This is a genomic window from Streptomyces sp. NPDC088915 (genome assembly GCF_044749825.1).
In the GTDB taxonomy this organism is placed as follows: Bacteria; Actinomycetota; Actinomycetes; order Streptomycetales; family Streptomycetaceae; genus Streptomyces.
Window position 1 is genome coordinate 57,672 of record NZ_JBIVIR010000009.1, and the last position, 54,571, is coordinate 112,242.

Genomic DNA, 54,571 nt, shown 5'->3' on the forward strand with positions numbered 1-54,571 from the left:
CACCTCCTGGGCGCTGGCCCGGGTCACGGTCGTCCGGTGACCCCGCGGCCCCCTCCGCAAGCCGTCACTCCTCCGGCGGCACGCAGAGCACCGGCACCGTGGACATGTGGAGGAGCTTGTGCGGAGTGGAGCCGAGGAGGGCGCCGCGGATCGGGCTCTCGCTCCAACTGCCGACCACGATGACCCGGGCCGCGTGGCGGGTCGCCGCGTCGATCAGGGCCTGGGCCGGCTTCTCGTCGATGACCTCGACGACGGTCGGCACGCCCGCCCGGTCGGCCTCCGCGACCGCGTGTTCGAGACCGGTCCGGCCGGCCTGCCGGATGGCGTCGTAGTGGGAGCGGTACTCCTCCCCGGTGGGGCCGGGGGCCGCCGCGCCGTAGACCAGGACGAGGGTCTCGCCGAAGGCGGCCGCCACCTCGACCGCGATCCGCAGCGCGCGGGCGGCCCCGGGCGACTCGTCGTAACCCAGCACGACCGACATCTCAGCCCTTCCCTCCGTGACCGTGACCGTCCCCGCCGCCCCGGATGCCCCGGACCACGTCCGGATCGGCCACCCCCGGGCGCTCGTCCCAGAACGCGGGCGCCCGCAGCCGCCACACGATCATGACGATCACCCCGGCGGCGGCGATGCCCAGGCCGATGACCAGCGGCGGGCCGAGACCGAGCCATGAGTCGCCGCTGTACGAGTTCTCCGGATCGGCCATGTCGGAGACCGACCGCACGAGGAGCCACGTCAGGAGTCCCGCGCCCACCAGCGGGCCGAGCCCGATCAGCAGGAAGTTGTGGAGGCTCTCGAAGAGGTGCCGGCGGTAGTACACCGCGCAGGCCACCCCGGTGAGCGCGTAGTAGAAGGCGATGAGCAGCGAGAGGGCGGTGAGCGAGTCCAGGAGCGCGTTCTCGCTGATCTGGTTCACCGTCAGGTACCAGACGATCGCGATCCCGGCGACCCACCACGTGCTCACGTCGGGGGTGCGGAACCGCGCGCTGATGTGCCCGTAGTGCGCGGGCAGCGCCCGGCGGCGGGCCATCGACAGGGCGGTCCGCGAGGCCGGGATGATCGTGGTCTGGGTGGAGGCGATCGCCGACGTGGACACGGCGAGGAGCAGCACCCAGTCCCAGCCGCCCAGGACGTCCCCGGCGAGCTGGGCGAAGACGAACTCCTCCTCGTCGGCGTTCTCGGCGAGGAACGCGGGACCGGCGTAGGCCACCACCGCGAACCCCACGGACACGTAGGTCACGAGCAGGATCACGGTCGACCACAGGCCCGCCTTGCCGGGAGCGGTCGCGGAGTCCTCGACCTCCTCGGTGAGGTTGACCGCCGACTCCCAGCCCCAGTAGATGAAGACGCCGAGCAGCAGCCCGCCGGTGAGGGCCGCGCCGCCCGCGCCGAACGGGTTCAGCCAGTCGAGCGCGGGCTCCACCGAGTCGTACGCGCTGGTCCCGGCGTACACCTCGGCGAGCGCCACGCACACGAAGACGAGCAGGAAGACGACCTGCGCCAGGATCAGCACGTTCTGCACCTTGGCCGACAGCTCGGTGCCGATCACGCACACGGCCGTCATCACGAGGATGAGCAGCACGGTGAGCAGCTGGCGCACGAACGCGTTCTCCACCCAGCCGTCGAGTCCGACGGCGAGCAGCCCGAAGCTCACGGCCACGTCGGCGAGCGAGCCGACGACCAGGACGCCGGTCATCGTGATGGCCCAGCCGCCCAGCCAGCCCGCCCAGGGGCCCATCGCGCGCGTGACCCACGAGAAGGTCGTGCCGCAGTCCTGGTCGACCTTGTTCAGGTAGTAGAACGCCGACGCGATCAGCAGCATCGGGACGAAGGACGCGACCATCACCCCGGGCGCGTAGATCCCCGCGAGCGCGACGATCGGGCCGATGACGGCGGCGATGGAGTACGCGGGGGAGGTGGAGTTCAGCCCGATGACGAGGGCGTCGACGAAGCCGATCGCGTCGTGCTTCAGATCCGCCGGCCGGTCCCCGGACGCGGGGTCCTCGACTGCCATGTTCCCTCGCTCCCGTTCCGCCGCTTCAGGTCCGCTCGGACAGAGCAGAGAGACGTGTCCCTCCACCGATCGTAGGAAGGGGCGGTTCCGCCCGCATGCCGGGCGGCCGGGGCCTCGTCCGTCCGGGGGCGGGCCGCTAGCATCACGCAGGCCCGCCACCCCGTCACGGAATGGAACGGAACGCCCGATGCCGAAGGACCTCGCCGGCTTCGCCGAGCTCTCCACGCCCCTGGTCGCCGACGCCTGCGTACGGCTCGGGGAACCCCTGCGCGCCGCGCCCGCCGGGGTGCTGCCCGTCGTCGACGGACAGCGGGTCGCCGGACGGGCGCTCCCCGTCCGGCACTACGGAAGCGTCGACGTCTTCCTGGAGGCCTTCGCGCGCGCGGAGCCCGGGGACGTCCTCGTCATCGACAACGCCGGCCGCCGCGACGAGGCCTGCATCGGGGACCTCGCGGTCCTGGAGGCCGGGGCGGCGGGCGTCGCCGGGATCGTCGTCTGGGGGCTGCACCGCGACACCCCGGACCTCGTCCGGATCGGACTGCCCGTCTTCTCGTACGGACGCCACGCCCCCGGCCCCGTGCGCCTCGACCCCCGCGAGCCGGACGCGCTGCGCTCCGCGCGCTTCGGGGAGCACGAGGTCACGTCGGACGACGTGGTGTTCGGCGACGACGACGGGGTGCTGTTCGTGGCGGCCGACCGGGCCGCGGCCGTCCTGGAGACCGCGCTGTCCCTCTTCCGCACCGAACGGGAGCAGGCCCGGCGCATCACGGCGGGGGAGACCCTGCGCGACCAGACCCGCTTCGACGCCTACCTCGCGGGCCGGGCCGAGGACCCCTCGTACACCTTCCGGCGGCACCTGCGCCGGATCGGCGGGGCGATCGAGGAGTGACGGACCCGGCGCGCGGGGCTCAGCCCTCGAAGCCGACCGTGCCGTCCGGCAGGACCGCCTCGACCCGGGCGCCGTGCTCCACGGTCCGGCTCACCGTGCAGAACTTCTCGTGCGTCAGGCGCACTCCGCGCGCGAACACCTCCGCGGCCTTCGGGTTGTTGTCCGGCAGGTCGAACTCGTAGCTGACCCTGATCCGGCCCACCCGGCCGTCGTCCTCGGGGCCCGAGCCCGACTCCACCACGATCCGCAGGTCGTCGTGGTCCACCGCCCGCGCGGTCCGGTCGATCACGAGCCCGCCGCAGCCGCCCATCGCGGCGAGCAGCAGCTCGACCGGGGTGAACGAGGGCTGCGCGCCGTCGTCGTCCGCGGCGGCCATCCGCACCTCCGCGCCCCGGTTGTTGCGGGCGGTCCAGGTCCGGTACCCGGTGCGGACGGTCTCGATCCGGTAGTCGGCCATGGCGGCGGGTCTCCTTCGTGCGCGTACGGTGGCCCGCCCACGGTACGCCGGGGCGGGCCGGCGGGCGCGCGCGGACGGACTCCGGCCCTGAGTAGCGCGGTACGGACGTCTGAGTACGCCGACCGATGTGCCGTCGGCCCGCCCGCCGCTTGACTGGGACCATGACCTCCGAAGTCCGGCGCACCCGCCCCCTCCAGCACGTCACCGCCACCGGCACGGCCCTCGCGGTGGTCCTCGGGCCGGTGCTCGTCGGCGCCCTGATCGCCCGGTCGGTCGGCGCGGACCCGATGGCCTCCGTCAACGCCCTGATCGCGGGCGGCGGCCAGCGCGCCCGGATCTCCCGGGCCCAGCTCAGGAGCGGGGCGGGACTTCGGAAGGGCACGGGCGTACGGCTCTGGTCAGGTGCGGGGCTCCGGTCCGCCGCGCGCCCCCGGTCCGGCTCAGTCGCGCGGCCTGCGCGCCAGGAGGAAGCCCTGCGGCGACTTCTCCCGGGGATCCGGCTCCCGCACCAGGCGGGCCGACTCGACGAGGCCGGCCGCGGCCAGGAGCTCCGCGATCCGGTCGGGTGACCGGCGGTACACGTCGAGGGCGACCTCGTGCCCGTAGGCCCGTTCCAGCCGTACTCGCTCGTCGCCCACCTTGAACGCGATCAGGAGCCGCCCGCCCGGCGCGAGGACTCGGTGGAACTCCGCGAAAGAGGACGTGAGTTCCTCCTCCGGCATGTGCACCGTCGAGTACCAGGACAGGATCCCGCCCAGCGAGGCGTCCGGCAGGTCGAGCGCCGTCATCGACCCCACCTCGAAGCGCAGTCCCGGGTAGGTCTCGCGGGCGACCGCGACCATGCCCGGCGACAGGTCCACCCCGAAGGCCTCGGCGCCGATGCTCCGCAGGTGGGACGTCACCCGGCCCGTCCCGCAGCCGAGGTCCCCGATCGTACGGGGCCCGCCGGACCGCTCCACCTCCTCCGCGAACCCGGCGATCACCGCCCGGTCCAGCGGCACCGCGTCCAACTGGTCGGCGAGCAGCCGCTCGTAGTCGGCGGCGACGGTGTCGTACGCGCGGCGGGTGGCGGTGACGTGCGGGGCTTCGGTCATGACGGCACCCTAGGGGGTGTCTTGTCGATCATGCCGGGCTTTGCGAGCCCGGCATGATCGACAAGACACCCCGTAGGGCCGCGCGGAAAGAGCGGTGGCCCGCCCCCGGGAGGGGGCGGGCCACCGTCGCGGCGCGACTTCGCCTTCGCGCCCGGGAGCGCGAACTCCCGTACGGGGGGTGCCGCCCCGGCTCGCGGGGCGGCACCGGTCGGTCGTCGGCCGGTCAGTGGCGCCGGCCGCGGGCGTCGGGGTCGTCCGGGTCGTCGAGGCCCTCGACCTCGATCTCCTCCTTGCGGACCTCGCCCGAGACGGTCTGCTCCTCCGTGACCTCGTCGGCCTTGAGGCTCACCCGCTCCACCGGGACGGTCCGGGTCTCCACGACGGGGCGCTCCTCGTGGAGGATGACCTCGTGCTCGGCCTCGGTGATCTCCGGGCCGGACAGGGCCTCGTCACGGTTGGCGTCCGTGATCGGCTCCCGCTCGATCCGCACCTCTTCGTGGCTCACGGGAATGGTCTGCTGGACCTCTTCGGTCACCACGTACTTGCGCAGCCTGACGCGTCCGGCCTCCGTGCGCTCGACGCCGACGTGCATCTGCTCCTCGGAGCGGGTCATCGCGTCGTCGTCCGTGCCCCTGGCGCGTCCGGCGGTGTCGCCCGCCATGTACCCCTCGGAGGTGCCCATGGGACCGGACGCGGTACCGGTGTCCATTCCGGCCGCGGTACCGGTACCCATTCCGGCCGCGGTGCCTGTGTCGCCGTGGGCCCAGCCGCCCTCACCGGGCTCGTTGGCCCGCTGCCAGGCGTCGTCCCACGCGATGCCGTAGTGCTCGAAGAGACGGTGCTCCTCGCTCTCGGAGAGGTGTCCGCCGGCGTCGACGTCCACGTTGGGCGCGTCCTTGATGGTGGACTTGGGGTACGGAACCTCCAGGTGGTCGTCGACCAGAGCCGCGTCCTTGATCGGGACGAAGGATTCACTGGTGCCGAACATGCCGGTCTTCACCGTCACCCACTCCGGAAGGCCGGTCGCGTCGTCGACGAAGATGTGCTTCGCGTCGCCGACCTTCTTGCCCTCGGCGTCGTAGACGGGGTGGTCCAGCACGGCGTGGATCTGCTCTCGGGCGATCATGTCGACCCTCCTGCTCTCTCTCGTCTCGTTCACCACGCCTCTTACCAGAGGAAGCGGAGAGAAACGGGGCAAATCCATCTAATTATGTTGAATGGTTAATCACCCGGAGGGGGCGCGGTCGGCGGGAACGGGTGAGGGCCCCACCGCTCCGGAGCGGTGGGGCCCTCGACGGGTTCCGGACGGGTCAGGCGGTCGGCGGGACCCGGGACGGGCGGCCCGCGCCGCGCGTCAGGACATAGCCGCCGATGCCCGCGAGCGCCGCGAGGACGCCGCCCGCCGCGGTCCAGAGCCAGCGGTCGGACCACCAGCCGGAGGACCAGCCGTCCTCCGGGGCCGCCGCCCCGACGGCGGACGGGCGGCCCGCGTCGGCGTCCGCCTCCGCCCGGTCGGCGGTCGTCGCGCCCGGCACGAGCGGCGCGGCGAGCGCCCCGTCCGTGGCGTAGGCGCCGCCCTTGTCCTTGACGTCCGCTCCGAGCCGGGCGTCGAAGGGCTGGCCGAGGTCCTCGTCCGGCAGGCCCGTGACGGTCAGGCGCACGTAGTAGCTGCCGGGCAGCGGGTCGTTCGCCCAGGCGTCGGCCGAGGCGCGCACCGGGCGCAGCACGCAGGCGAGTTCCACCTTCGCCGCGTCCTTCGCCGCCGTGCGCGACTGCGCCCCGTACATGCACGGCTGACGGCGCCGCAGCCCGTCGTACACGTCGATCCGCCAGGTGGAAGGACCGTGCCGCAGGGCCGCGTCCGGCAGGGTGACCGCGGCGTTCACCGTCGGCCGCTGCCCGGTGTCCGCGGGGAACACCCAGTACAGGTAGTCGCCCGTGGCGGCCTGCGCGGTGGCCTGCTGTCCCGGGAGGAACCTCGCGGCGGTGCGGAAGGTGGTGCCCGCCTCCGTCGGACCCGCAGTGGAGCGGGTGTCCGGGGTCGCGGTGCCGGAGGGGGAGTCGGCGACGGCGGCCGGGCCCGCGAGCCCGAGCAGGGCCGCGCCCGCGAGCGCGGCCGCGGCGAGCGTGCGTACGGTGCGCATCAGTGGGTCCTCCAGACGGCGACGCGCCAGCGGGACAGCCAGCCCCAGATCAGACCGGCCAGGAAGCCGGCGAGCACCAGCGCGCCGAGCAGCCACCAGCCCCGGCCGAGACCGAACGAGGCCACGTCCGAGGCGCTCGCGGGACCGTCGACGACGTCCACGGCCAGCTCGATCGGCATGCCTGGCGCGGTCTTGACCGACGGGGGAGCGGAGAAGGAGTTGCTCACCTGGAGGCAGACCGTCTCGGCGGCCGGCTTGGCGTCGTCGGAGTCGGTGCCGGACAGCTCCGGCTTCGGATAGCGCAGCCCGGTCGATATCACGTCCGTGCGCCCGTCACCGGCCTCGGAGCCGCGGGTGATCTCCCGGCCGTGGCGGGTGACGGCGCGCAGCAGCACCCCGTAGTCGTCGTTGACGGCGCGGTCGGCCGACACGCTGACGGAGGCGCGCAGTTCCTGGCCGGGCAGCAGGTCCACCCGGTACCAGCGGTGCTCGCCGAAGGTCTCGCGGTCCGTGTACAGACCGGGCTTCAGCTCCGGCGCGTCGGCGCACCGCGCGGCGCCCCGGGCGGCGACGGGCGTGACGACCGGGTCGGCCGCGCGGTCGACCAACTGCCGGACGCGACGGGAGAGTTCCTCGGTGCGGTGGACCGAGGTGTACGTGCCTCCGGTCGCCTCCGCGATGCAGGTGAGCTGCTGCCGGGTCTTGGCGTCCGGCACCAGGCCCAGGGTGTCGATGACGAGGTGGATGCCCTTCGCCGCGATCTCCCGCGCCACCTGGCAGGGGTCGAGCGGGGCGCAGGTGTCCTCGCCGTCCGTGATGAGCACGATCCTGCGGGTGGCGTCGCCGCCCTCCAGGTCCTTCGCCGCGCCGAGCAGCGCCGGGCCGATCGGGGTCCAGCCGGTGGGGGCCAGGGTGGCCACCGCGGTCTTGGCCTCGGTCCGGTCGAGCGGACCCACCGGATAGAGCCGGCGCGTGTCCTCGCAACCCCGCTTGCGGTCCTGCCCCGGATAGTCGGCGCCCAGGGTCCGGATGCCGAGGCGCACCTCCTCGGGCACCGCGTCGAGGACCTCGTTGAAGGCCTGCTTCGCGGCGGCCATGCGGGACTTGCCGTCGATGTCCTCGGCCCGCATGGAGCCGCTGACGTCGAGCACCAGCTCGACCTTGGGGGGTTCCTTCGCCGTCGGCGCGTCGGCGGCCGCCTGCGTCGGCAGGAGCACGGCGCCCAGGGCGGCGAGCAGCGCGCAGGCCCCGGTCGCCAGCCGTTTTCTCGTGATCATCGCCGGATCGTATTGATGATCGTCCGACAAACCAAAACGGGAGGTGGCGACGGGGCCCGGGGTGCGGGGCGCGCGGTCTCAGGCGGGAGGAGCGCCGGGATCCTCCGCGTCGTCCTCGGGGAGGGCCCGGGCCCGCACGGCGTGGGCGGGGTCCTGGTGCCCTCCGGAGGGCATGACGCGCACCTCGCCCCGGTCGCTGATCTCCGCGCGGATGATGCCGGTCGGGTCGGTGTAGATGGGGTGGCCCCCGGAGCCCTTGTAGAGGGTGCGTTCCACGACCACGACGTCCTGGGTGGCGCCTGTGACGTCGGTGAACACCAGCTCGTATCTGGATATGCTCATTTGCCCTATTTTACGCCGTTATCGAAATGCTCCGGTCCGGGGCGGCGGGAACACCGCTCAGGCCGTGCGGGACACGGCGTCCACCAGGTTCGCCAGAGCCGCCCCGAGGGCCGCCGCCCCGGGACCCGCCGCACCGCCCGGTTCCGACACGTAGAGGTCCCGGCGCATCTCCACCATCAGCGCGTGGACCCGCGGGTCCCGGCCGTAGTACGCCAGCGGGACGTAGGTCCCGGCGAAGGGACTGTCCGTCCCCACCCCGCCGAACCCGCCGAACGCCTCCCGCGCCGCGTCGAGGAGCGCGCGAGGCGTGTGGAAGGCGTCCGTGCCGAGGCAGACCGGGGGCCGGGGGCCGTCGCCGTGCAGCTCGTACGGCAGCGGTTCGCCCGGGTACGAGTGGACGTCGATCACCACCGCCCGGCCCGTCGCCGCCAGCCGGCCGGCCACGGCCTCGGCCATGCCCCGCGCGTACGGCGTGAAGTACCGGTCGAGCAGCGGCGCCGGGTCGAATCCGGCCGGCCGCAGCGCGGCCCGGTGCGTGGTGCGCGTGTACACCGCCCCCATGCCGACGGCCGCCATCTCCTCCCGCTCGTCCGGGAAGCGCTCGGGGTCGACGACGAGCCGGGAGAGCCGGTTGACGAACCGCCAGGGGGCCGCGCCGGCCGCCGCCGCGGCCGAGGCGGCGATCTCCGCCGTGTGCGCGTCGGTGATGTGGTCCAGCTCCCGCGCCAGCTCGTCGTCGCCGAGCAGGATCCCGGCCCGTACGTCGGCGGGCACCGCGCGGGAGGAGTGCGGCACGTGCAGGAGGACGGGGGAGTCCGGGGCGCCGGGAAGGAGCGCGAAGGAGGGGGCGCGGGGGGTTTCGGCCGTGGTGGCGCGCGGAGTCTCGTTCATGCCGGGATCCTCTCCGACCCCGGCCGCGGCGTCACGAAACCGCTGGTTAGAGTGGTGGGAGGTTGCGCCGCCGCACCAGGACCGGGCGCGAGACCGGGCCGACTGTCGACCACAGGGACCCGTACGACCACCCCGTCCCCGCTCCACCCGGCCCACGGCCGCCTGCCCCGGAAACGCCGCATCGCATGAGTACCGACACCGCCCTGTCCCCCGACGCCGCCCCCGCCGCCCTCGCAGCTCACGGATCTCCCGCGTCCACCACCGGCCCCGCGCCCGCCGCCGACGCCGGCTCCGGCCGGGAAGGTCCCCGGCGGCCGAGGATGGCCGGGCGCGCCCCGGCCCGGCCCGCCCCCGCGGCCGCCGTCCACAGCGTCAGCGCCGCCACGGCCGCCCTCCTCGGGCTCGTCGGCCTCGGCGCACTCCTCCACGAGCCCGTCCTGATACCCCCGCTGGCCGCCAGCGCCGCCCTGGTGCACTGCGCCCCCGCGCTGCCCCTCGCCCAGCCCCGGAGCGTGGTCGTCGGCCATCTGCTCGGAGCCGCCGCCGGATACGCGGTGGGCGCCGCCGCGAGCGGCAGCGCCTGGGCCGCCGCGCTCGCCGCCGGCGTCACCCTCGCGCTCACCACCCTGGCCCGGACCCCGCACTCCCCGGCCTGCGCCACCGCCGTCGTGATCGTGCTCCAGGCGCCCGCCCCCGGCCGGTTCGTCCCCCTCCTCCTCGGCTCCACGATCGTGCTCGTCCTGACCGCGTTCACCGCCTCCCGCGTCCGGCGCGCGGCGCCGAGGTACCCCGCCTACTGGTGGTGACCCCGGGCCCGACGCCGGTGTGAGCCCCGGCCGGGCGACCGTACGCCCTCCCGCCGTGCGCGTGTGCGGGCGCCTGTGACCCGATGCGCCCCGCCGTTCCGCGCCCCCGCGCGCCCTCCGCAGGGGTGATCGCGTCAACTTCCGTCCGGTTCCGGTCGGAAACCCCTGCGGGGACCCGGGTTGTTCGCGGTCCGGCCCGTCCGTGCGCATTACCCTTCGTTGGTCTTCGCTTGACCATGTCTTGGTGAAGCGTGATGCCGGTGGGACTCCGGGGAGGGACGTGCCGTGCCCGGACACGGGTCGTCCCGGACCGCCCTGGCCCGTCCCGTTCCTCCTGCGCGACCACCGGCCCGTCCCCGCTCCTCGGATCCCGTGAGGGGAGATCCGCATGCCGCCCTCCTCGTCCCGCCCCCGGCAGTTCCCGCGCCCCCGGCAGTTCCCGCACCTCCGGCAGGACTTCGCAGCCTCCCTCGTCGTCTTCCTCGTCGCCCTGCCGCTCTGCATCGGCGTGGCCGTCGCCTCCGGCGTGCCCGCCGAACTCGGCCTGATCACCGGCATCGTCGGCGGCGTCGTCACCGGCCTCATGCGGGGCAGCAGCCTCCAGGTCTCCGGGCCCGCAGCCGGCCTCACCGTCCTCGTCCTGGAGGCGGTCCGGGCCTTCGGCCTCGCCGCCCTCGGCGTCATCGTGCTCCTCGCCGGACTGCTCCAGATCCTCATGGGCCTGCTGCGGTGGGGCCGCTGGTTCCGGGCCATCTCCCTCTCGGTCGTCGAGGGCATGCTCGCCGGCATCGGCCTCGTCATCGTGGCCGGCCAGCTCTACGCCGCGGCCGGACTCGACGCCCCCGGCTCCGGCCTCGCCCGGCTCGTCGGACTCCCGGCCGCCCTGGTGCGCGCCCTGACCTCCACCGCCCACCTGGTCCCGCTCGCCGTCGCCGCCGGCACGGTCCTCGTGATCGTGGGCTGGCGGCACCTGCCCCCGAGGGCGCGGGCCGTGCCCGGCGCGCTCGTCGCGGTCCTCCTCGCGGCCCTCGCCACCGCCCTCCTCGACCTGCCCGTCGCCACCGTGCGGGTGAGCGGCGTCCTGGACGCCGTGCGCGTGCCCGGCGCGGACGCCTTCGCCGGCCTGGCCGACCCCGCCCTGCTCGGCACCGTCCTCGCCTTCGCGCTGATCGCCTCGGCGGAGTCGCTGTTCAGCGCGGCGGCCGTGGACCGGCTGCACGACGGACCGCGCACCGAGTACGACAGGGAACTGCTCGCCCAGGGCGTCGGCAACACGGTCTGCGGCGTCCTCGGCGCCCTCCCCATGACCGCGGTGATCGTGCGCAGTTCGGCCAACGTCCAGGCGGGGGCCAGGACCAGGGCGTCCCGTGTGCTCCACGGTGTGTGGCTGCTGCTCTTCGCCGCCCTGCTGCCCGCCACCCTGGAGTACGTGCCGCTCGCCGCGCTCGCCGGCATCCTCGTCCACGCCGGCTGGAAGCTGATCCCCTTCAAGGGGCTGGTCGCGCTGTGGCGCGGCCACCGGGGCGAGGCGCTCGTCCTGGTCGCGACGGCCGTGGCGATCGTCACGGTCAACATGTTCGAAGGGGTCCTGATCGGACTCGTGCTCTCCGTCGCCAAGGCGGCCTGGGACGCCTCCCACCTCCGCGTCGAGCGGACCGACGACGGCCACGGGCCGGTGCGCGTCAGCCTGTCGGGGAACGTCACCTTCCTGCGGCTGCCGAAGATACTCGACACGCTCGAAGCCCTCCCCGGGGACCGCCCGGTCGAACTGGACCTCTCCGGACTCCAGCACCTCGACCACGCCTGCCGCGCCGCCCTGGAGACCTGGGCCGAACGCCACTCCGCCGGCCCCGACTCCGTACGGCTGCACGGCCCGCCGGGGCACGCCCCCGGCCGGCCGGCGGACGGCGAGCCCGCGCGGACGGGTTCCTGACCCGCGGTCACCTCCACGTGTCCGTGGGGGAGATCGGGGATGAGGGCGCCGGACCGGGGTACCCGATGACCGTCCAACCCACTAGGGAGGAATCATGGGTCTGGGAGCTTTCATCATTCTGATCGCGGTGGGGGCCATTCTCACGTTCGCGTCCGACTGGCAGATGGAGGGCGTCAACCTCGATCTGGTCGGCCTGATCCTCATGGCCGTCGGCATCATCGGGACGGCGGCCTACGTCAGCGTGCTGCGCCGTCGCCGGATGATCGTCCCCCCGGTCGCCCCCGCGGTCACCACCGAGGACGACCGGAGGGACCTGCTCTGAGCGAATGAGCGAACGGAACGCCACCGTTGCCGTCACCGTCACGGGGACACGACACGAGTCCCGGAGGCACGACGCGGGACACGGCACGAGAGGGGTGGCCGCGCTTCGGGCGTGGCCACCCCTCTCGTGCCGTTCCCGTCCCGTCCTCCGTCGCACCCGGCGCGGACGGCGTTCACCGGTCCACCGTCACCGCCGCGTGGATGGTCTTGCCGTCCTGCCGGGTGTCCACGGTGACCTCCCGGCACAGCCGCAGCACGATCGGCCAGCCGAAGCCGCCGGGGCGCAGCTCGTCGTGGAGCTCGTGGCGCGGCGCCTCCCCGCTGGCGTCCGCCACGGACACGGTCACGCGGTCGGGGCCGACGGCGATGCCGAAGTCGGTGACCCCGCCACCGTGCCGGTGCGCGTTCGTGACCAGCTCCGACGTGACGAGCAGCAGGTCGTCGACCTGGCCCGGCGGCAGCGGACCGAGGGCCGCGAGCGTGTGGCAGACCAACTCCCGTGCCTGTGCGGGCGTACCGACCGGCGACGGCCCGTACGATCCGGCGCCGGGGCGGGCCGCCGGCGTACGGGACCGGGTGTCGCTCCGAGTGTTCATCACATGGTCCCTTTCTTACCGATTCCTCAACAGGTGACGGAATTCGCCTGCCCGTTCGCACAGAAGTGATGCACGCCACTCCGACCGGAGCGGAAGTCGCGTTTCGGGGAGTGCGTTCGGAAAGTGGGGGTACCAGATCCGGAACTGCTGAACGGACCGTGAGAAAGAGGAGGTTGTCGCGTGCGGACCGAGACGGCCGAAGCGATGGCGACGTACGTGACGAACGGTACGTGTGAGGACCTGCCCGTTCTGGAGGCCCCCCACGAGGTGGCGCCGCAGGACGCCCGTACCCTGACGAAGGTGTTCCTCCGCGAGCTGGCGGAGCGGGAGGAGGGCACCGAGGCGTACCAGTACGTCCGGAACACCCTGATCGAGATCAACATGTCGCTCGTGCGGTACGCGGCGGGGCGGTTCCGCGCGCGGGCCGACGAGATGGAGGACATCGTCCAGGTCGGCATGATCGGCCTGATCAAGGCGATCGACCGCTTCGACCTCTCGCGCGAGGTGGAGTTCGCGACCTTCGCGGTGCCGTACATCGTGGGCGAGATCAAGCGCTTCTTCCGGGACACCACCTGGGCGGTGCACGTCCCCCGCCGGCTCCAGGAGGCGCGGGTGGAGCTGGCGAAGGCGACCGACGAGCTGAGCTCGCGGCTCGGCCGGGCCCCCCGGGTCGCGGAGCTGGCGATGCTGATGGGGCTTCCCGAGGAGGAGGTGGTCGAGGCCCAGATCGCCTCGAACGGCTACAACTCGACCTCGCTGGACGCCGCGATCAGCGGCGGCGACGAGGAGGACGAGGCGGCCCTGGCCGACTTCATCGGCGAGGAGGACCCGGCCCTCGAACTCTTCGAGGACTTCCACACCCTCGCCCCGCTCGTGGTGGCCCTCGAGGAGCGCGACCGGCTGCTGCTCCACCTCCGCTTCGTCGAGGAGCTGACGCAGGCGCAGATCGGCGAGCGGCTCGGCGTCTCCCAGATGCACGTCTCGCGGCTCCTGGCCCGCAGCCTCAACCGCCTGCGCGAAGGCATGTTCGGGAAGCCGCGCGCCACCGCCTGAGCGCCCGGCGCACACCGACGACAGGGCTCCCGCTCCGATTCCTCCGGAGCGGGAGCCCTGTTCCGTTCGCGGGCGACCGGCGGCTGGGGGGTGTCTCGTCGATCGGGCCGGACACCGCGAGCCCGGCATGATCGACGGGACGCCCCCTAGGGGCGCGCGGCGATGAAGGAGGGGCGCCGGACCGGGGCCGCGAAGGGCGCCTCCGGCAGGTTCTCCACGCTGTTGAAGACCAGGAACACGTTGCTCCGGGGATACGGGGTGATGTTGTCGCCCGACCCGTGCAGGGCGTTGCAGTCGAACCAGGTGGCCGAACCGGCGGCGCCCGTGAAGTGCCGGATGCCGCACGCCTCGGCGAAGGTGGTGAGCGCCTCGTTCGAGGGCGTCCCCGCGTCCTGCATCCGGAGCGACCGCTTGTAGTTGTCCCGGGGGGTCTCCCCGGCACAGCCCAGGAAGGTGCGGTGCGAACCGGGCATGATCATCAGGCTGCCGTTGGTGGTGAAGTTCGGCGTGAGCGCGATCGACACCGAGACCGTCCGCATCCGCGGCAGACCGTCCTCGGCGTGCCAGGTCTCGAAGTCGGAGTGCCAGTAGAAGCCGCTGGCGCCGAAGCCCGGCTTCACGTTGACCCGCGACTGGTGCACGTAGACGTCGGAGCCGAGGATCTGGCGGGCGCGGCCGACGACCCGCGGGTCCTCGGCGAGCCGGCCGAAGACCTCGCTGGTCCGGTGCACCTCGAAGACGGAGCGGATCTCCTGGGAGCGGGGTTCGACGACCGCCCGCTCGTCGGCCCGGACGGCGGGGTCGGCGACGAGCCGGTCCAGCTCCGCCCGGAGCTCGTCGACCTCGTCCGGGGTGACCAGCTCGTCCACCGTGACGAACCCGTCGCGGTCGTAGTCCTCCAGCTCGCGCGCCCAGAAGGGGCCGGGCGTGCCGGGTTCGGACCACACGACGGGGTCCTTGCGGCCGATCAGCTCCTCCCGGTGGCTGCGGGTGGGGTAGAGGTCGACGGGGCGGGTGGGTGCGGAGGCCATGGGGCGGTGTGCCTTCCTTTCGTACGTCTCGTACGGCGGGTGCGTCTTGTACGGGGGAGCGGGGCGGGGTGCCGGGTCAGGCGGCGTCGTCCGCGGCGCCGGCGCCGGCGTCGGTCGGCTCGGACTCGGGCTCGGTGAGCAGGGGGTAGACGCCGTTCTCGTCGTGGTCCTCGCGCCCGGTCACGGGCGGGTTGAAGACGCACAGGCAGCGGAAGTCCCGCTTGACCTTGAGGGTGTGGCGCTCGTGCCCGTCGAGCAGGTACATCGTCCCGGGCACGATCGTGTGGGTGAGCCCCGTCTCGTGGTCGGTGAGTTCGGCCTCGCCCTCCGTGCAGACGACGGCCTCGACGTGGTGCGCGTACCACATGGACGTCTCGGTCCCGGCGTACAGCACCGTCTCGTGGAGGGAGAAGCCGACCCGCTCGCGGGCCAGGACGATGCGCTTGCTCTCCCAGGTGCCCGAGGCGGCCTTCACGTGCCGCTCGGTGTTCTCCAGCTCGTCGAAGGAACGGACGATCACGGGGATCTCCTTTCGCGGATTTCGCGGATTTCGCGGTGTGGGGGTGGCGGGGTGTCGGGCGGTCTCAGGCGGTGTGGCGGACGGAGCGGGCCAGGATGCCGAGGCCCTCGTCGAGTTCGTCGTCCGTCGCGGTCAGCGGCGGGAGCAGCTTGACCACCTCGCCGTGCGGTCCGGACGTCTCCAGGAGCAGGCCGATCTCGAAGGCGCGCCGGCACACGGCGTCGGCGCGCTCCCCGTCGGCGAACTCCAGGCCCCACACGAGGCCGCGTCCGCGCACCGCGACGCCCGACCGCTCGTCGTCCCCGCACAGGTCGAGCAGGGCGCGCTCCACCCGGTCGGCCCGGCGCAGGGTGCGCTCGCGCAGGGCGCCGTCGCGCCAGTACGCGTCGAGGGCGGCGGTGGCGGTGACGAAGGCCGGGTTGTTGCCGCGGAAGGTGCCGTTGTGCTCGCCGGGCTCCCACAGGTCGAGCTCCGGGCGGAACAGGCAGAGGGCCATGGGCAGGCCGTAGCCGCTGATGGACTTGGACAGGGTGACGATGTCGGGCGTGATGCCCGCCTCCTCGAAGGAGAAGAAGTCGCCGGTGCGCCCGCAGCCCATCTGGACGTCGTCCACGATCAGGAGCATGTCGTGGCGGCGGCAGAGGTCCGCGAGGGCGCGCAGCCACTCGGCGCGGGCCACGTTGATCCCGCCCTCGCCCTGGACGGTCTCGACGATGACGGCCGCCGGGTGGTCGAGGCCGGAGCCCGGGTCCTCCAGGAGCCGCTCGAACCACAGGAAGTCGGGCACCTGCCCGTCGAAGTAGTGGTCGAAGGGCATCCGGGCGGCGTTGGGCAGCGTCACGCCCGCGCCGGCGCGCTTGGCGGAGTTGCCGGTGACGGCGAGCGAGCCGAGCGACATCCCGTGGAAGGCGTTGGTGAAGGAGACGACCGTCTCCCGGCCGGTGACCTTGCGGGCGAGCTTCAGGGCCGCCTCCACCGCGTTGGTGCCGGTGGGGCCGGGGAACATCACCTTGTAGGGCAGGGCGCGGGGCTCCAGGACCGCCGAGCGGAAGGTCTCCAGGAAGTCGCGTTTGGCGGTCGTCGACATGTCGAGGCCGTGGGTGATGCCGTCGTCGGCGAGGTAGTCGAGGAGGGCGCGCTTGAGGACCGGGTTGTTGTGCCCGTAGTTCAGCGAGCCGGCTCCGGCGAAGAAGTCGAGGTACGGCCGCCCCTGCTCGTCGTACAGCCTGCTGCCGGAGGCGCGCTCGAAGACGACGGGCCAGGCGCGGCAGTAGCTGCGGACCTCCGATTCGACGGTCTCGAAGACGGAGGAGGGGGCGAGGTCGGTCAGGGTCACGGAGTCTCTTCTCCAAAGGGGTTGCGGATGCGGGCGGGAGGGGGCTGCCTGGCGGCTCAGGAGGCCGCGGAATCCAGGGGGCCGATGCGGTAGAGCACCTCGGCCTCGTGTCCCGCCGTGGGGAAGGAGGCGGCCGGGAAGAGGACCTCGCGCGTCACCTCGGCGCCGCGACGGCGCGCGTAGGACCGGAACATCCGGTCGGACGCCAGGTTTCCCGGCGTGACGGTCGCCTCCACGCGATCGAGTCCGTGCTCGGCCGCCACGCGGACGGACAGAGCGTCGAGCAGGGCCCCGGCTACCCCGCTTCCGCGGTGCGAATCCTCCACGGCGACCTGCCAGACGAAGAGCGTGCCCGGTGCTTCGGGCCGCAGGTATCCGGTGACGAAGCCCACCGGACGTCCGGAGGCGTCACGGGCGACGGCGGTCGTGTCGGCGAAGTCGCGGCACCACAGCAGATAGCTGTACGGGGAGTTGAGGTCCAGCTCTCCCGAGCCGCGGGCGATCCGCCAGAGGTCGGCGCCGTCCTCGATCCGGGCCGGACCGACGGAGACGTCTCCGTTCCGGCACGTCGTAGGGGCAGTGGTCTGGGCAGTGGTCATGGGCGCCGAAGGTACCCAGCGGATCTTAGAACTTCCTGGGGCTGAGGGGTTGTTCGGGCGAGGAGTACGTGATAGGTGCACTTATCGCGCTCGTGAGGTGAATCCCACCTTCCCGCTACGGCGAACCAATTCAAAAGCTGACAAAATGCCCGTTTATAACGGATGGGTAACGGCTTCGGGATGTGGGGTCCGCCCCCTCAGGAAGCGTGAGAACATTCCGGGTTTCATGTTTGAAGACGCCAGGAGCGGTCAGGTGTAGGGGTCACCCCGTGCCGCGCCGTCCTCGTGACGCGGCACGGAGTGGTCCGCTCGGCCTACCAGATCGCCTCGACCCACTCCGGGTGGTCGACGAACGGGTTCCGGTTGCCCTGGTAGGTGCCGAAGATGACGTCGTTGCGGCGCTTCTCGAAGGCGCTCGGCGGGTCCAGCTCGTTCCACTGCTTCAGGACCGAGAGCCGGCCGTGGTACGGGACGCTGCCGTTGGACGTCGACTCGTTGGGCTCCAGGTCCGCCCAGGAGTCGCCGCCCTCGTAGCGGACGGCCATGTAGAGGAGCATCCGCGCCACGTCGCCCTTGTCCGCGTCGCGCGGCTCGAAGGAGTTGCTGTCCGTGTAGCTGCCGGGCGCGCCGCCGACCGGGCTGCCGCCGGTGTCGAAGTCCTTGTTGCCGCGGATGCCGTTGACCTGGACGTCCGCCGCGCGCAGGTGGTGCAGGTCGGTGCCGGGCCCGGCCGAGGTGCCGAAGTTGCCGTGGGACTGGGCCCAGGTGTGCTCGCGGTTCCAGTCGCCCACGTCGCCCCCGTTGAGGGACTTGCTCCGCGAGACCCCGCTGTAGAGCAGGACCACGTTGTTGGGGTTGTTCGGGTCCTGGTCGGTGGTCTTCAGCGCGTTCCAGACCGCGTCGTACGAGATCTTGCTCTGGCTGCTGATGATGGTGTGCAGCGAGGACTTGAGGGCCGGACCCGTCTTGCCGACCGCGTCCTTGTAGTACGTGCTGTCGTACGGGGAGGTCGTGGCGCTCGCGGGGGTCGCGGCGACCGCGGGCAGGGTGAGGGTGACGAGGACGGCCGCTATGGAAGCCGCCCAGACCTTCCGACGGCGGGGCTGTGCAACGGACATGGGGGGTGCCCTTTCCCGATGGGTCACGCGGCGGAGCGCGGCGCCCGGCTCAAGGGCGCCGCGCTCTACGCGTGTTGACTTCTTGTCAGCCGGGAGCGTGGCACGGGGGAGGGGCCCACCGTGTAACCGGGAGGAGGCGTTTCCGTGACGTTCTCGCATACGCGGGCGCCGAAGGGCCCCGGAGCCCGTCCGGAGCCCGTCCGGAGGGCGCCCAGAGCCCGTCCGGGGTGCCGTCAGGTGCCCCGGACGTCCACCGGCATCCCCTTCGGCTCCTTGATCCGCTTCATGATGATCTGGGAGTTGACCTCGGTGACCCCGGCCAGCGTCGTCAGCCGCTCGATCCACAGTCGCTCGTACGCCGCCAGGTCCGCCACCGCGATCCGCAGCAGACAGCCCGGACTGCCGAAGAGCCGGTACGCCTCGATCACGTCCGGCACGTCCTGGAGCGCCTCCTCGAAGGCCTCCACCGTCTCCCGGTCCCGCCGCACCTCCACCGAGACGAGCACCTCGAAGCCCCGCCCCACCGCCTCCGGATCGATGACCGCCCGGTATCCCCGGATCACCCCGTCCTGCTCCAGCTGGCGCACCCGCCGCAGACAGGGGGAGGGGCTGAGTCCCACCCGCTGGGCCAGCTCCTGGTTGCTCAGTCGGCCGTCGTCCTGGAGCTCGCGCAAGATGTGGAGGTCGATTCGATCCATGGCGCAACATCCTGCCACGAAGAAACATTTCCTCAGCTCATTCGGCAATCGTATTGCGCACCTTTTGCCCTATCCTTGCGGACTCGAAGGTCCCGGAGGGGCCTTCCGTCAGCCCTTCACCACGGGGGCGGAGCCCCTTTCGGTACGGAGTCGAGGACGGCAGCCATGAAGCGGACGCACGACGGGGAAGCGCGCAGGATCGTCGTCATCAGCACCGGCGGCACGATCGCCAGCCGCTGGCAGGGCACCGGCTACGCGGCCGACGCCTCCGGCCGCGACGTCCTGGCCACCGCCCCCCTCCCCGAGGACGTCACCGTCGAGGTCGTCGACCTCTTCAACGTCAACAGCTCGCGCATGACCGCGGCCCACCAGCTCGCCCTCCTGCGCACCGTCCACGAGACGCTCGCCGACCCCGGCGTCGACGGCATCGTGATCACCCACGGCACCGACACCCTGGAGGAGACGGCCTTCCTCCTGGACCTCCACCACACCGACGCCCGCCCGGTCGTCCTCACCGGCGCCCAGCGCCCCTTCGGCACCGGCGACGGCGACGGCCCCGGCAACCTCTACGACGCGCTCCAGGTCGCCTCCACCGTCCGCGACCTCGGCGTCCTCGTCGTCTTCGACGGACGCGTCCACGCGGCGCGCGGCACCGTGAAGTACCGCACCCTCGCCGCCGACGCCTTCTCCGACCCGACGGCCGAGCGCCTCGGCCGCGTCGGCTTCTCCCGCGTCGACATCGAGCGGCAGCCCGAGCGCCCGGCCCCGCTGCCCCTCCCCGCCGCCGCGCGCACGGCGCAGCCCGGCGCCGTCGGCGCCGCCCCGCTGCCCCGCGTCGACATCGTGACCCACCACTCCGACGGCGACCCGTTCCTCCTGAACGCGGCCGTCGACGCCGGCGCCCGGGGCATCGTCCTCGTCGCCACCGGCGCGGGCAACGCCACCCCGGAGATCGCCGCCGCCGTCGCGGACGCGGTCGCCCGGGGCGTCCTCGTCGCCGTCACCACCCGCGTCCCCTCGGGGCCGCTCGCCGAGATCTACACCGGCGGCGGCGCGGTCGACCTCGTCGCCGCCGGAGCCCTCCTCACCGGCACCCTCCGGGCCGCCCAGGCCCGGATCGCCGTCCTCGCCACGCTCCTCGCCGAGGAGGGCGGCGCGGGCGACCCCGCCCGCGCCACCGCGCTCCTGCGCCGGCTCCTCGACGGCCCGGTCCGCGCGGAGCCGGCCCTCGCCACCGGCGGCTCCCGCTCGGCCTCGGCCGTCGTCGCCCGCGCCTGACCGGCGAGGCACCCCCGACCCCGGCTCGCGGACGGCGCCCCCCGGCCCGTCCGCGAGCCGGAATCAATCCGTCGCGTGCGTCACGCCAGCCGCAGGGTCACGAACGGGACCGTGTCCCCCGGCAGGACGTACCGCTCCACCTCCACGAAGCCCCGCGCCAGCGCGAACCGCAGCCCCTCCTCGTTGGAGGCCAGGACCACCGTCTCCACGCCCCCGTCGCCCAGCGTCCGCGCGTGCGCGAGACCCCGCTCGTACAGCGCCGTCCCGAAGCCCCGCCCCCGGAACCCCGGCAGCGTCCGGGCGATGACGGTCGCCGCCGCCGTCTCCCCGTCCGGCGGACGCACCGTCGAACAGCCCACCGCCACGTCCCCGAGGTAGGCCACGTCCAGCCGGTTGCGGCCCGCGCGCTCCCGCACCTCGTCGAGCGAGAGGACGGCCGTGGGAATCACCGCGTTGTGGACGGCGCGCCAGTCCGCGATCTGCGCCCCGCTCCGGGCCCGTTCGACGTGAAGATCGTTCATCCGGGCAGCCAACCGCCTCCCGCCCGGCCGGTCAACCGCTTTCGCGGGCCCCGGGAGTGTGCGTCCGTACGGGTGAGGGCACGGGACCGGCGGCAGCGCCGCCCGCCGAACGGGTACGGATCGCTGCACTGTCCCTCCGGTCAGATCGCCGCTCCACCCCCCCCGGTCAGGAGGAATGCCGTCCCATGCCCGTCCGCAAGGGCGCCCCCGCGCTGCTGAGCGCCGGCACGCTGTGTGCCGCCCTGCTGCTCACCGCCTGCGGGAGTCCCGCCGCCCCGCCCGCCCCCGCCCCCACGACCACCCCCACCACCCCGTCCGCGCCCGCCGGCGGCGCCCACCCCGTCCCCGGCTCACCGGGCAGGGGCGCCGGCAGCCCCGCCGCCGCCCCGCTCCCCGAGACGCCGCTCCCCGGCATCGGCCCCGTCACCCGCGCCTCCGTCCCGCACGGCACCTCCCAGGCCCTCGTGGTCACCGGCACGTCCCCCGACTCCAGCAGCTCCACCGCCACGCTCTACGCCCGCGACCCGGCCACCGGCTGGAAGGCCCAGGCCGGCCCCTGGCCCACCCACAACGCGCTCCGGGGCTGGACCGCCGACCACACCGCGGGCGACCTGCGCACCCCCATCGGGGTCTTCCGGCTCGGCGACGCGGGCGGCCGGCTGCCCGACCCCGGCGCCCTCCTGCCGTACGACCAGGACGAGCAGTTCGCGATCAGCGGCACCGGCTTCATGGGCGAACCCCTGGAAGGCTCCTTCGACCACGTCGTCGCCATCGACTACAACCGGGTGCCCGGCCGCAGCCCGCTCGACAAGGAGCGCCCCCTCGGCGCCGAGAAGGGCGGCGGCGTCTGGATCCACGTCGACCACAGCGGCCCCACCCAGGCCTGCGTGACCCTGGAGCGCGAGGACCTGCGCGAGCTGCTCCGCGCCCTCGACCCGGCCCGCGAACCCGTCGTGGTCATGGGCCCCGCCACCGAACTGGCCCGCTGACACCGCCCGTCCGCCACGCACGCCGAGGGGCGCCCGGCTCTCCGCCGGGCGCCCCTCGGCGCCGTTCCCCGTCGCTCAGCTCCCGCCGGGCGCGATCGCCCCGCGGAACGACTCCGTGTGGCTGCGGACCTGATCCGGCGACAGGTACGCGTCGGTGTACTCGAAGTCCTTCAGCGTCCCCGCCTTCGAGGCCAGGAACCCGGTCCGCACGTAGTCGTCCCCGGCCAGGGCGTTGAGCACCCAGTTCGTCATCACCCGGGTCTTGGCCACGTTGGTCCGCAGCGCGCCCCAGTGATAGGCGCGGGCCACGGCCTGCGCCGGCATCCCGTGCAGCTCGACGCCGAGCGGCTTCGACACCCCGTCCAACCCGCCGAGGTCCACCACGAGCCCCAGGTCCTTGTGCCGGTACGGGTGGAGCGGCTCGCCGCGCAGGGTCGAGACCAGGTTGTCGGCGACCGCCTTGCCCTGCCGCATCGCGTGCTGGGCCGTCGGCGGGCAGATCGCCCCCTCCTCGCCCTTGGCGAGGTCGGGCACCGCCGCCGCGTCCCCGAGCGCCCACACCCCGTCGAGCCCCGGCACCGCCATCTCGGGCGAGACCACGGCCCGGCCCTTCAGGGTCTCCGTGCCGAGCGTGCCGATCAGCGGGCTGGCCGCCACCCCGGCCGTCCAGATCAGCGTCCGGCTCGGCAGCACGCGCCCGTCCGTGAGCGTCACCGTCTTCTCGTCCACCGAGGCCACCGACACGCCGAGCGACACCTCGATGCCGCGCCGGGTCAGGATGTCCGTCGCGGCCTTCCCCAGCTTCTCGCCCAGCTCGGGCATGAGCCTCGGCGCGATGTCCACCAGGTGCCACTTGATGAGGTCGGGATCGAGCCGCGGGTACCGCTTGACCGCGTTGTGGGTGAGCAGTTGGAGGCAGGCCGCCGTCTCCGTACCGGCGTAGCCCCCGCCGACGACCACGAACTGCAGCCGCGCGGCCCGCTCCGCCTCGTCGTTGCTGGCGTCCGCCAGGTCCAGTTGCGCGATGACGTGGTCGCGGACGTACACGGCCTCCGCGAGCGTCTTCATCCCGCGCGCGTACTCGGTGAGCCCCGGGATGTCGAAGGTCCGGGTCACGCTGCCGGGCGCGAGCACGAGGTGGTCGTACGGCTCGTTCACGTACTCCCCGGAGATCGTCCGCACCACGCAGACCTTCGCGGCCGTGTCGATGCCGACCACCCCGCCGGGGACGATCCGGGTCCGGTGCCGTTCGCTGCGCCGCAGCGACAGGGCGACCGACTGCGGGGTCAGCACCCCCGCCGCCACCTGGGGGAGCAGCGGCAGATAGAGCTGGTAGGAGAACGGCGAAAGGAGCGTGATGACCGCCTCCCGCTCCGCCAGCCGCCGTTCGAGCCGCCGTACGCAGGCCACTCCGGCGAAGCCGGCGCCCACCACGAGAATCCTCGGTCGCGTCACGCTGTCCGCCCTTCCGTATGAGCGTGCATGGAGCCACTGGTTGTGGCTGAGTATGACCATGTGACAATTTTTCGCTGACTATCCGTGGTTTACCCTTTTTATCGTCATTGCTGCAGGATCGCTCTTCGGCATGGTCCGCTTCGGTCCCGTGCGGCTCGGCGCCGCCGGCGTCCTCTTCGCCGGACTGCTGCTCGGCGCGCTCGACCCGGACATCGGTCCGGCGGTTCCCGCGGGCCTCTCCGTCCTCGGCCCCGCCCTGTACGTGTACACGGTCGGCCTGGAGGCGGGTCCCGCCTTCTTCCGCGAACTCCGCCGCAACTGGCCGTGATGACCGGAGCCGTCGTCGCCCTCGTCCTCACCGCCCTCGCCGTCGGCTTCCTCGGCAGCACCGTCTTCGGCATCGACGGTCCCTGTCTCGCGGGCGGCTACGCGGGCATCGGCACCACCACCCCGGGTCTCGCCGCCGCCCAGACCTCCTCTCCCGATCCGGCCCAGCCCGCCACCGGTTACGCCATCGGCTACCCCCTCGCGGTCGTTCTCACCATCCTTTTCGTGACCGGTGTCGCCGCCGTGCGGAACCGGCCCTCCCGCCGCACCCCCGGCAGCGGCCTCCCCGCGGAGCTGATCACCCGTACCGCCGACGTCACCCGGCCGGTCCGCCGGGCCGACGTCCCCGGCGCCGCCGGCGTCGAGGCCCTCAGCACCCCGGCCCCCGCCCACCTCCACGACCGGCGCGACGCCGTCGACTACAGGCGCGTCCTGCTCACCACCCCCGACCTCGCCGGGCGCACCGTCGCCGAACTGGGCCTGGGCGACCCCCCGGGCGTCCTGCCGCTGCCCTCCGGGCGCCTGGTGCGCGGCCGGGGCCTGCGCCGCCCGCTGCCCGAGGGCCCCGCCCCGACGTACGCCGTCCACCTCCTCGGCCGGACTCCTCCCGAGGTGCCCTGGGAGTCCGTCGGGCTGCGCCGGCCGGACTTCCGGCTCCCCGCCGACCGGGACACGGCCCGTACCGTCCTCGCCGAGGCCTGGGAACGTGCCGCCGGGGAGCGCGTCGAGGTCGCCTGCGGCGGCGGCCGGGGCCGCACCGGCACGGTCCTGGCCGGCCTCGCCGTCCTCGACGGGGTCCCGGCCGGGGAGACGGTCGCGTACGTGCGCCGCCACTACGACCGGCACGCCGTGGAGACCCCCTGGCAGCGCCGCTACGTGCGCCGGTTCACGGGGTGAGGAGTGTGAGGAGGGGGCCGGTCCGGTTCACGCCGTGACGCCCTCCAGGAAGGACAGCGCCCGCTCGGCGCACAGCGCCGCCGCGTCCGGCGCGTAGGACGGCGTGCCGCGCTCCGCGAACAGGTGCGCGCTGCCCGGATACAGGAAGAGCTCCCGGTCCGCCGCGCCCGCCACCAGCTCGCACGCCGCCGCCAGGTCCCCCTCACCGGCGAAGTACGGGTCGTTCTCCATCCCGTGCACCTGCACGGGCACGCCCTCCGGCCAGACCGTGCCGAACACGTCCGCCGGCACGCAGGCGCTGATCAGCAGGGCGCCGCGCGCCCCGGGGCGGGTCTGCGCCAGCTTCTGCGCGGGCAGCACGCCGAGTGAGAGCCCGGCGTACACGAGGTCCTCCGGCAGCCCCTCGGCCACCCGGCCGCCGCGCTCCACGAGCGTGTCGAAGCCGATCTCCTGCGCGTGTCCGGCCCCGGCCCCGAGATCGTCGAACACGCGCCCCTCGTACAGGTCGGGCACGTGCACCGTGTGCCCGGCGCGCCGCAGTCCGTCGGCGAACGCCCGCACGCCCTCCGTCAGCCCGAGCGCATGGTGGAAGAGCAGAACCTCGGCCATGTCGTCATCTCCCGGTCACCGGGCCCGCCCCCTCGCGGCGCGAGCCGTCCCGGAAGGCAGCATGGCGCACGGCACCGACAACGCCCCGGCCCGGTGCGGAGGATCGTTACCGCTGCGGCCGGTGCGCGACGACGGCGCCGGCGGCCTGGCCCACGATGCCCAGGGCACCCGTGACGCCCATCGCACCGCCCGGACCGCCCTGGCCCATCGGACCCCCCTGGCCCATCGGGCCACCCTGCCCCATCGGACCGCCCTGGCCCATGGGGGCCCCGGCGTGCGGCGCGCCCGCGTGGGCGACGCCGCCCTGCGGCGCGGGAGCGCCCTGCGGCGGAACCTGGATGACCCGGCTCAGGTCCCGCAGGACCTCCTCCGCGGTCTGGCGGACGTCACCGGGAACATCCCCCCGTTCCCGTATGAGCTCGGCGTAGATCGGTGCCGTGCCGTCCGCGTGGTTCATGGGGCTCGCTTCCTTCGTCTGCGCCGGCGTCCGTCACCGACAGGGCGACGGCGAGTCTACGGGGCACCACCGACACGACCGGGCCCGGGAGCCCGGTCGTCACCCCGACGGACCCCTCCCGGTCCGATAATCACTGTTCTTCCCGTCCCCTCCGTCCGAGAATGGATCATCGAACACCACGGGAGGGGACCCCATGAGCCAGGACACCCTGACTCTGCACGACCTGATGCCGTCCGACGAACTCGCCGCCGCCCTCGCCGACGGGCACGTGACGCGGAAGCCGCACCCCGAGCTGCCGCTCTCGATCTACACGTACACGCGCGCGTGCCAGTACGCCCAGCACTGGAACCGGGCCACCCTCCGCTGCCGCGGCCTCGTCGCCGACGACACCACCGGACGGATCGTCGGACTGCCCCTCCCCAAGTTCTTCAACCTCGCCGAGCACGCCACCGGCAGCCCCTACGCGCCGCCGCTGCCCGACGAGCCCTTCGAGGTGTACGACAAGGTCGACGGCAGCCTCGCCGTGGTCTTCCACTACGCCGGCCGCTGGCACGCCGCCTCCAAGGGCTCTTTCACCAGCTCCCAGGCCGTCTGGGCACAGCGCCGCCTCGACGCCGCCGACACCACGGGCCTGACGCCCGGCACCACCTACCTCGCCGAGATGCTCTACCCGGCCAACCGGATCGTCGTGAACTACGGCGAGCGCCGCGACCTCGTCCTGCTCGCCGCCTTCGGCCCGGACGGCACCGAGGTGCCCCTCGCCGAGGCCGCCGCCTCCTGGGCGCCCCTCGGCAGCGTCGTCCGCACCTGGTCCGTCGCCACCCTCGACGAACTCGTCGCCCTCACCGAGTCCAACACCCTGCCGGGCGGGCACCCGGCCACCGGCACCGACGCCGAGGGCTTCGTGCTCCGCTTCGCCTCCGGCCTGCGCGCCAAGGCCAAGCTCAGCGAGTACGTCCGCCTCCACAAGGTGCTGACCGGCGTCACCGAGCGGGACATCTGGCGCGGCCACGGCGTCCAGCGCTTCGCCGGCCTGCCCGCCGGCCGGGTCGCCAAGGGCCTCGGCTGCTCCGTCGCCGACGTCGAGGCCTCCGGCGGCAAGCCCCTCGACGCCCTCCTGGAGCAGGTCCCCGACGAGTTCGACCAGTGGGTGCGCGGGGTGGTCGCCGGCCTGGAGACGGCCGCCGCCGACCGCGAGCGGGCCGTCGACGAGGCGTACGCCCGCCTGGCCCACCTCGCCGGCGATCGGGCCGCCTTCGCCCGCGCCGCCGCCGCACTGCCCGACAAGGGCCTGCGCGCCGCCCTCTTCCAGCGCCTCGACGGGCGCCCGACCGACCTCCTCGTCTGGCGGCAGATCCGCCCCGAGGCCACCGACCCCTTCGCCCACGACCAGGAGAACTGACCGTGCCCGTCGTCCACGTCATGACCGGACTTCCCGCCTCGGGGAAGACGACGGCCGCCCGCGCCCTCCAGGCCGACGCCGAGGGGCGCGTGCGCCGCGTCAACCTCGACGACCTGCGCACCATGCTCGACCTGCCCGACCCGGAGCGCGGCCGCTCGCACACCCACGAGCAGACCGTCCTCGCCGTCCAGGACGCCGCCGTCCGCGCGGCCGTCGACGGCGGCTTCGACGTCGTCGTCGACAACACCCACCTCACCCCGCACATCCCCAAGCGGCTCAAGGCCGCCGTCGCGGGCCTGGACGCCACCTTCGCCGTCCACGACTTCACCGGCGTCCCCGTCGACGAGTGCGTCCGCCGCGACGCCGCCCGCGAGCGGCCCGTCGGCGAGGAGATCATCCGGATCCTCGCCGACAAGCACGCCAAGGCGACCCGGGGCGGCTGGCGCCTGACCGCCGACTGGCTGAACGACCGGCCCGCCACCGAGCCCTACGTCGCGGACCCGGCGCTCCCCACCGCCGTCATGTGCGACATCGACGGCACCCTCGCCCTGCGCGTCGACCGCGGCCCGTACGACTTCACCCGCTGCGACCGCGACGCCCTCAACATCTCCGTCCGCGACGCCCTGCGGGCCTTCCGGAACGCCGAGCGCGACCGGATCGTCCTCCTGTCCGGCCGCAGCGAGGACCACCGGGCCCTCACCGAGGAGTGGCTCGCCCGGCACGAGGTGCCCTACGACGAACTGTGGATGCGGGCCTCCGGCGACGGCCGGGGCGACGACCTCGTCAAGGCGGAGCTCTTCGACGCCCACGTCCGCCACCGCTACGCCGTCCGCGTCTCCCTCGACGACCGCGACCGCGTCGTGGCCCTCTGGCGCCGCATGGGCCTCCCCACCTGGCAGGTCAACTACGGCGCCTTCTGACCGGCGGCCCGGGGGCGGCACCGACCGCCCCCGGCGCCGTGTCAGGATCGTGGGATGGTGGAAAAGATCATCGCGGCGTGCGACGGCGCGTCGAAGGGAAACCCCGGCCCCGCGGCCTGGGCGTGGGTCATCGGCCGGGCCGACGGTTCGGTCGACCGCTGGGAGGCGGGCCCGCTCGGCCGGGCGACCAACAACGTGGCCGAACTCACGGCCCTGGAAAGGCTCCTGGAGGTCCTCGACCCCGACGTGCCCGTCGAGGTCCGCATGGACTCGCAGTACGCCATGAAGGCGGTCACGACCTGGCTGCCCGGCTGGCGCCGCAAGGGCTGGAAGACCGCCTCCGGCAGCCCCGTCGCCAACAAGGACCTGGTGGTCCGCATCGACGCGCTGCTCACCGGCCGCGACGTCGACTTCGTCTACACCCCCGCGCACCAGGTCGACGGCGACCCCCTCAACGACGCCGCCGACCGCGCGGCCAGCCACAGCGCCCGCACCCAGGAGGCCGCGGGCTCCGACTCCGGATCCCCGCTGCCCCCGCCGGAGGCGCCCGCACGGGCCTCCGCGCCCCGCTCGCGCTCCTCCGCGCCCTCCGGCTCCCGGACCGCGTCCGGCAGCGCCTCCTCCGCCCGCCGGACACGCCCGTCCGGCGGCACGCTCAAGGCGAGATTCGCGGGCCGCTGCCGCTGCGGCAAGGCCTACGACAAGGGCGAGACCATCAGCAAGAACCCCGACGGCTGGGGCCATCCCACCTGCGTCTGAACGGCCGGGCCGTCCGATTGGCGGGCGGCCCCGTCCGTTGCTTGAGACCGCCGCGTCCGGGGCGCGCGCGAGGCTTCACCCACCCGTGTACGCGGGTTCGTCCGGGGTTCTGTTCTCCGAGCGGCCGGGGCTGCATACTGTCCTCCTCGCACCGGTGACGAACCGCTCTCACCTGCTCATTCGTCGTTCTCACGACATGGTCGGCACCGGCGAGAACCTCCCTCCCGCTGCCGCCGCGGACCCTCCGCGACGGGAGCCTCCCCTGCCCGTGAAAGACCCGAGGTTCCGTGCCAGTACCTGTTCTCCTGACCGGGCGCTCCGTGCGCCTGGAGCCGCTGGCGATGCGGCACGCCGAAGCCCTCGCCCGGGCCGGCGGGGCGGACCGATCGGCCTACGCCTTCACCCCCGTGCCCGACGGCCTCGAATCGGCCCTCGACTACATCGCCCGCGCCCTCGCGGACCAGGCGGCGGGCCGTTGCCTGCCCTTCGCCGTGGTCAGTACGGCCGACGAACGGGTCGTCGGTTCGACCCGTTTCCTCGAACTCGACTACTGGCGGGGCCCGCTGGTCTGGCCGCCGGTCCCCGGCATGCCCCACGGCGATCCCCTGACCGCCGTCCCGGACGCCGCCGAGATCGGCAACACGTGGATCGCGGGCGCCGCCCGGGGCACCGGCATCAACACCGAGGCCAAGTACCTCATGTTCCGGCACGCCTTCGAGGTCTGGGGGGTCCGGCGCATCACCCTGCGCGCCGACGCCCGCAACACCCGCTCCAGGATCGCGATCGAACGCCTCGGCGCGACCTGCGAGGGCGTCCGCCGCGCCCACTCCCGCGGCCTCGACGGAGCCGTCCGCGACACGGCCTTCTACTCGGTCCTCGACGACGAGTGGCCCGCCGTCCGCGACATCGTCGAACTCCGCCTGTCCACCCCGCGCCAGGTCCGCGTCCCCCAGGACCTGCTCCCGGCCTGAGGCCCGCGACCGCCGCCCCGGCTCCCCGGGGCGGCGGTCGCCCGCGCCCCGCCGGTACGGTGGCCGGAACAGCCAGCCGTACCGCCCGAAGGGACCGAGTGACCGTGCCGACCGGAACCGCCGACGTACTCCTCCGGACGGAGGGCCGTGCCGGGTTCGTCACCCTGAACCGGCCCCGCGCCCTCAACGCCCTCACCCACGCCATGGTCCTCGCCGTCGACGAGGCCCTCACCGCCTGGGAGCACGACCCGGCCGTGGAGACGGTCGTGATCGACGGGGCGGGCGAACGCGGCCTGTGCGCGGGCGGCGACATCCGCGCCATCCACGACGACGCCCGCGCCGGCGGAACCGCCTCCGCGGCCTTCTGGCGGGACGAGTACCGGCTCAACGCCCGGATCGCCCGCTACCCCAAGCCCTACGTGGCCCTCATGGACGGCATCGTCATGGGCGGCGGCGTCGGCGTCTCCGCCCACGGCTCCCACCGCGTCGTCACCGAACGCTCCAGGGTGGCCATGCCGGAGACCGGCATCGGCTTCGTCCCCGACGTCGGCGGCACGTACCTCCTCGGACGCGCCCCCGGCGAACTCGGCACCCACCTCGCCCTCACCGGCACCCCCGTCGGAGCCGCCGACGCGATCCTCACCGGCCTCGCCGACCGGTACGTCCCCGCCGCCGGACTCCCCGCCCTGGCCGACGACCTGACCCGCCTGCCGGCCGGGGAGGCCCTCGCCCGCCACGCCGCCACGCCCCCGCCCGGCGTCCTGGCCGGACAGCGGGAGTGGATCGACGCCTGCTACGCCGTCCCGACCGTCGAGGAGATCGTCGAGCGCCTCTTCGACACCGGCCTCCCCGCCGCCAAGGAGACGGCCGCCACCCTCCTCACGAGGTCCCCGAGCGCCCTCAAGGCGACCCTGGCCGTCCTCCGCCGCTCCCGCGCCCTCGCCACCCTGGAAGAGGTCCTGGACCTGGAGTACCGCGCCTCCTGCGCCGCCCTGACCACCCCCGACCTCGTCGAGGGCATCCGCGCCCAGGTCGTCGACAAGGACCGCGACCCGCACTGGACCCCCGCCGCCCTCGAAGCGGTCACGGACGCGGACGTCGCCCGCTACCTCGCGCCGCCGCCCGGCGGAGACCTGGGCCTCGCCGGCGGCGAGGGGGAGACCGGCCGGGACCCCGGGGCCCGCGCGTGACCACGGCCACCTCCTTCCGGCCGGTGCTCGACCGCATCGCCGAGGAGATCGCGGAGCTCGCCGACCGGGGCGCCCCCGCCGACTACATCCCCGCCCTCGCCGCCGGGGACCCGGCCGACTTCGGCATGGCCGTCGCCGAACTCGACGGCACCGTCTACGGGGTGGGGGAGTGGCGGCGCCCCTTCTCCACCCAGTCCGTCACCAAGGTCTTCACCCTCGCGCTCGCCCTCGCCGGGGAGGGCGACACCCTCTGGACCCACGTCGGCCGGGAACCCTCCGGCGACCCGTTCAACTCCCTCGTCCAGCTGGAGTACGAGAACGGCATCCCGCGCAACCCGTTCATCAACGCCGGCGCCCTCGTCGTCACCGACCGCCTGCACCGCCTCACCGGCGACGCCTCCGGAAGCCTGCTCGCCTTCCTGCGTGCCGAGAGCGGCAACCCGGACCTCGCCTTCGACCCGGACGTGGCCGCCTCCGAGGCGGCCCACGGCGACCGCAACGCCGCCCTCGCCCACTTCATGGCCTCCTACGGCAACATCACGGGCCCCGTCCCCGACCTGCTGCGCGAGTACTTCCGGCAGTGCTCCCTCGAAGCCTCCTGCGCCGACCTGGCGCTCGCCACCGGCTTCCTCGCCCGGCACGGCCTGCGCGCCGACGGCACCCGGCTGCTCACCCGCAGCCAGGCCAAGCAGGTCAACGCCGTCATGCTCACCTGCGGCACCTACGACGCGGCCGGCGACTTCGCCTACCGCGTCGGCCTCCCGGGCAAGAGCGGCGTCGGCGGGGCCGTCGTCGCCGTCGTCCCGGGCCGCTGCACCCTGTGCGTCTGGAGCCCCGGCCTGGACAGCCGGGGCAACTCGGTGGCGGGCGTCGCCGCCCTCGACCGGTTCACCACCATCACCGGCCTGTCCGTCTTCTGACGCCGGACCCGACGGTACGCCGGGACCTCAGCGCCGACGCGCCCGCGGCGCCTCGACGGGCCTCCCGCAGCCGCCGAGGGCCGCCGGCTCGCCCAGCGCCCCGGCCGCCGTCCGCCAGGCCTCGGTGACGGCCCCGTGCGCGAGCGCCGTCGCCTCGGCCACGTCGGCGGGCAGTGTCAGCGGCGCCCCGATGTGGACGTGGAGACCGGGCCTGCGGACGGGAGCCGTGAGCACCCCGGCGAGCTGCTTCGCCCGTCCGCCGGAGGTGATCCGCCGGGCCCCCGCCTGGCCGATCGGCACGACCTGCGCCCCGGTGGCCAGGGCGAGCCGGGCGAGCCCGGTCCGGAACGCCTCGGGCGGGTTCTCGGCGGAGTCCCGGCGCGGCGGGATGCGCCCCTCCGCGTACAGCATCACGTGCCGCCCCGACGCGAGCGCGACCGCCGCCCGGTCGAGGGCCGCCGCCGCGTGGGCCGTGCCCCGGTGCACGGGCACGTGCCCCTCGCGGGTCAGGGCCCGGCCGAGGACCGGGACCCGCCAGAGCCCCGAGGTGGCCATCAGGACGGGCTCGACCGCGAGCCGCCGGCGGAGCGCGGCGAGCACGAGCGCCGGGTCCGCGAGCGAGGTGTGGTTCACGACCAGGATGCTGCCGGGCGCGAGGCGCGCCCCCGGGTCGGCGGTGACGGTCAGTCGCCCGAAGAACGGGACGACGCGGGCGGCGATGCGGCTGAGCACGGGCGGGCCCCCTGGAGCCGAGGCGGATGAGCTGGCCCCGTCATCGTCGCGGGACCGGCACGGCCCGGCATGAGCGGACGTACTCAGCGGACGTACTCAACCGTCGTGCTCGGGACGGGAGCCGGTGACCGGGCGCGTCCCCCGCCGGTCTACGCTGGGCCCGGACGGCCCGGCACGACGGGCCGTCACGGACGGGGGAGGTGCCGGGCGGTGGAACGTTCCGCACGGCGCCTCGCGGCCCTCGTCCCCGCGCTGCTCTGCGCGCTCTGGTCCCTGGTCCTGACCCCGCCCCCCGCGTCGGCCGCGGACACGACCGCGACCCCGGCGGTCCGCCCGGCGGCGATCTCCTCGATTCCGGCCCCGGCCGCTGCCCCGGCGCCCTGCACGGCGACGATCTCCCCGGCTCCAGCCACGGCCGCGCCCCTGGCGCCCTGTACGGCGGTGACCTCCAAGGCCCCGGCCGCGGTCCCGGCGGCCCGCGCGGACCCGGTCTCGCCGGACCCGGCCCGTACGCCCCCGCTCCCCGCCCAGGCCTCCGGGGACCCGGCCGTCACCCCGGCGGTCCACGCGGTTTCCGCGCCCCCGGCCCCGGTCCGTACCGCCCCCGCCTCCGTACCGGCGCCCGCTCCCGCCCACCGGCTCGCGCCGCCCGAGCCCCACCTCGCGCCCGCCGCCGTCGCGGGGCTCCCGGCGGCCGTCGAGCACTCCGTACGGTTCCCGGCGGCGCCCGCCGCCCCCGCGGCCGCGCCCGTCGACCTCTCCCCGCCCCCGCGCGGCCTCCTGACCGGCGACCCCCGTCGCGAGCGGGCGCCGCCCGGCGGTCCGTACGTACCTAGGGACCCCAGGGGCCCTCCCTCCACCCGGCACCGCTGACGTTCCCCCGCGTCGCCGTCCGGGCCCTCGGCATGCCCCGGGCCGGTCGCCGACGCGCGTCCGACCGTACGCCCGGCACGGGAACGGCCCGCGCCCCCCAGGGGCCGCGCCCGCCGACCCGTGCACCGCCCGTGGAGACACCCATGTCCTCTCGTGCCACGCCGTGGCGCGCGCTCCTCGCGCTCGCCGTCGTCGCGCTCTCCCTCTGGATCGCCCTGACCACCCCGCCCCGCCTCGGACTCGACCTGCGCGGCGGCACCCGCATCGTCCTGCAGACCGAGGACGGCCCCACCGCCCGCGCCGACGCCGCGGCCACCGACCGCGCCCTGGAGGTGCTCCGCAAGCGCGTCGACGGCCTCGGCGTCGCCGAACCCTCCCTCGCCCGCTCCGGCGAGCGCCGCATCGTCGTCGAACTCCCCGGCCTGCGCGACCCGCGCCAGGCCGCCGAGACCATCGGCCGCACCGCCCAGCTCACCTTCCACGCCGTCACAGGCGAGGCGAAGGGGCCGGCCGGACCGGCCGCCGCCGACGGCACCCGCGTCCTCGCCGACCCCGACGCGCCCGGCCGCTTCCTCGCCCTGGCCGCCCCCGCCCTCACCGGCGACGGCGTCGAGAACGCCGAGGCCGTCCTCGACACCACGAGCGTCCGGGGCTGGACCGTCGACCTCTCCTTCCGCGACCGGGCCGCGGGCGACTGGGCGCGGATCACCGGCGACGCCGCCTGCGCGTCCCCCGGCGACCCGGCCCGCCGGGTCGCCGTCGTCCTCGACGACCGGATCGTCTCCGCGCCCGGCATGCAGACGGGCGTCCCCTGCGGGGCGGGCATCGGCGGCGGTTCCGCGCAGATCACCGGCGGCTTCTCCGGCCAGGAGGCCCGCGACCTCGCCGCGCTCGTGCAGGGCGGCGCGCTGCCCGTCCCCGTGACGACGGTCGAACAGAGCACCGTGGGCCCGACGCTCGGCGCGGAGGCGATCCGGGCCAGCGCCCTGGCGGCGGTGATCGGCCTCGCCTGCACCGGGCTCTTCGTCATCGCCGTCTACCGGCTCCTCGGCCTCCTCGCCACCGTCGCCCTCCTGCTGTACGGCCTGATCTCGTACGCCGCCGTGGTCGCCCTGGGCGCCACCCTCACCCTGCCCGGCCTCGCCGGCTTCGTCCTGGCCGTCGGCATCGCCGTCGACGCCAACGTCCTGGTCTTCGAACGGGCCAGGGAGGAGTACGCGGCCCTGGGCAGGACCGCCGGACGCGACCTGCGGCGGCCGGTGACGACGGCGTTCGGCAAGGTGTGGAGCGCGGTCGCCGACTCCCACGTCACCACCCTGCTCGCCGCCGGCCTGCTGTTCGTCTTCGCCACCGGACCGGTCAAGGGCTTCGGCGTGACGCTCGCCGTCGGCGTCGTGACCTCGCTCCTCACCGCCATGGTGGTCACCCGGCTCCTCGCCGACCTGGCGCTCCGGCTGCCCGCCGTGCGCAGGCGGCCGGCGGTGACCGGCATCGCCGGACCCGGCCGGCTGCGGACCCGGCTCACCCGCCGCGTCCCGCGCCTGACGGCCCACCGCCGCCGCTGGCTGACCGGCTGCGCCGGACTGCTCCTCGTGGCCCTCGCCGGAATCGGCGTCCGGGGCGTGGAGTTCGGCGTCGAGTTCACCGGCGGCCGGGTCGTCCAGTACGCGGCCGACCGCCCGGTGGACGCCGACGCGGCCCGCGCGGCCGTCGCGGCCGCCGGCTTCCCCGACGCCGTCGTGCAGACCACCGGCGACGGCGACGTGTCGGTCCGGGTGAAGGAGACCGGAGACGGCGAACAGCGGGAGATCGAGGAGGCGCTCACCGGGGCCGCCGGACCGGTGACGGTCGAGCGCGACGACCTGATCGGCCCGAGCCTGGGCAGCGAGCTGCGCACCCACGCCCTGCTCGCGCTCGGCCTGGCGGTGGCGGCCCAGCTCCTCTACCTGACGGTGCGGTTCCGCTGGACGTACGCGACGGCCGCCGTCGCCGCCATGACCCAGGACGTCCTCCTGGTGATCGGCCTGTTCGCCTGGCTGGGCAAGCCGGCGGACAGCGTGTTCCTGGCCGCGCTGCTGACCGTCGTCGGCTACTCGGTCAACGACTCCGTCGTGGTCCTCGACCGGCTGCGGGAACTGCGGCGGCGCGGTGGCGGCACACCGCTGAGCGACCTGGCCGACCGGGCGGTGGCCCAGACCCTTCCGCGCACGGTCAACACGGGCATGGGCGCGCTCTTCGTCCTGGTGGCGCTGGCCGTCCTGGGCGGGGACTCGCTCACGGACTTCTCGGTCGCGCTGCTCGCCGGCGTCGTCCTGGGCATGGCGTCCACGGTCTTCACCGCGATCCCGCTGGCCGTGACCCTGGAAGCCCGTCACCCGGCCCCGGCCCCGACGGCTCCCGCGCCGCGCCGCCGTACGGGCGCCGTCGTCTGATCTCCGTCCCCGTCACCCCGCCCGTACGGCGGGGTGACGGGGACGTCGGGGCGTCGGGCACGGGGGGGGAATAATCCGGGCATGACGACGAACACGCCGGGCACCGACATCGTGGAAGCCGCGTGGCAGGAGCTGCTCGCCTCCGACCGGGTGAGCGCCGATCTGGTCGCGGCGGCGTACGCCGAACCTCGGCTGCGGCAGCTCTTCCCCTGGATCGGCATGTGGGAACTGCACTTCAGCCGCTGCACCGAGCAGCGCTGGACGTGGGACGTGCCGTACGTCGGTCCGACGGCGGCCGGCCCCGGCCACACCGGGCCGTACTACGTCGAGGGGCCTTCGCGGACGCGGAGGATCGGCGAGGCCGGCACGGCGCGGGAGGCGGTCGCCATGGTGGTCGAACGCCTCCCGCCCGGCTGCGGCCCGGCGTTCGTCGGCACGCCCGGGGAACTCGCCGCGCACGAAGGCGCGAAGGAGGCCTGACCGGTCGTCAGTCCGTCGTGCCGCCCGGGCGTTCGCGGCGACGGGCCGGGCCGCGCGCCGCCCTTCCGGCGCCCCGTGCCGCCCGGACGCCCCGGTCGCGGGGCCGTCAGCCCGGCAGCTCCGCCTCGATCAGGTCGGCCGCGTGCCGCGTGCCGCCCTCGCGGGCCATCGACCGCTGGATCTCGCGCGCCCGGCGGGCCACCTCGGGGTCGTCGACGAGCGCGAGGACGGACTCCCGCAGCCGCTCGGGGGTCACCTCCTCCAGCGGCAGGTGCCGTGCCACGCCCAGGGACCGGAGCATGTCGGCGTTGCCGAACTGGTCGGTGGCCAGGGGCACGGCCACCATGGGGGTGGCGGTGGCCAGGCCCTCCTGGCTGCCGCCCGCGCCCGCGTGGGTGACGAAGGCGTCGGCCTGCCGCAGGATCGCCAACTGGGGCACCCAGGAGCGCACCTCCACGTTGTCCGGCAGGGCGCCGAGCTCGGCAGGGTCGACGAACTTCCCGATCTGCAGGACGACGTGCCAGCCCGGCAGGTCGCCGAACGCCTCGACGCAGGCCCGGTAGAAGCCGGGCTGCTTGGTGAAGGCGGAGCCCAGGGAGACCAGGAGCACCTTCTCCGCGCCGGCCGGCCGCTCCCACGCGCCCTGGTCGGCGCGCTCGCCCTGGCAGGCTCCGACGAAGGTGTAGACGGACTCGTCGACCCGGTCGGCCTGCGGCTGGAGGGCGCGCGGGATGAGGACGACCGCCCGGCGCGGCCGCGCGACGAACCGGTCGGGGTGGGTGTCGATCCCGTGTCCGGCGAGCCACTCCTCGAACCGGGCGTAGTACGCCTGGCCGCGCGGCGAGGCCTTGAGCTCGGCGTACATCGGCTCGGCGACCTCCTCCTCGTACCCCTCCCACGGCACGAGGTTCGGCCAGAGGGAGACGGCGGGGACGCCCCACGTGTGGGCGAGGACGGGGGCCGGGTACGAGGTGATGTCGTGCAGCACCAGGTCCGGTCGGTCCCCGTCGAAGGCCTCGGCGAGCTGGGGGAGCGCCTGCACGGCGTCGGCCAGGAACGGCTCGATGTTGTCGATCAGTTCGGTGCCCCAGGCGTCCGGGTCCTCGTCGGTCGGCAGCGTCGAGGTGTAGACGACGGGGGTGGCCCCGGTCTCCGCGACCTTCGCGGCGAAGGAGGCGGGAACGGCGTAGCTGACCCGGTGGCCCCGGGCGACGAGCTCGCGGACGACCTCCAGGCTGGGGTTCACGTGGCCGTGGGCGGCGATGGAGAACATGGCGATGTGTGCGGGGGAAGCGGTGGTCATGACGGCCACCTTAGGTGAGACGATACGTCTCGTCTAGTCTTTTCCGCGGAAACCTCCGGCGCGCCGGCCCACCGCCCGTCGGACGGTGTTCACCGGCGAGAGCGGTCGACGACTCCCTATATTGACGTGACCATGCCACGATGGCGCATGCCGTGCGGCGCTCCACGACGCCGTGTGCCGCACGCCCTCGCCCGCCGCCGTCCGACCCAAGGGGGACGCAGTTGAAGACACCCGTGTACGCCGCCCGGGGCGCCCTCGCCCTCGCCGGCGCCCTCGCGCTGGTCATCGCCCTCCCGGGCAGCGCGTTCGCCGCGCCGCCCGCCGCCCTGCCCGGCAACGCCGACGCCCTGGAGCAGACCTTCCAGCCGGCCTTCGACTACGACACGGACGGCTGCTATCCCACCGCCGCCATCGGCCCCGACGGCACCCTCAACGGCGGCCTCAACCCGTCCGGCGCCCTCAACGGCCAGTGCCGCGACGCCTCCGACCTCGCCGCCACCAACGGCTACTCCCGCGCGAAGTGCGACAACGGCTGGTGCGCGATCCTCTACGGCCTCTACTTCGAGAAGGACCAGGCGGTCCCCGGCAGCGGCCTCGGCGGACACCGCCACGACTGGGAGCACGTCGTGGTCTGGGTGCGCGACGGCCGGGCGGAGTACGTCTCCACCTCCGCCCACGGGAACTTCGACACCTACGCCCGCGACCGGATCCGCTGGGACGGCACCCACCCCAAGGTCGTCTACCACAAGGACGGCATCGGCACCCACTGCTTCCGTCCCGCCGGCGCCAACGACGAACCGCCCGAGAACCACCGCCACACCTGGCAGTTCCCCACCCTGATCGGCTGGAACGGCTACCCCGCCGGCATCCGCGAGAAGCTCGTCGCGGCCGACTTCGGCAGCGCCCACTTCGGCCTCAAGGACGGAAGCTTCGCCGACCACCTCGCCAAGGCCAAACCCGCCGGGATCACCTTCGACCCGAACGGCTGACCCGACCCCCTCCCGCCGCTCACGAAGGAATGAATCCACGGCGATGGCGCCCCGCCGGACACGGCGGGGCGCCACGCTGCCGACGTGCGCAAAGAAGGCAACAAGGCCGTTCCCGGACAGCGGAACGCCGCACGGGGACCCGGGGCGGACCGACCCGCGACCACCCCGGCCGCCCGGCCCCGGCCGCCGTACCCCGCCCCCTCGGCGGAGGCACGCCTCCGCTACTGGTTCGACACCACCCTCGCCCGCGGCATACCGGCCCTCTGCGGCTGGCTCGCCCTCGGCTGCCTGGCGCTCGTCGTCCCCGTCAGCGCCCTCCTGGTGTGGACCGACCGGAGCGCCCCCGCCACCCTCGGAGCGAGGATCGCGGCGGTCTGGCGCAGCACCGGACAGACCATGCGCCTGGGCGGCGAGGTCGGACCGCCCCTGCGCATCGTCCTGTCCGTGCTCCTCGCCCTCATCGCCCTCCTCTACGTCTCCACCCTGGTCAGCCTCATCACCACCGGCCTCACCGACCGGCTGATGGCCCTCGACCGCGGCCGGGCCACGATCCTGGAGCGCGGCCACACCGTCGTCCTCGGCTGGTCCGAACAGATCCCGACCGTCGTCTCCGAACTGGTCGCCGCCCGCACCGACCGGCGCCGCCGCGTGATCGCGGTCCTCGCCGAACGGGACAAGTCCGCCATGGAGGAGGACCTCCACACCACCGCCCGTGCCACGGGCCGCACCCGCGTCCTCTGCCGCACCGGCCGGACCGCCGACCCCGTCGCCCTCGCCCGCGTGAGCCCCGCCACCGCGGACTGCGTCCTCGTCCTGCCGCGCGACGACCCCCGGGACGACGCCGAGACCGTCAAGACCCTGCTCTCCCTCTCGGCCGCCCTGGGGGAGGACCGGCGGGTCCGCGTCGTCGCCGCCGTGCGCGACGACCGGCACCTCGCCGCCGCCCGGCTGGCCGGCGGCCCCCGGACCACCGTCCTGGACGTGGACGACATCTCGGCCCGGCTCGTCGTCGACTGCGCCCGCCAGCCCGGACTCTCCCTCGTCCACCAGGAACTCCTCGACTTCGCCGGACACGAGTTCCACACCCTGCGCGACCCCCGCCTGCCCGGCCTGACCTTCGAGGAGGCCGCCGGAGCCTGCCCGGAGTCCGTCGCCGTCGGCATCGCCCACGACGACGGCACCGTGACGCTCAACCCACCCCTGTCCGCCGGCTTCCGGGAGGACGACAGCCTCCTCGTGATCGCGCGGGACGAGTACTCCACCCGGCTGTCCGACCTCCCCGTGCCCCACGACCCGAGGGTCCTCGCCCACACGCCGCCCCCGGCCCCCGCCCCGGCCGAACGCGTCCTCCTCCTCGGCTGGAACCGCAGGGCGCCCCGGATCGTGGACCAGCTCTCACGGCGTACCCCGCCCGGCTCGACCCTCGACGTCGTGGCCGGGCCGCGCGCCGCGACGACCGCCGCCGTCCGGTCCGCCGCCGAGGCCCTCGCCCCCCGCATGCCGGTGCGCCACCATCCCGCGGACCCCGCGCTGCGGTCGACGACGGACGCACTCGACCTCACCCGCTACGACGTCGTGATCGTGCTCGGCCCCGACCCCCGCCCCGGCCGCGGCGACCCGGACGACCGGACCCTCGTCACCCTCCTGCACCTGCGGGCCGGGGAGGAGGGCGGCCGTCACGTGCCCGTGGTCACCGAGATGGCCGACGACCGCAACCGGCTGATCGCCCCGCGGCACCCCTGGGCCGACTTCGTCGTCAGCGGCAGGCTCATCGGTCTCCTCATGACCCAGATCTCCCAGAACCCCCATCTGACCGCCGTGTTCGAGGAACTCCTCTCCCCGGCCGGCAACACCCTCCACCTCCGCCCGGCCTCCCACTACGTCACCCCCGGCCGGACGACCTCCTTCGCCGCCGTCGCCGCGTCGGCCGCCCGCCGCGGCGAATGCGCCATCGGCTACCGCTCCGCGACCGCCTCCGGCCACGGGATGCGCGTCAACCCGCCCAAGGCCCACGTACGGTACTGGCACGCGCGGGACCAGGTCGTCCTGATCGCGCCGGGCGACTGACACCCGGACCACCCCCTTGACCACGCGGGAGAACACCTATGGTGGACACGACGTCATGGCGGGTGACGCGCGCGTGAATACGGGGGGAAGACGATGACGACGACGGCCGGTGCCGACGGCGACGACTGTGCCGTGCCCGAGGACGACCTCATGCAGGTCGGGTACGCGTGGGACGAGGGCGACGGGCTCACGGCCGAGGCCCGCGACCGCGCCACCGCCTTCCTGGAGAAGGCCCGCACCGTCTGGGGCGTACCCGTCTCCGAGCGCGCGGCGGAGCTGACGCGGCTCGTCGTCAGCGAACTGGTCACGAACGCCCGCCGGCACGCCCCGGGCCCGGTGCTGCTGCAACTGCGCATCGACGCCGGGACCGTGGACGTCGTGGTGTGGGACAGCGAGCCCACGGTTCCGGCGGCCCACGCCGCCGACCCGGACCGGGTCGGTCAGCACGGCCTGGAGATCGTCAAGGCCGTCGCCCGGGAGCTCCGCGTCCGGCGGGAACCGGTCGGCAAGCGCATCACCGCCCGCATCGACCTGGACTGAACCCGCCCCTTGCGGACGTCAGGGGCGCGGGCGGGCGGCGGTGTCGAGGTAGAAGGCGTCGATGCTCTGGACGGCCTGTTCGAACTCCTCCAGGTTGACCGGCTTGGTCACATAGGCGTTGGCGTGGCTGCTGTACGCCCCCGTCACGTCGTCGGGCGCCGTCGACGTGGTCAGGACGACCACGGGAATGGTCTGGAGGTTCTCGTCGGACTTCAGGACCTTCAGCAGCTCCCGACCGTTCATCCGGGGCATGTTCAGGTCGAGGACGATGAGGTCGGGCCGGGCGGTGTCCGGGGCGCGCAGGTGCTCGAGGGCGGCGACCCCGTCGGTGACCTGGACCAGGTTGCGGGCCCCGCGCTCGGAGAGTGCCTCCTCGATGAGCATGGCGTCGGCGACGTCGTCCTCGACGAGCAGGACGTCGAAGGGGCGGGCGGGGGTGGTCATGATCGGTTGCTCCGTGGGTTTGTCGTGTGAATGGTCGAAGAGCCCCGGCCAGCGGCGGCGGGCTCCCTGTCGGGTCATGCCGCAGGCCGCGCCGAGCTGCGGATAGCCGGCTCCCGCACGGGCGCCGGCCACGACCGCCTCCTGCTGGAGGCGCTCGGCGGCCTTCTGGACGTGGTCCAGGACGTGGAGCAGGGCCAGGGCCTGCGTGCGGTCGTCCGGTGCCGGTTGCGAGGGATCGTCCAGGAGCCGCCGGACGAGACGCCGCGCGAGGTCGCCGACCGCCGCGTCCGCGGCGGCGGCCGTTTCCTGCGGAGTGGTCCGCAACACGAAGTTCTTGCCTGGCACATCCGGCACTCTAGGTCCCCGGGAGGCCTGGCGACAACAACCGTTGTCGCCCATTACAGTGATCGCGCCGCACCTTCGGCGGCTGTCGCAGTGAGGAGTCCGCACCATGACCGGCGATGGGAAGCAACCGCGTGGGCGGGGCCTGTCCGCATGGACGACCCGGCGGTGGCTTCGCGTGGGCGTGGCCATATCCCTGGTCGTCCTGGCCCTGCTCGGAACGACGGGCGGCTGGATCCTCTTGAGGACCGAGTCGCTCAGCAAGGAACTCGTGGACGTGCGGTCCCCCGCGCTGACCACGGCCATCCGCCTGGAGTCGGCCGTCCTCAACCAGGAGACCGGGATCCGCGGCTACGGCCTGACCGGCACCCCGGACTTCCTCACCCCCTACCGGGAGGGACTCGCCGAGCAGGAGACGCGGACCGCGCAGCTCTCCGAACTCCTCACCGGCGACCGGGCGGCCCGGGCCGACCTCGGGACCGTACGGGACGCCGTGGCCGTATGGCAGGAGCGGATCGCGCGCCCGGTCGCCGCCGCGCCGCCGGGATCGGCCTCGCCGCTGGCCGCCGAACGGGCGGCGGAGGGCAAGGAAGCCTTCGACGCCGTGCGCGCCGCCCTGGGTGCGCAGCAGGAACGGCTGCGCGGGGAGCGCCTCCGCACGAGGGACGACCTGATGGCCATGATGGGTGTCCGGAACTGGGTCTTCGGTTCCATCGCGGTGCTCATCCTCCTGCTCACGGCCCTGATCTTCGAAGGGCTGCGCCGGGGCATCAACGAGCCCATCGACCGGCTCGGCGCGGACGCCCGGACCATCGCCGGGGGTGACTTCGATCACCCCATCACCCCGTCCGGCCCCGCCGACCTGCGGCTCCTCGGCGAGGAGATCGACTCCATGCGCCGGCGCCTCGTGCGGGAACTGGCCTTCACCGAGGAGGCGCGCCTGCGCCTCGACGCGCAGGCCGCCGACCTCCAGCGCTCCAACGCCGAGCTGGAGCAGTTCGCGTACGTGGCCTCGCACGACCTCCAGGAGCCGCTGCGCAAGGTCTCCAGCTTCACCCAGCTCCTCCAGCGGCGCTACGGAGGACAGCTCGACAGCCGGGCCGACCAGTACATCGACTTCGCCGTCGACGGGGCGAACCGCATGCAGGTCCTCATCAACGACCTGCTCGACTTCTCCCGCGTCGGACGCCTGCACAACACCCACCAGAGCGTCGACCTGGACGACGTCCTGGAGCGGACCCTGTCCTCGCTGAGCGTCGGCATCGAGGAGGCCGGGGCGGTCATCACGCACGACCCGCTGCCGACCCTGGTCGCCGACCCCACCCAGATGGGGATGCTCTGGCAGAACCTGATCGGCAACGCCGTGAAGTTCCGCCGCCCGGACGAGACGCCCCGCATCCACGTCACGGCGGCCCGGGAGGGCGGTCTGTGGCGCTTCACCGTCACCGACAACGGCATCGGCATCGCCCCGGAGTACGCCGACAAGGTCTTCGTGATCTTCCAGCGGCTGCACACCAAGGACGTGTACTCCGGCAGCGGCATCGGCCTCGCGATGTGCAAGAAGATCGTCGAGTTCCACGGCGGCACCATCGCCGTCGACACCGACCACCACGACGGAGCGCGCATCACCTTCACCCTGGCGCCCGAGCCGCCGGAGACCCCCCTCCCGGCCGTCGAATCCGGCACGGAGCGGACGAGATGACCTCGATCGTGACCGGCGGTGGCACGTCGCCCCATGAGCCGATGTACCGCATCCTCCTGATCGAGGACGACCTGGGCGACGCCCTGCTCGTCGAGGAACTCCTCCACGACACGGGGCTGCGGTTCGAGCTGACCACCCGGACCAGCCTGGCCGAGGCGCGCGCCGAGCTGGCCGGCACGCCGATCGACTGCATCCTGCTCGACCTGCACCTGCCCGACGTGTCGGGCACCGACGCGGTCACCACGGTCCGGGCCATGGCCCCGCACACCGCGGTCATCGTCCTGACCGGACTCGCCGAGGCGCAGGCCGGCCCCGACGCCATGGCCGCCGGAGCCCAGGACTACCTCGTCAAGGGGAAGGTCGAGGCGGACCTGCTGCACCGGACGGTCCGCTACGCCGTCTACCGCAGCAAGACCGAGCGGGCGAACTCCGAGGCCCAGGCCGCCCGGCTGCGGGCGGAGGAGAACGCGCGCCTGGAGCGCAGCCTGCTGCCCCAGCCGATCCTCGACACCTCCGCGGTGCGGGTGACCTCCCGCTATCTGCCGGGCGCCACCCTGGCCCTGCTCGGCGGTGACTTCCTCGACGTGGTGGAGGGGGACGACGGACTGCTGCACGCCGTCGTCGGCGACGTCAGCGGGCACGGGCCCGACGCCGCCGCGCTCGGCGTCTGCCTGCGGATCGCCTGGCGCTCCCTCGTGCTCGGCGGACACCGCGGCGACGACCTGCTGCACCTGATGGAACGCATCCTGCTCGCCGAGCGCGGCGACCAGCACATGTTCGCCACCTGCACCCTCCTCATCCTCGACCAGAACGCCGGTACCGCCACCCTCCACCTCGCCGGCCACCACGAGCCCCTGCTCACCACGCCCGGGGGGACCAGGGAGCTGGAGGCCGCCCACGGCATCGCCCTGGGCATCTTCCCCGGGCCGCACCGCTGGCCCGCCACGGTCGTCCCGCTCCCCGCCACCGGCGCCCTGACCCTCTACACCGACGGGCTCACCGAGGGCCACAGCGGGACGGAGAACGAGCGGCTCGGCGTCGAGGGACTGCTCGACCTGATCGCGGCCCTGCCGGCGGAGGACCCGGCCGTCCAGGTCGACCTCCTCATCAAGGAGACCCACGAACTGAACGCCGGCCGGCACTCCGACGACCTCGCCGTCCTGCGCCTCGACTGGGGGGCTCCGCCGGCGCGCTCCTGAGCGGGACCCGCACCCGTCACGCGGCGGGCCGGCGCGCCTCGATCAGGGTCCGGGCGGAGTGGGCGACGAACGGCCCCTCCGCCCGGATCAGGGCGTCGAGTCCGCGCAGCCGGGACAGATGCGCCCCGACCGTGAACCCGGGCACGATCCAGATCACCTTGCGCAGGAACCAGACGACCGCGCCGACGTCGTGGAACTCCATCCGCAGCCGCTCGGTGCGCAGGTCCACCACGTCGAGCCCGGCCGCCCGCGCCGCCGCGGCCTCGTCGTCGGGGTGACGCGCCCGGGCCGCCTCCGGCTGCGGGCCGAGGAAGTACTCCACCACCTCCCAGACGCTGGCGGGACCGACGTGCTGGGCGAGGTAGGTGCCGCCCGGCCGCAGGACGCGGGCGATCTCCGACCACCACACGGTCGCCGGGTGCCGGCTGGTGACGAGGTCGAAGGCGGCGTCGCCGAAGGGCAGCGGCGGCTCGTCGGGGTCGGCGACGAGCACCACCCCGCGCGGGTGGAGGAGTTCGGTGGCCCGGGCGACGTTCGGGGGCCACGACTCGGTGGCCGCCATCGCAGGCGGCAGCACCGGCACCCCGGCCAGGACCTCGCCGCCGCCCGTCTGGACGTCGAGCCCGGCCGAAGCGGTGGCCAGCCGCTCGGCGAGGAGCCGGTGGTAGCCCCAGGAGGGGCGCCGCTCGGTCGCCCGTCCGTCGAGCCAGGAGAAGTCCCAGCCGTCGACCGGGGCCTCGGCGGCCTCCGCGACGAGTTCTTCGAAGGTGCGTTCCATTCCTTCATCATCGCGTCCGGCCTCCGGGGCGCGCACCCGCATAAACGACGGCGCGAGCCGCTCGAAGGGCGCCGGCCCGGCGGCCCCGGCGAGGACGGACGGCCACCCCATGGTCACGGAGGCGCGCGAAGGGCACCCTGGACGGCACCACGGCGGGCGACCCGGGCGCCCGCCCCTGACGTGAAGGGACGGGCCCCATGCCCCCGCACTTCGGCGACTACCAGAACGAGATCTACTTCGAGGGCCTCTTCGGCACCGTCCCCGCCCTGCCGATGACCTTCGCCGAACTGGAGTCGAAGGCGCGGTCGGCGCTGTCGCCCTCGCTGTGGTCGTACGTGGCCGGCGGCGCGGGCGACGAGCACACCCAGGAGGCCAACGCCACGGCCTTCCGCAAGTGGGGACTCGTCCCGCGCATGATGGTGGGCGCCGCGCGGCGCGACCTGTCGGTCGACCTCTTCGGCATGACGCTGCCCTCCCCGCTGTTCATGGCCCCCGTCGGCGTCATAGGCCTCTGCGCCCAGGACGGCCACGGCGACCTGGCGACCGCCCGCGCCGCCGCCCGCACCGGCGTGCCGATGATCGCCTCCACGCTCACCGCCGACCCCCTGGAGCAGGTCGCCGCCGAACTCGGCGACACCCCCGGCCTCTTCCAGCTCTACACCCCCGCCGACCGGGCCCTCGCGGAGAGCCTGGTGCACCGCGCCGAGGCGGCCGGCTTCCGGGGCATCGTCGTCACCCTCGACACCTGGATCACCGGCTGGCGCCCCCGCGACCTCGCCACCAGCAACTTCCCCCAGCTCCGCGGCCACTGCCTGGCCAACTACACCTCCGACCCCGTCTTCCGGGCCCGGCTCCCCAAGCCCCCCGAGGAGGACCCGCGCGCCGCCGTCGTGGAGTGGGCCGGCATCTTCGGCAAGCCGCTCGTCTGGGACGACCTCGCCTGGCTGCGCTCCCTCACCGACCTGCCGATCCTCCTCAAGGGCATCTGCCACCCCGAGGACGTCCGGCGCGCCCGGGACGGCGGGGTCGACGGCGTCTACTGCTCCAACCACGGCGGACGCCAGGCCAACGGCGGCCTGCCCGCCCTCGACGCCCTGCCCGCGGTGGTCGAGGCCGCCGACGGCCTGCCCGTCCTCTTCGACTCCGGCGTCCGCACCGGGGCCGACGTCGTCAAGGCCCTGGCCCTCGGCGCCACGGCGGTCGGCGTCGGCCGCCCGTACGCGTACGGACTCGCCCTCGGCGGCACGGACGGCGTCGTCCACGTCCTGCGCTCGCTCCTCGCCGAGGCCGACCTGATCATGGCCGTCGACGGCTATCCCACCCTCGACGACCTGCGGGCCGACGGAGCCCTGCGCCCCGTCTGACCCGCCGGGAGGAGCGCCGGGACCGTCAGGAGGGGCGGCGCGCGCGGGACGCGAGGGAGACGACCTTCTGCCTGCGCGCCCTGCGCTCGCGCGTGTGCCGGTCCAGTTCCTCCATGAGGCGGCGGCCCCGGTGGCCGGGGTCCAGCTCGTTCAGGACGCGGTCGATCTCGGTGAGCAGGGCGCCGTACAGCTGCCAGCGCCCCGGGTCGTCCGCCGCCTCCGCCCTCAGCATCCCGGCGGCCCGGTCGCGGGCCTCGCGGGCCGCCTCCAGCTGCTCGGCGAGGCGGTTCTCCGCCGTCTCCGCGCCGGAGCTGGAGTGCGAGGTGACGAGGACCGCGAAGCTCACCAGGGTGTCCCCGAGGTGCCGCACCACCTCCTGGAGGACGAGGGCCGTCTCCCGGCGGAAGAGCACCGCCCCGTCCCGCTCCCGCGCCAGGTCGGTCAGGGTCCGGGTCAGGACCCGCAGCACCACGGCGGAGATCTCCAGGGTGTCGAGCCCCGTCCGCAGCACGATCCGGTGCAGCAGCCCCTCCTTCACGCGCGGGTTCAGCCGCAGGCTGTCCTCCGCCTGCCGCAGGGCCGCGTCCACGTCGGCGACGTCGTTGTCGAGGCGCCGCGCCTCGTAGAGCCGCGCCGCCGCCAGGTCCACGGACGACGGCCCGTCGAAGTCGCCGAACGGATCGGGCTCGGCGGGCACGTCCGGGTCCGTGAGCTCCTCGCCGAGGCCCAGGAGCAGCTGGCGCATCCGCCGGGCCAGGTCCACGATCGAGTCCCCGGCGGTGTCCACCCAGACCGGCGGCACGAGCACCATGTTGAACACCATGCCGACGATCGCGCCGATCAGGGTCTCCAGGACGCGGTCCCAGGCCGTGTCGGCGACCTGGGTGACCCCGAGGACCAGCATCGCGCTGATCGCCACCTCGGCGACGAACTCCTCCACCCGGACGAACCGCCCCACCACCAGCGCCGCCAGGATGACCATGGCGAGGCTCCACCAGGTCAGACCGACGAGCACGCTGAACGCGATGGCGATGAGGACGCCGACGACGACGGAGTTCACCCGCCGCAGACTCGTCACGAGCGTCGAGTACAGCGTCACCTGCACCACGAGCAGCGCCGTCAGCGGCGCGGTCAGCGGCGCCGGCTCGGAGCTGAGCCGGAGGGCGACGACGTACGAGATCGTCGCCGCCGCGGTGGAACGCAGGGTCTGGACCACGAAGGGGTCCCGCCGCTGACGCTCCCACCACTGCCACAGGCGCCACTGGCGCAGCGAGGCGAGCGATACGGAGCGGTGGGGCATGAAGTACTCCTCCTCCGGTGGGCGAGGGACGCGTCCGGGGCCGGGCGCGATCTTGTGCGCGCCTACCCGCCCGACGCCTCCGCACCGCGATGCTCCGTGGTGCCGCCCCGCGAAGGCGCGCCGACGCGCCGACGCGCCCCGACGAATCCCGAGGCGCGGAGCGGTGGCCGGACCGGTGGCGGGGCCGGCGACTGAACGGAACCGTTCCGGGTAGCCGCCGGGTGCCCGTCCCGTACCACTCCCGTGCCCCGTGAGGAGACCCCGACCATGGACCGCGACCGCGCAGCGCTCTTCGACGTCGACGGCACCCTGGCCGACACCAACCACCTGCACGCCGTCGCCTGGTGGGAGGCGCTCCGCCAGGGCGGCCACCGGGTGACCATGCACGCCGTGCACCGGGCCATCGGTCTGCCGGGCGAACGGCTCCTCGACCACCTGCTCGGACAGGACCGCGACCGGTCGGACGACGAGCGCCTGAGCACCGCGCACGACACCCTCTACGGGACGTACTTCGAGCGGCTCCAGGCCTTCGACGGGGCCGCCGACCTGCTGCGGAAGCTCGCGGGCGACGGCTGGAAGGTGGTCCTGGTGACCTCGGCCAAGAGCCGCGAGCTGGAGGCCCTGCGCCGGGCGATCGACGCGGACGACGCGCTCACGGACACCGCCACCTCCGACGACGTCGACGAGGGCAAGCCCGCCCCCGACCCCGTCGAGCACGCCCTCTCCCTCGTGGACGTGCCGGCCGACCGGGCCGTGTTCGTCGGCGACAGCGTCTGGGACATGAAGGCCGCCCGCCGCGCCGGGGTGACCGTCGTCGGACTGCTGTGCGGCGGCATTCCCGAGGCCGATCTGACCGGGGCGGGCGCCGCCGCCGTCCACGACGACCCGGCCGACCTCCTCGCCCGCCTCGACACCAGCCCCTTCGCCTCCGTACCGCCCGCCTAGGGGGTGTCCCACCGCCCGGCCAGACCGGGGAGTTCGACGCGGGAGCGGATGCCCAGCCGGGCGAAGACGTTCCGGAGGTGGTGGTCGACCGTGCGCGGGCTCAGCGCGAGCCGGCCGGCGATCTCCCGGTTGGTGGCGCCCTGCGCGGCGAGCCGGGCGATCCGCTGCTGCTGCGGCGTGAGCAGGCCCCACGCCGCCGGATCGGCGGTCCCGCCGCCCGCGCCGCCCGTGGCGCGCAGCTCGGACCGGGCGTGGTCGGCCCAGCCGTCCGCCGCCGCCCGTTCGAAGGCGACGAGGGCGTCGCCCAGCGGCCCCCGCGCCGCGCCCGGGCGCCGCCGGCGCCGCAGCCACGTCCCGTACGCGAGGAGGGTCCGGGCCCGCTCGAAGTCGTTGCCGCAGTCCTCGTGGCGGCGGACGGCCTCGCCGAACCAGTACGCCGCCTCCCCGTCCTCCTCGCCCTGCGCGAGCAGCGCCCGGCAGCGGGCCAGCAGGGCCGGTGCCGCGCGGTCGACGCCCTGCGCCGCCCAGACCGCGTACTCCCCGGCCGCCGCCCTGGCCTCGGCCGCCCGCCCCGCCGCGACGGCCGCCTCCACGAAGCAGGGCACCACCAGCATCCGCAGCGCGAAGTGACCGCCCCGGGGCCCGGCGCGCACGAGCGGCACGAGCCGCGCGGCCGCCCGCGCGGCCGGACCGCTCCCCAGCTCGGCCCGGGCCAGCGCCCACTCCGCGAGCGTCGCCGCCTGGGCGAGGCCGTGCGGCCGCGCCATGTCGAGGGCGAGACCCGCGTGCTCCGCCACCGCGGGACCGTCGCCCGCCACCGAGGCCACCAGGGCCAGGACGGCGTGCTGATGGGCGGCCACGTTCCGCTGCCCCGTCAGCTCCGCCGCCCGCAGTCCCTCCCGGGCGGTCCGCGCGGCCCTGCTGTACCGCCCGGCCCGCAGCTCGGCGTACGCGAGGTGTTCGAGGGCGCGCGGCAGCAGGGCCGTGCGGTGCTCCGCCCGGGCCCGGGCGAGCGCGCGGGCGTGGACCCGGGCCGCCGCCGCGGTGTCGCCGAGCACCAGCGCGGCCGACCCCGCCCGCAGCAGCAGCCGGGGATCGTCCTCGGCACCGTCCCGCGCGACCACCCGCGCCAGGGACGGACGGGCCTCGTCGAGCCGTACGGCCAGGGCGGCGCCGAGCCCGTCGAGGAAGTCCCGCTCCGTCCCCCCGGCGTCCCCGCCGCAGCCGAGGGCGGCCAGACACGCGTCGACGTCGCCACCCGCCCAGGCGGCCTCCATCGCGAGGAACCGGGCGTCGGACGCCTCGGCCGGCGCCCGGTCCCGCAGCAGCTCCGCCGCCCGCAGCAGCGCCTCGTGCGCGTCCATGACCGGCCCGCACGCCAGTGCCGCCAGACCGCGCACGAGGTGCGAGCGGCCCCGGACCACGGGGGCGAGGGCGCGCACGGCGGCGGGCGGTCCCAGGCGGTCGGCGCGGTGGCTCTCGCCCCGGGCGAGCGCCGACGCCGTACGGGCCGGCCGGGGCGCGCCCGCCCGCCGGGCCCCGTGGTGTCCGGAGGCCGGGGCCGACGCGAGGACGGCCCGTCCGAGGAACGGGTCCTCGAAGCGGAGCAGGCCGTCGGCGCGGCGCAGCAGCCCGTCCGCGACCAGGCCGTCCAGCGGCTCGGCGGGAACGCGCGCCGCCCGTGCCAGGTCGAGGACGGCGTCGACGGCGACACCGGGGAGGCGGTGCGCGCCTTCCCGTCCGCCCGCGTCGGTACGGCCCGCGAGTGCCACCGCCGTGAGCAGCCGCCGGGAGTCCGCGGGCAGGTGCGCCAGGAAGCCGCCGTACACCTCCGTGAGGACGGCCCCGTCGACCGGCGGCTCCGGGAGGGGCGCGGAGCCCGCGCGCTGGGCGGGGGTGAGGCGCCGTACCGCCGAGACGAGGACACCGGGGTGCCCCGCCGCCTCCTCGACGAGCCGCCGTACGACCGGCGGCGCCGGGAGAGGGGCGCACAGGTCGCCGAGGAGGGCCCGGGCGCCGTCCGGACCGAGCCGCCCGAGCCGTACGCTCTCCGCCCCCGGCACCTCGGGCGGCCGGTGGTGCCGGGCGGCCGACACGAGCCAGCGGGGCCCGCCGCGGTCCGGCCCGCGCCCCCGCCGCCACGCCACGGCGAGCGCGGCACGCGCATGGGCGTCCCAGAGGTGCAGGTCGTCCAGGCAGATCAGGGCCGGACGGCCCCCGAGGAGCCCGGACACCGCCGCCGCGAGACCGTCCTCGCCCCGCGCGGTCCGCAGCGCCCGGCGTGCGTCCGGAGCGGAGGGCGCGAGGGCGGCGAACAGGGCCCGCGCGCCGCTCCACGGCACCCGGTGACCGGGCGCGGCGACCCGGTGCGCCGTGCCCGGGAAGTCGGCGGCCGCCCGGGCGAGCAGGGCCGAGCGGCCCTCCCCGGGACCTCCGGTGACGAACAGGACCCCGCCGCCCCCGGCGGCGGGATCCGTCAGACGGGCCACCGCCGCGAGTTCGGCCGCGCGGTCGTACAGCCGGTGACCGGGGGCGGTGCCGTGCGTCGCTCCGCTCACGGCGGTCACGCTACCGACCCGTACGGAACGGCGGAAGGCTCCCGGTCCTGGGCGGTGGCCCAGAACCGGGAGCCTCGTCCTGTGACGGCGCACAGGCGTTGCGCGGACGCCGTCCGTACGGCATGCGGATGCCGTACGGACGGCGTGCGGACGGTACGGGGAGCCGTCAGGAGCCGAGCGGGCAGCTCCCCCGGTACTCCTCGATCGTGAGGTCGGGCCGCGGCAGCGGGCAGAGGAACTGCTCGTAGCGGGTGTCGTCGTCGACGAAGCGCTTGAGCCACGCGATGCCGTACTTCGCGATCGTCGTGTTCGAGCTGTTCGGGGTGAAGTGCGTGGCGCCGTTCAGCTCCAGGTACGCCTTGTCGAGCGAGTCCGGCAGGCTCTCGTAGAAGGGCTCCGAGTGGGTGGCGACGGGCGCCACCGTGTCGCCGTCCGCGCCGATGACCAGGGTGGGCGTCGTGATCTCGGGCCAGGTCCTGTCGGTGTTCCAGCCGGTGAGGGGGACGGCCGCCTTGAGGGAGGGCCGGGTCTTGGCGGCTTCGAGGGTCCCTCCGCCGCCCATGGAGTGCCCCATCACCGCGAGGCGGCCCGCGTCGATCCGGCTCCGCACGGCGCTGCGCTGTGTCAGGTGGTCGAGTGCGGCGAGGAGCTGCCGGCCCCGGCTGTCGGGCTGGTCGAGCGTGGTGAGGGTGTCGATGGTGAACACCACGAACCCCTGCGAGGCGAGGCGGGGCCCGAGCCAGGCGATGGAGGACTGGTACGCGGTGAACCCCGGCGAGATCACCACCGCGCCGAAGGTGCCGTCGGCCGTGGACGTCGGGTAGTAGACGGTGCCGCCGCCGAAGCCGGTGACGGCGAGGGAGGAGACGCTCGTCTCGGAGACGGCGTAGGGGCCCCGGAGCGCCTCCACGCCCGCCCGGGTCGGCGCGGGGCCGCGCTCGTACGGATTGGCGGCGGAGGCGCCCCCGGCGTCGGCGGCCCGGACGCCGGGGGCGAGGAGCAGGGTGAGGGAGGCGGCGGTGGCGGTGGCGGCAAGGTGTCGTCTCACGACGGAGTCGTCCTCTCGTGTCGTGCGGCGGCCGCCCTCCGGCAGAGAGGCGGAGAGCGGCCGGGCCTGGACTGGCCCGGCCACTCTCCGCGTCCGGCGCCCGGCAGGCATCGGCAGAATCACCGGTCTCCGCCGCCGCCCTCCGGGTTCAGTCGAGGGTGTCGGGGTCCGGCCCGGTGCGCAGACCGCGGTCGAGGCCCGCCACGGCCTCCATCTCCTCGGGGGAGAGCGCGAAGTCGAGCACGTCGAGGTTCTCGCGGATGCGGGCGGGGGTGACGGACTTCGGGATCACGACGTTCCCGAGCTGGAGGTGCCAGCGCAGCACCACCTGTGCGGGGGACTTCCCGTGCCGGTCCGCGATGCCGGTGATGACCGGGTCGGCGAGGACGGCGCCCTGGGCGAGCGGGCTCCACGCCTCGGTGGCGATCCCGTGGGCGGCGTGCAGTGCGCGGAGCTCGCGCTGCTGGAGGCCGGGGTGGAGCTCGATCTGGTTGACGGCGGGCACGAGGTCGCCGCTGTCGAGCAGCCGCTCCAGGTGCGCGGGGTTGAAGTTGGAGACGCCGGCGGTACGGACCCGTCCGTCCGCGACCAGCGTCCCGATGGCGCGCCAGGTGTCGACGTACAGGTCGCGGGCCGGGGCGGGCCAGTGGATCAGGTACAGGTCGACGTGGTCGAGGCCGAGCCTGGCGAGGCTGTCGTCGAAGGCCCGCAGGGTGGCGTCGTACCCCTGGTCGGCGTTCCACAGCTTGGTGGTGACGTACAGCTCGTCGCGGGCGATGCCGGAGGCGGCGAGCGCCCGGCCGACGCCGGCCTCGTTGCCGTAGACGGCGGCGGTGTCCACGGAGCGGTATCCGGCGTCCAGGGCGTGGGCGACGGCGGTCGTGGTCCCGTCGTCGGGGACCTGGAAGACGCCGAAGCCGATCTGGGGGATCTCGGTGCCGTTGTTGAGGGCGACGGAGGGCACGTGGGGGAGGGCCATGGGGGTGCGGCTTTCTTTCCGGAGCGGTGTGCGGTGACGGGGAGGGGTCAGTGGTGTACGGGGACGCGGGTGTCGGCGGTCCCGGCGGTCCCGGCGGTCCCGGCGGTCTCGTCGGCGGGGGAGTCGGCCCCGGTGGCGGGGGCCCGGCGTTCCAGCGCGGCGGACCAGAGGGCGAGGCCGAGCGCGGCGGCGGCGAGGGCGGCACCGACCCAGTTCGGGGAGGTGTAGCCGAAGCCGGCGGCGATGACCATGCCGCCGAGCCAGGCGGCGAGCGCGTTGCCGAGGTTGAAGGCGCCGATGTTGACGGCGGAGGCCAGGGTCGGCGCGCCGTGCGCCTGGTCGAGGACGCGCTTCTGCAGCGGCGGCACGGTGGCGAAGCCGAGCGCTCCCACGAGGAAGACGGTGAGCGCGGTGAGGACCTTGTCGTGCGCGGTCACGGTGAACAGCGCGAGGACGATCGCGAGCCCGCCGAGGGTGGCGTACAGCAGCGGCATCAGCGCGCGGTCGGCGTACCGGCCGCCGAGCAGGTTGCCGAGGAACATGCCGGTGCCGAAGAGCACGAGGAGCCAGGTGACCGCGCCGTCGGAGTAGCCGGCGACCTCGGTCGTCATCGGCGCGATGTAGGTGATCGCGGCGAAGACGCCGCCGAAGCCGAGCACGGTCATCGCCATCGCGAGCAGTACC

General features: G+C 74.4%; 55 protein-coding genes and 1 pseudogene (2 of these 56 only partly in view). 26 read left to right on the forward strand and 30 right to left on the reverse strand.

The window, feature by feature from the left end; translation table 11 throughout:
• A protein-coding gene (locus ACIP5O_RS17830; protein ID WP_401294276.1) for a sulfatase-like hydrolase/transferase crosses the window boundary here: on the forward strand, positions 1–40 show its 3' end. Its footprint begins 2,195 nt before the window's first position; only the last 40 of its 2,235 coding nucleotides appear in the window; its start codon lies beyond the left edge, outside the window; its stop codon occupies positions 38–40.
• A 24-nt stretch (positions 41–64) separates the two neighbouring features.
• Here ACIP5O_RS17830 and ACIP5O_RS17835 read toward each other — a convergent pair whose 3' ends face one another.
• On the reverse strand, positions 65–481 hold the full coding sequence (locus ACIP5O_RS17835) for a universal stress protein (protein ID WP_401294278.1): 417 nt from the start codon (positions 479–481) through the stop codon (positions 65–67).
• A gap of 1 nt (position 482) precedes the next feature.
• Positions 483–2,012, reverse strand: coding sequence for an APC family permease (locus ACIP5O_RS17840; RefSeq protein ID WP_365545451.1), 1,530 nt, complete (start codon positions 2,010–2,012; stop codon positions 483–485).
• Between the two features lie 187 nt (positions 2,013–2,199).
• On the opposite strand from ACIP5O_RS17840, the gene ACIP5O_RS17845 reads away from it, so the two are divergent.
• A complete protein-coding gene (locus ACIP5O_RS17845) occupies positions 2,200–2,901 on the forward strand; it encodes an RraA family protein (protein ID WP_401294280.1) in 702 nt (233 codons plus the stop codon).
• Positions 2,902–2,920: 19 nt separating this feature from the next.
• On the opposite strand, the gene ACIP5O_RS17850 is transcribed toward ACIP5O_RS17845, so the two are convergent.
• The 7 genes from ACIP5O_RS17850 to ACIP5O_RS17880 form a co-directional block, all read right to left on the reverse strand.
• A complete protein-coding gene (locus ACIP5O_RS17850; protein ID WP_401294282.1) occupies positions 2,921–3,358 on the reverse strand; it encodes an OsmC family protein in 438 nt (145 codons plus the stop codon).
• 440 nt (positions 3,359–3,798) lie between these two features.
• On the reverse strand, positions 3,799–4,452 hold the full coding sequence (locus ACIP5O_RS17855; RefSeq protein ID WP_401294284.1) for a class I SAM-dependent DNA methyltransferase: 654 nt from the start codon (positions 4,450–4,452) through the stop codon (positions 3,799–3,801).
• Between the two features lie 223 nt (positions 4,453–4,675).
• A complete protein-coding gene (locus ACIP5O_RS17860; RefSeq protein WP_401294286.1) occupies positions 4,676–5,578 on the reverse strand; it encodes a DUF2382 domain-containing protein in 903 nt (300 codons plus the stop codon).
• Positions 5,579–5,762: 184 nt separating this feature from the next.
• On the reverse strand, positions 5,763–6,596 hold the full coding sequence (locus ACIP5O_RS17865; RefSeq protein WP_401294288.1) for a hypothetical protein: 834 nt from the start codon (positions 6,594–6,596) through the stop codon (positions 5,763–5,765).
• Complete coding sequence (locus ACIP5O_RS17870) at positions 6,596–7,873, reverse strand: VWA domain-containing protein (RefSeq protein ID WP_401294290.1); 1,278 nt, start codon at positions 7,871–7,873, stop codon at positions 6,596–6,598. The genes ACIP5O_RS17865 and ACIP5O_RS17870 overlap by 1 nt, the downstream gene beginning before the upstream one ends.
• A gap of 78 nt (positions 7,874–7,951) precedes the next feature.
• On the reverse strand, positions 7,952–8,215 hold the full coding sequence (locus ACIP5O_RS17875) for a DUF6296 family protein (RefSeq protein WP_401294292.1): 264 nt from the start codon (positions 8,213–8,215) through the stop codon (positions 7,952–7,954).
• Positions 8,216–8,272: 57 nt separating this feature from the next.
• Positions 8,273–9,106, reverse strand: a complete 834-nt coding sequence (locus tag ACIP5O_RS17880) for an N-formylglutamate amidohydrolase (protein ID WP_401294294.1) — start codon at positions 9,104–9,106, stop codon at positions 8,273–8,275.
• 185 nt (positions 9,107–9,291) lie between these two features.
• Here ACIP5O_RS17880 and ACIP5O_RS17885 point away from each other — a divergent pair, with 185 nt between their 5' ends.
• The 3 genes from ACIP5O_RS17885 to ACIP5O_RS17895 all read left to right on the forward strand — a co-directional run bounded on the left by ACIP5O_RS17885 (position 9,292) and on the right by ACIP5O_RS17895 (position 12,167).
• A complete protein-coding gene (locus ACIP5O_RS17885) occupies positions 9,292–9,912 on the forward strand; it encodes an HPP family protein (protein ID WP_401294296.1) in 621 nt (206 codons plus the stop codon).
• A gap of 388 nt (positions 9,913–10,300) precedes the next feature.
• The gene (locus ACIP5O_RS17890) at positions 10,301–11,845 is read left to right on the forward strand and encodes a SulP family inorganic anion transporter (RefSeq protein ID WP_401294298.1); all 1,545 of its coding nucleotides are present in this window, start codon (positions 10,301–10,303) and stop codon (positions 11,843–11,845) included.
• Between the two features lie 94 nt (positions 11,846–11,939).
• Positions 11,940–12,167, forward strand: a complete 228-nt coding sequence (locus tag ACIP5O_RS17895) for a DUF6458 family protein (protein WP_356547734.1) — start codon at positions 11,940–11,942, stop codon at positions 12,165–12,167.
• Positions 12,168–12,339: 172 nt separating this feature from the next.
• Here the strand turns inward: ACIP5O_RS17895 and ACIP5O_RS17900 are convergent, their stop codons facing one another.
• Positions 12,340–12,762: an ATP-binding protein gene (locus tag ACIP5O_RS17900; RefSeq protein WP_401294300.1), complete on the reverse strand. Its 423-nt coding sequence runs from the start codon at positions 12,760–12,762 to the stop codon at positions 12,340–12,342.
• A gap of 204 nt (positions 12,763–12,966) precedes the next feature.
• Between ACIP5O_RS17900 and ACIP5O_RS17905 the strand changes: the two genes are divergently transcribed.
• A complete protein-coding gene (locus ACIP5O_RS17905) occupies positions 12,967–13,815 on the forward strand; it encodes an RNA polymerase sigma factor SigF (protein WP_401294702.1) in 849 nt (282 codons plus the stop codon).
• 146 nt (positions 13,816–13,961) lie between these two features.
• On the opposite strand, the gene thpD is transcribed toward ACIP5O_RS17905, so the two are convergent.
• From thpD to ACIP5O_RS17935, 6 genes are all read right to left on the reverse strand, one after another.
• Positions 13,962–14,846 (reverse strand): ectoine hydroxylase, encoded by an 885-nt coding sequence (gene thpD / locus ACIP5O_RS17910; RefSeq protein WP_401294302.1) that lies wholly within the window; start codon positions 14,844–14,846, stop codon positions 13,962–13,964.
• Positions 14,847–14,922: 76 nt separating this feature from the next.
• Positions 14,923–15,366 carry an ectoine synthase gene (locus tag ACIP5O_RS17915; protein ID WP_401294304.1) on the reverse strand — a complete coding sequence of 148 codons (444 nt, stop codon included), beginning with the start codon at positions 15,364–15,366 and terminating at the stop codon, positions 14,923–14,925.
• Between the two features lie 64 nt (positions 15,367–15,430).
• Positions 15,431–16,696, reverse strand: a complete 1,266-nt coding sequence (gene ectB, locus ACIP5O_RS17920; RefSeq protein ID WP_401294704.1) for a diaminobutyrate--2-oxoglutarate transaminase — start codon at positions 16,694–16,696, stop codon at positions 15,431–15,433.
• Between the two features lie 62 nt (positions 16,697–16,758).
• Positions 16,759–17,301, reverse strand: a complete 543-nt coding sequence (gene ectA / locus ACIP5O_RS17925) for a diaminobutyrate acetyltransferase (RefSeq protein WP_401294306.1) — start codon at positions 17,299–17,301, stop codon at positions 16,759–16,761.
• Positions 17,302–17,615: 314 nt separating this feature from the next.
• A complete protein-coding gene (locus ACIP5O_RS17930) occupies positions 17,616–18,419 on the reverse strand; it encodes an endonuclease I family protein (RefSeq protein WP_401294308.1) in 804 nt (267 codons plus the stop codon).
• Between the two features lie 233 nt (positions 18,420–18,652).
• Positions 18,653–19,117: an Lrp/AsnC family transcriptional regulator gene (locus ACIP5O_RS17935; RefSeq protein ID WP_356547747.1), complete on the reverse strand. Its 465-nt coding sequence runs from the start codon at positions 19,115–19,117 to the stop codon at positions 18,653–18,655.
• A gap of 165 nt (positions 19,118–19,282) precedes the next feature.
• Between ACIP5O_RS17935 and ACIP5O_RS17940 the strand changes: the two genes are divergently transcribed.
• Positions 19,283–20,395: an asparaginase gene (locus ACIP5O_RS17940; protein WP_401294310.1), complete on the forward strand. Its 1,113-nt coding sequence runs from the start codon at positions 19,283–19,285 to the stop codon at positions 20,393–20,395.
• An 80-nt stretch (positions 20,396–20,475) separates the two neighbouring features.
• Here the strand turns inward: ACIP5O_RS17940 and ACIP5O_RS17945 are convergent, their stop codons facing one another.
• Positions 20,476–20,916, reverse strand: a complete 441-nt coding sequence (locus tag ACIP5O_RS17945; RefSeq protein ID WP_401294312.1) for a GNAT family N-acetyltransferase — start codon at positions 20,914–20,916, stop codon at positions 20,476–20,478.
• A gap of 185 nt (positions 20,917–21,101) precedes the next feature.
• Here ACIP5O_RS17945 and ACIP5O_RS17950 point away from each other — a divergent pair, with 185 nt between their 5' ends.
• Positions 21,102–21,905, forward strand: coding sequence for a hypothetical protein (locus tag ACIP5O_RS17950; protein ID WP_401294314.1), 804 nt, complete (start codon positions 21,102–21,104; stop codon positions 21,903–21,905).
• Positions 21,906–21,980: 75 nt separating this feature from the next.
• Here ACIP5O_RS17950 and ACIP5O_RS17955 read toward each other — a convergent pair whose 3' ends face one another.
• Positions 21,981–23,360: an NAD(P)/FAD-dependent oxidoreductase gene (locus tag ACIP5O_RS17955; RefSeq protein ID WP_401294316.1), complete on the reverse strand. Its 1,380-nt coding sequence runs from the start codon at positions 23,358–23,360 to the stop codon at positions 21,981–21,983.
• Positions 23,361–23,490: 130 nt separating this feature from the next.
• Here ACIP5O_RS17955 and ACIP5O_RS17960 point away from each other — a divergent pair, with 130 nt between their 5' ends.
• The 3 genes and pseudogenes from ACIP5O_RS17960 (at position 23,491) to ACIP5O_RS17970 (ending at position 24,584) form a co-directional block, all read left to right on the forward strand.
• Positions 23,491–23,688, forward strand: coding sequence for a hypothetical protein (locus ACIP5O_RS17960; RefSeq protein ID WP_401294318.1), 198 nt, complete (start codon positions 23,491–23,493; stop codon positions 23,686–23,688).
• Positions 23,688–23,858: pseudogene (locus ACIP5O_RS17965) on the forward strand (transporter); the annotation flags it as partial. The gene ACIP5O_RS17960 and the pseudogene ACIP5O_RS17965, both read left to right, overlap by 1 nt.
• Positions 23,859–24,161: 303 nt before the next feature.
• Positions 24,162–24,584 carry a protein phosphatase gene (locus ACIP5O_RS17970; protein WP_401294706.1) on the forward strand — a complete coding sequence of 141 codons (423 nt, stop codon included), beginning with the start codon at positions 24,162–24,164 and terminating at the stop codon, positions 24,582–24,584.
• Between the two features lie 27 nt (positions 24,585–24,611).
• Here the strand turns inward: ACIP5O_RS17970 and ACIP5O_RS17975 are convergent, their stop codons facing one another.
• A complete protein-coding gene (locus ACIP5O_RS17975) occupies positions 24,612–25,193 on the reverse strand; it encodes a dienelactone hydrolase family protein (protein WP_401294320.1) in 582 nt (193 codons plus the stop codon).
• Between the two features lie 106 nt (positions 25,194–25,299).
• Positions 25,300–25,650, reverse strand: a complete 351-nt coding sequence (locus ACIP5O_RS17980) for a hypothetical protein (protein ID WP_401294322.1) — start codon at positions 25,648–25,650, stop codon at positions 25,300–25,302.
• A gap of 193 nt (positions 25,651–25,843) precedes the next feature.
• Between ACIP5O_RS17980 and ACIP5O_RS17985 the strand changes: the two genes are divergently transcribed.
• The 6 genes from ACIP5O_RS17985 to ACIP5O_RS18010 all read left to right on the forward strand — a co-directional run bounded on the left by ACIP5O_RS17985 (position 25,844) and on the right by ACIP5O_RS18010 (position 31,812).
• Positions 25,844–27,052 (forward strand): RNA ligase, encoded by a 1,209-nt coding sequence (locus ACIP5O_RS17985; RefSeq protein ID WP_401294324.1) that lies wholly within the window; start codon positions 25,844–25,846, stop codon positions 27,050–27,052.
• 2 nt (positions 27,053–27,054) lie between these two features.
• Positions 27,055–27,972, forward strand: a complete 918-nt coding sequence (locus ACIP5O_RS17990; RefSeq protein ID WP_401294326.1) for an AAA family ATPase — start codon at positions 27,055–27,057, stop codon at positions 27,970–27,972.
• A gap of 54 nt (positions 27,973–28,026) precedes the next feature.
• On the forward strand, positions 28,027–28,731 hold the full coding sequence (locus ACIP5O_RS17995) for a ribonuclease H (protein ID WP_125667553.1): 705 nt from the start codon (positions 28,027–28,029) through the stop codon (positions 28,729–28,731).
• 287 nt (positions 28,732–29,018) lie between these two features.
• Positions 29,019–29,702 (forward strand): GNAT family protein, encoded by a 684-nt coding sequence (locus ACIP5O_RS18000; protein ID WP_365545529.1) that lies wholly within the window; start codon positions 29,019–29,021, stop codon positions 29,700–29,702.
• 98 nt (positions 29,703–29,800) lie between these two features.
• Complete coding sequence (locus ACIP5O_RS18005; protein ID WP_401294329.1) at positions 29,801–30,892, forward strand: enoyl-CoA hydratase/isomerase family protein; 1,092 nt, start codon at positions 29,801–29,803, stop codon at positions 30,890–30,892.
• Positions 30,889–31,812 carry a glutaminase gene (locus ACIP5O_RS18010; RefSeq protein WP_401294331.1) on the forward strand — a complete coding sequence of 308 codons (924 nt, stop codon included), beginning with the start codon at positions 30,889–30,891 and terminating at the stop codon, positions 31,810–31,812. The genes ACIP5O_RS18005 and ACIP5O_RS18010 overlap by 4 nt, the downstream gene beginning before the upstream one ends.
• 27 nt (positions 31,813–31,839) lie before the next feature.
• Here ACIP5O_RS18010 and ACIP5O_RS18015 read toward each other — a convergent pair whose 3' ends face one another.
• Positions 31,840–32,544 (reverse strand): lysophospholipid acyltransferase family protein, encoded by a 705-nt coding sequence (locus tag ACIP5O_RS18015; protein WP_401294333.1) that lies wholly within the window; start codon positions 32,542–32,544, stop codon positions 31,840–31,842.
• Between the two features lie 185 nt (positions 32,545–32,729).
• Positions 32,730–33,098 carry a hypothetical protein gene (locus ACIP5O_RS18020; RefSeq protein WP_401294335.1) on the reverse strand — a complete coding sequence of 123 codons (369 nt, stop codon included), beginning with the start codon at positions 33,096–33,098 and terminating at the stop codon, positions 32,730–32,732.
• Between the two features lie 462 nt (positions 33,099–33,560).
• Here ACIP5O_RS18020 and secD point away from each other — a divergent pair, with 462 nt between their 5' ends.
• Positions 33,561–35,849 (forward strand): protein translocase subunit SecD, encoded by a 2,289-nt coding sequence (gene secD / locus ACIP5O_RS18025; RefSeq protein ID WP_401294337.1) that lies wholly within the window; start codon positions 33,561–33,563, stop codon positions 35,847–35,849.
• An 81-nt stretch (positions 35,850–35,930) separates the two neighbouring features.
• On the forward strand, positions 35,931–36,329 hold the full coding sequence (locus ACIP5O_RS18030; protein ID WP_401294339.1) for a DUF6193 family natural product biosynthesis protein: 399 nt from the start codon (positions 35,931–35,933) through the stop codon (positions 36,327–36,329).
• 106 nt (positions 36,330–36,435) lie between these two features.
• Here the strand turns inward: ACIP5O_RS18030 and mgt are convergent, their stop codons facing one another.
• On the reverse strand, positions 36,436–37,632 hold the full coding sequence (gene mgt, locus ACIP5O_RS18035; RefSeq protein ID WP_401294341.1) for a macrolide-inactivating glycosyltransferase: 1,197 nt from the start codon (positions 37,630–37,632) through the stop codon (positions 36,436–36,438).
• Positions 37,633–37,772: 140 nt separating this feature from the next.
• On the opposite strand from mgt, the gene ACIP5O_RS18040 reads away from it, so the two are divergent.
• The 3 genes from ACIP5O_RS18040 (at position 37,773) to ACIP5O_RS18050 (ending at position 41,228) form a co-directional block, all read left to right on the forward strand.
• On the forward strand, positions 37,773–38,621 hold the full coding sequence (locus ACIP5O_RS18040) for an NPP1 family protein (RefSeq protein ID WP_401294343.1): 849 nt from the start codon (positions 37,773–37,775) through the stop codon (positions 38,619–38,621).
• 84 nt (positions 38,622–38,705) lie between these two features.
• The gene (locus ACIP5O_RS18045; RefSeq protein ID WP_401294345.1) at positions 38,706–40,688 is read left to right on the forward strand and encodes an NAD-binding lipoprotein; all 1,983 of its coding nucleotides are present in this window, start codon (positions 38,706–38,708) and stop codon (positions 40,686–40,688) included.
• A 93-nt stretch (positions 40,689–40,781) separates the two neighbouring features.
• On the forward strand, positions 40,782–41,228 hold the full coding sequence (locus tag ACIP5O_RS18050; RefSeq protein WP_401294347.1) for an ATP-binding protein: 447 nt from the start codon (positions 40,782–40,784) through the stop codon (positions 41,226–41,228).
• Between the two features lie 18 nt (positions 41,229–41,246).
• On the opposite strand, the gene ACIP5O_RS18055 is transcribed toward ACIP5O_RS18050, so the two are convergent.
• Complete coding sequence (locus ACIP5O_RS18055; protein ID WP_401294349.1) at positions 41,247–42,017, reverse strand: response regulator; 771 nt, start codon at positions 42,015–42,017, stop codon at positions 41,247–41,249.
• A 106-nt stretch (positions 42,018–42,123) separates the two neighbouring features.
• On the opposite strand from ACIP5O_RS18055, the gene ACIP5O_RS18060 reads away from it, so the two are divergent.
• Together ACIP5O_RS18060 and ACIP5O_RS18065 are read left to right on the forward strand one after the other, a co-directional pair.
• Positions 42,124–43,716, forward strand: coding sequence for an ATP-binding protein (locus ACIP5O_RS18060; RefSeq protein WP_401294351.1), 1,593 nt, complete (start codon positions 42,124–42,126; stop codon positions 43,714–43,716).
• Positions 43,713–44,915 carry a PP2C family protein-serine/threonine phosphatase gene (locus tag ACIP5O_RS18065; protein ID WP_401294353.1) on the forward strand — a complete coding sequence of 401 codons (1,203 nt, stop codon included), beginning with the start codon at positions 43,713–43,715 and terminating at the stop codon, positions 44,913–44,915. Before ACIP5O_RS18060 ends, ACIP5O_RS18065 begins: the two co-directional genes overlap by 4 nt.
• A gap of 16 nt (positions 44,916–44,931) precedes the next feature.
• On the opposite strand, the gene ACIP5O_RS18070 is transcribed toward ACIP5O_RS18065, so the two are convergent.
• Positions 44,932–45,693: a class I SAM-dependent methyltransferase gene (locus ACIP5O_RS18070; protein WP_401294355.1), complete on the reverse strand. Its 762-nt coding sequence runs from the start codon at positions 45,691–45,693 to the stop codon at positions 44,932–44,934.
• Between the two features lie 197 nt (positions 45,694–45,890).
• On the opposite strand from ACIP5O_RS18070, the gene ACIP5O_RS18075 reads away from it, so the two are divergent.
• On the forward strand, positions 45,891–47,057 hold the full coding sequence (locus ACIP5O_RS18075) for an alpha-hydroxy-acid oxidizing protein (RefSeq protein WP_401294357.1): 1,167 nt from the start codon (positions 45,891–45,893) through the stop codon (positions 47,055–47,057).
• 25 nt (positions 47,058–47,082) lie between these two features.
• Here the strand turns inward: ACIP5O_RS18075 and ACIP5O_RS18080 are convergent, their stop codons facing one another.
• The gene (locus ACIP5O_RS18080; protein ID WP_401294359.1) at positions 47,083–48,357 is read right to left on the reverse strand and encodes an aromatic acid exporter family protein; all 1,275 of its coding nucleotides are present in this window, start codon (positions 48,355–48,357) and stop codon (positions 47,083–47,085) included.
• Positions 48,358–48,624: 267 nt separating this feature from the next.
• Here ACIP5O_RS18080 and ACIP5O_RS18085 point away from each other — a divergent pair, with 267 nt between their 5' ends.
• Entirely contained in the window at positions 48,625–49,302 is a 678-nt protein-coding gene (locus ACIP5O_RS18085) for an HAD family hydrolase (RefSeq protein ID WP_401294361.1), read from the forward strand.
• On the opposite strand, the gene ACIP5O_RS18090 is transcribed toward ACIP5O_RS18085, so the two are convergent.
• The 4 genes from ACIP5O_RS18090 to ACIP5O_RS18105 all read right to left on the reverse strand — a co-directional run.
• The gene (locus ACIP5O_RS18090; RefSeq protein ID WP_401294363.1) at positions 49,299–51,860 is read right to left on the reverse strand and encodes a LuxR C-terminal-related transcriptional regulator; all 2,562 of its coding nucleotides are present in this window, start codon (positions 51,858–51,860) and stop codon (positions 49,299–49,301) included. The genes ACIP5O_RS18085 and ACIP5O_RS18090 overlap by 4 nt on opposite strands.
• Positions 51,861–52,026: 166 nt before the next feature.
• Positions 52,027–53,019 (reverse strand): alpha/beta hydrolase family protein, encoded by a 993-nt coding sequence (locus ACIP5O_RS18095; RefSeq protein WP_401294365.1) that lies wholly within the window; start codon positions 53,017–53,019, stop codon positions 52,027–52,029.
• 37 nt (positions 53,020–53,056) lie between these two features.
• Positions 53,057–53,887, reverse strand: coding sequence for an aldo/keto reductase (locus tag ACIP5O_RS18100; RefSeq protein WP_401294367.1), 831 nt, complete (start codon positions 53,885–53,887; stop codon positions 53,057–53,059).
• Between the two features lie 47 nt (positions 53,888–53,934).
• On the reverse strand, positions 53,935–54,571 hold the 3' portion of the coding sequence (locus tag ACIP5O_RS18105) for an MFS transporter (protein WP_401294369.1). It continues 599 nt past the right edge of the window; 637 of the gene's 1,236 nt are visible here — the last part of the coding sequence; its start codon lies beyond the right edge, outside the window; it ends in the stop codon at positions 53,935–53,937.

What these genes read in the sequence shown, in the direction of transcription:
- ACIP5O_RS17855 (WP_401294284.1), bottom strand. Translation starts at nt 4,452, where the DNA reads ATGACCGAAGCCCCGCACGTCACCGCCACCCGCCGCGCGTACGACACC.
- ACIP5O_RS17850 (WP_401294282.1), bottom strand. Translation starts at nt 3,358, where the DNA reads ATGGCCGACTACCGGATCGAGACCGTCCGCACCGGGTACCGGACCTGG.
- ACIP5O_RS17960 (WP_401294318.1), top strand. Translation starts at nt 23,491, where the DNA reads ATGGTCCGCTTCGGTCCCGTGCGGCTCGGCGCCGCCGGCGTCCTCTTC.
- ACIP5O_RS18100 (WP_401294367.1), bottom strand. Translation starts at nt 53,887, where the DNA reads ATGGCCCTCCCCCACGTGCCCTCCGTCGCCCTCAACAACGGCACCGAG.
- ACIP5O_RS17995 (WP_125667553.1), top strand. Translation starts at nt 28,027, where the DNA reads ATGGTGGAAAAGATCATCGCGGCGTGCGACGGCGCGTCGAAGGGAAAC.
- ACIP5O_RS17945 (WP_401294312.1), bottom strand. Translation starts at nt 20,916, where the DNA reads ATGAACGATCTTCACGTCGAACGGGCCCGGAGCGGGGCGCAGATCGCG.
- thpD (WP_401294302.1), bottom strand. Translation starts at nt 14,846, where the DNA reads ATGGCCTCCGCACCCACCCGCCCCGTCGACCTCTACCCCACCCGCAGC.
- ACIP5O_RS17930 (WP_401294308.1), bottom strand. Translation starts at nt 18,419, where the DNA reads ATGTCCGTTGCACAGCCCCGCCGTCGGAAGGTCTGGGCGGCTTCCATA.
- ACIP5O_RS17900 (WP_401294300.1), bottom strand. Translation starts at nt 12,762, where the DNA reads ATGAACACTCGGAGCGACACCCGGTCCCGTACGCCGGCGGCCCGCCCC.
- ACIP5O_RS18070 (WP_401294355.1), bottom strand. Translation starts at nt 45,693, where the DNA reads ATGGAACGCACCTTCGAAGAACTCGTCGCGGAGGCCGCCGAGGCCCCG.
- ACIP5O_RS18040 (WP_401294343.1), top strand. Translation starts at nt 37,773, where the DNA reads ATGGCGCATGCCGTGCGGCGCTCCACGACGCCGTGTGCCGCACGCCCT.
- ACIP5O_RS17845 (WP_401294280.1), top strand. Translation starts at nt 2,200, where the DNA reads ATGCCGAAGGACCTCGCCGGCTTCGCCGAGCTCTCCACGCCCCTGGTC.
- ACIP5O_RS17880 (WP_401294294.1), bottom strand. Translation starts at nt 9,106, where the DNA reads ATGAACGAGACTCCGCGCGCCACCACGGCCGAAACCCCCCGCGCCCCC.
- ACIP5O_RS18050 (WP_401294347.1), top strand. Translation starts at nt 40,782, where the DNA reads ATGACGACGACGGCCGGTGCCGACGGCGACGACTGTGCCGTGCCCGAG.
- ACIP5O_RS17985 (WP_401294324.1), top strand. Translation starts at nt 25,844, where the DNA reads ATGAGCCAGGACACCCTGACTCTGCACGACCTGATGCCGTCCGACGAA.
- ACIP5O_RS17875 (WP_401294292.1), bottom strand. Translation starts at nt 8,215, where the DNA reads ATGAGCATATCCAGATACGAGCTGGTGTTCACCGACGTCACAGGCGCC.
- ACIP5O_RS17895 (WP_356547734.1), top strand. Translation starts at nt 11,940, where the DNA reads ATGGGTCTGGGAGCTTTCATCATTCTGATCGCGGTGGGGGCCATTCTC.
- ACIP5O_RS17865 (WP_401294288.1), bottom strand. Translation starts at nt 6,596, where the DNA reads ATGCGCACCGTACGCACGCTCGCCGCGGCCGCGCTCGCGGGCGCGGCC.
- ACIP5O_RS17905 (WP_401294702.1), top strand. Translation starts at nt 12,967, where the DNA reads ATGGCGACGTACGTGACGAACGGTACGTGTGAGGACCTGCCCGTTCTG.
- ACIP5O_RS17940 (WP_401294310.1), top strand. Translation starts at nt 19,283, where the DNA reads ATGAAGCGGACGCACGACGGGGAAGCGCGCAGGATCGTCGTCATCAGC.
- ACIP5O_RS17870 (WP_401294290.1), bottom strand. Translation starts at nt 7,873, where the DNA reads ATGATCACGAGAAAACGGCTGGCGACCGGGGCCTGCGCGCTGCTCGCC.
- ACIP5O_RS17975 (WP_401294320.1), bottom strand. Translation starts at nt 25,193, where the DNA reads ATGGCCGAGGTTCTGCTCTTCCACCATGCGCTCGGGCTGACGGAGGGC.
- ACIP5O_RS17950 (WP_401294314.1), top strand. Translation starts at nt 21,102, where the DNA reads ATGCCCGTCCGCAAGGGCGCCCCCGCGCTGCTGAGCGCCGGCACGCTG.
- ACIP5O_RS18065 (WP_401294353.1), top strand. Translation starts at nt 43,713, where the DNA reads ATGACCTCGATCGTGACCGGCGGTGGCACGTCGCCCCATGAGCCGATG.
- ACIP5O_RS17980 (WP_401294322.1), bottom strand. Translation starts at nt 25,650, where the DNA reads ATGAACCACGCGGACGGCACGGCACCGATCTACGCCGAGCTCATACGG.
- ACIP5O_RS18085 (WP_401294361.1), top strand. Translation starts at nt 48,625, where the DNA reads ATGGACCGCGACCGCGCAGCGCTCTTCGACGTCGACGGCACCCTGGCC.
- mgt (WP_401294341.1), bottom strand. Translation starts at nt 37,632, where the DNA reads ATGACCACCGCTTCCCCCGCACACATCGCCATGTTCTCCATCGCCGCC.
- ACIP5O_RS18030 (WP_401294339.1), top strand. Translation starts at nt 35,931, where the DNA reads ATGACGACGAACACGCCGGGCACCGACATCGTGGAAGCCGCGTGGCAG.
- ACIP5O_RS18060 (WP_401294351.1), top strand. Translation starts at nt 42,124, where the DNA reads ATGACCGGCGATGGGAAGCAACCGCGTGGGCGGGGCCTGTCCGCATGG.
- secD (WP_401294337.1), top strand. Translation starts at nt 33,561, where the DNA reads ATGTCCTCTCGTGCCACGCCGTGGCGCGCGCTCCTCGCGCTCGCCGTC.
- ACIP5O_RS18095 (WP_401294365.1), bottom strand. Translation starts at nt 53,019, where the DNA reads ATGCCTGCCGGGCGCCGGACGCGGAGAGTGGCCGGGCCAGTCCAGGCC.
- ACIP5O_RS18075 (WP_401294357.1), top strand. Translation starts at nt 45,891, where the DNA reads ATGCCCCCGCACTTCGGCGACTACCAGAACGAGATCTACTTCGAGGGC.
- ACIP5O_RS17840 (WP_365545451.1), bottom strand. Translation starts at nt 2,012, where the DNA reads ATGGCAGTCGAGGACCCCGCGTCCGGGGACCGGCCGGCGGATCTGAAG.
- ACIP5O_RS17890 (WP_401294298.1), top strand. Translation starts at nt 10,301, where the DNA reads ATGCCGCCCTCCTCGTCCCGCCCCCGGCAGTTCCCGCGCCCCCGGCAG.
- ACIP5O_RS17835 (WP_401294278.1), bottom strand. Translation starts at nt 481, where the DNA reads ATGTCGGTCGTGCTGGGTTACGACGAGTCGCCCGGGGCCGCCCGCGCG.
- ACIP5O_RS17885 (WP_401294296.1), top strand. Translation starts at nt 9,292, where the DNA reads ATGAGTACCGACACCGCCCTGTCCCCCGACGCCGCCCCCGCCGCCCTC.
- ACIP5O_RS17860 (WP_401294286.1), bottom strand. Translation starts at nt 5,578, where the DNA reads ATGATCGCCCGAGAGCAGATCCACGCCGTGCTGGACCACCCCGTCTAC.
- ectA (WP_401294306.1), bottom strand. Translation starts at nt 17,301, where the DNA reads ATGACCACTGCCCAGACCACTGCCCCTACGACGTGCCGGAACGGAGAC.
- ACIP5O_RS18080 (WP_401294359.1), bottom strand. Translation starts at nt 48,357, where the DNA reads ATGCCCCACCGCTCCGTATCGCTCGCCTCGCTGCGCCAGTGGCGCCTG.
- ACIP5O_RS17935 (WP_356547747.1), bottom strand. Translation starts at nt 19,117, where the DNA reads ATGGATCGAATCGACCTCCACATCTTGCGCGAGCTCCAGGACGACGGC.